The following is a 54094-nucleotide window of genomic DNA, read 5'->3' as shown; positions in this document are numbered from 1 at the left end:
CATGTAACTAATTAAGCTGGTGTAGCTCAATTGGTAGAGCAACTGACTTGTAATCAGTAGGTTAGGGGTTCAAGTCCTCCCACCAGCTCCAATAAAATTATGGGACTTACATGGAGGAGTTCCCGAGTTGGCCAAAGGGGACGGACTGTAAATCCGTTAGCTTAGCTTTCAGTGGTTCAAATCCACTCTCCTCCACCATTTAAACTTAATAAATTTTACTTATGCGGGTGTAGCTCAGTGGTAGAGCCCCAGCCTTCCAAGCTGGTTGCGAGGGTTCGATTCCCTTCACCCGCTCCATATAAGCACCTATAGCTCAGTAGGATAGAGCAACGGACTTCTAATCCGTGTGCCGGGGGTTCGAATCCTCCTAGGTGCGCCAAACCTAAACTAAACATTGGGGTGTAGCCAAGTCGGTAAGGCACCAGACTTTGACTCTGGCATGCGTAGGTTCGAGTCCTGCCACCCCAGCCAAACAAATTATGACCCATTAGCTCAGTCGGTAGAGCACTTGACTTTTAATCAAGGTGTCGCGCGTTCGAATCGCGCATGGGTCACCATTTTAAAATTTTATATTTGTGGAGAGGTACCGAAGTGGTCATAACGGGGCGGTCTTGAAAACCGTTAGGGTGCAAGCCCACAAGGGTTCGAATCCCTTCCTCTCCGCCATTTTTAATCTGTGTTGATCACAGATTTTTTATTGAAAATTAAATAGTTTATTTATGTGACCCATTAGCTCAGTCGGTAGAGCACTTGACTTTTAATCAAGGTGTCGCGCGTTCGAATCGCGCATGGGTCACCATTTTTTATTCTGTAGAATTTGTCTGCAGATTTTTTATTTTCTACAGTTTTAATTCGAATTTATCACTTACTAAATAAATATGTTATAATTAAAAATTATTGGAGGAAATTTATTTTGAAGAAGAAAATTTACATAATTTTTTATTTTATTGCAATTATTATTACTTTATTTATTACTCTAAAGTTTAATAAGAATTATTTGCTAAAAGATTTGGATATTGAAGGTAATAATAAAGTTATTCTTGAAAAAGAAAATTTTAATAATTATTCCTTAAAGTTAAAGGAGGACATTAATTACAATAAGTTATATATATATAAATTAAAAAATGATGAGTTTTATGTATTTGTTTATTCTAAATATATTTTTGTTGACAGGTATAATCTCGATGATAAGTTTATAACTAAAGAAAATTCAATTAATACTTTATCTAGCAATTTTAAATACAATAATTTACTTAATATAGATTTAGAAAAAGAACCTATAAAAGTTGATGTTAAATCTGAAAAAAATGAAAATTTAAGAAATACTCTTATTAAATATTTTGTAATTGTTATTTTTATAGGTTTTCTTGGATATAGAAAAGACAAAAGAAAAAATTAATAATTATGATACAATAAGTTTCAAATTTTTTATTAAAAAATTAAAACCCTAAGGTTGAATAGTATCAACTTTAGGGTTTTATAATTCTAAATTTTAAAAGCTATTGAAAGTTTTTTATAAAATTTTCTTAGATTTGGTCTAAGGCTTGTTTTAAATCTTCTATAATATCTTCTGCATTTTCTAGTCCAACAGAAAGTCTTATTAAGCCTTCAGAGATGCCTGCTGCGGCTCTTTCTTCAGCTGTGTAAGGTGAGTGAGTCATTGAAGCAGGGTGTTGGATAAGTGTTTCTGCATCGCCAAGTGATACGGCAAGTGTGCAAAGTTTAACGCTATTCATAAGTTTAGCACCAGCTTCTTTTCCTTCTTCTATTTCAAAGGCAATCATTGCTCCAGGTAGTGCCATTTGTTTTTTAGCTACATCATAATATTTAAAAGATTTAAGTCCTGGATATTGGATGCTCTTAACTTTTGGATGCTTTTCTAAAAATTCTGCAACTTTCATTGCATTTGAACAGTGCTTATCCATTCTAATTTGTAGAGTTTTCATTCCTCTTAAAATTAGATAAGCGTTAAATGGTGCAAGTACAGCTCCTGTACAATCTTTAATTCCTACTAGCCTTACTTGGTCTATTAATTCTTTTCTACCAATGGCAAATCCTGCTATTACATCTCCGTGACCATTTAGATATTTTGTTGCAGAGTGAACAACTATATCTGCTCCTAGTGTAAGTGGTCTTTGGATATAAGGTGTGCAGTAAGTGTTATCTACGATTACTAGACAGTCTTTATTTTTTTCATGAACTTTTTTTGCTACTTCTTCTATATCGCAAATATCCATATTTGGATTTGCTGGTGTTTCTAAGTAAACAATTTTTGTGTTTTCTTTCATGACATTAATTATGTTGTCAACATTTGTAATGTCAACAAAATCAATATTAATGCCCATTTTTGATACGGAGTGCTCTAAGAAAGCAAAAGTACAACCGTAAAGAGTTTTTGCAGCTATCATGTGGTCGCCACATTTTACGAAGGGCCAAATTGCTGATGTAATTGCACCCATTCCTGATGCGGCAGATACACAAGCTTCTCCTTCTTCTAGGATGGCAACTTTTTCTTCTACTTGTTCGTTAGTTGGGTTTCCTAGTCTTGAATAGATATATCCTTCTTCTTCTAATGCAAATCTTTTTCCACCTTGTTCTGCATTGTCAAAGATGAATGTAGATGTTTGGTAGATAGGAGTTGCTAGAGCACCAAATTTATTTTTTTCATAGCCACCATGAATTGCTTTTGTTTCAAAATGCATTTTTTTAAGTTCATCTTTGTTATTCATAAATTTCTCCTTTTTAAATAAAATAAATCTAAAATTCTTTCTAAAATGAAGTTATTATAATACTATTTTGTGCTTGCCTTAGTTTCTGTTAGTGGCACATCATTTTCAAAATCCCATTTATCTTTTGGGTCTGCAAATCTTATAAAAATTGAAAGAATTGCAAATACAGCAAGTAATGCTTGATACCATAAGAAAGGAATAATTTGAACAGGAGATACAGCTAGAGCTCCAAGTTCTTTAGTAAGTCCAGCTGCAATTAAAATTTGTGCACCATAAGGAATGATACCTTGCATTACGCAAGAGAAAGTGTCTAGGAAGGAAGCAGACCTTCTTGGGTCAACTTTGAAATCCTTTGATATTTCTTTTGCAACAGGACCGTCAATAATTATTGCAACAGTGTTGTTTGCAGTTGCGGCGTCTGTTAAAAGTGTCAATAGTGCAATTGAAACTTCAGCAGATTTTACATCTTTAGCAAAGCCTCTAATTTTTTGAACGAGCCACTCAATACCACCATTACTAGAGACCATATAAGATAGACCACCAGTTAATAGTGATAGCAAGAAAATTTCAAACATTCCACTAAATCCAGCGAAAATATTTTGAGCAAAAGTCATCATTGTAAGTCCGCCAGTGAATATTCCAATTATACCTGATAGTACAATGCCACTTGTTAAAACTAAAAATACATTCATTCCAGCAAGAGCAGAAATTAGTACGAAAAGATATGGGATTATAAGTATGAATTTGTAAGTCAAATCATCAAGTACAACTTCGCCTTCTGGTTTTCCTACAACTAATAAAATAATGAAAGTAATTATAGCTGCAGGGATAGCAATTTTGATATTTGCTCTAAATTTGTCCTTCATGCCTACGTTTTGCGTTCTTGTCGCAGCTATTGTTGTATCAGAAATAACTGATAAGTTATCGCCAAACATTGCTCCGCCTACAAGTGCTCCAAGCACAAGAGTTAGTGGAAGGTTACCCTTTGTAGCAACGCCAACGGCAATAGGGCCAACAGCTGAAATAGTTCCTACTGAAGTTCCTGTAGAGATAGAGATGAAGCAGCTGATTAAGAAAATTCCAGCTGTAATAAATTGTACAGGAATTAGAGATAGTGCAAAGTTTACAACAGAGTCAACTCCGCCTGAAGCCTTAGAAACTGTTGCGAAAGCTCCAGCTAGTATGTAGATAAGACACATTATAATTATGTTTTCGTCTCCACAACCGCGAACAAAGTCGTTAAACTTGTCGTCAATAGAGCCTTTAAACATAATAAATGCCAATATAATAGCTGGTAAAATACATACTGGTGCTGCTACTTGATAGAATGCCATTTCAACGCCCATTGCGTTAAGAATTATTCCAGTAGCAAGATATACAAGCACGAAAACTATGAAAGGAAGAAGTGCTGCACCATTTGCTTTAGGTTTTAAATTTTTGTTTTCCATAAATACCTCCTAAAAATAAACAAAAATAAAACAAAGGCATTTCAATAGGACTTTATTTGAGATTTATTATATATTTATCAGCCTCCTTTTAAATTTGAAAACAAATTAACAAGTGTAAATGTAATATCGTTTTCAAAAAATAATTAAAAATATGTAAGAAAAAATTTTAATTTTCTCTTCAGCTATATTATACTGTTTATAATAAATTTTGTGAAGCTTTTTTAAATTAATTAGATAATTAATTATAAAAATACAGCAGATAAATAATAAACGATTTCAGATGAATAAGATAAATTAGAGAAAATATGATTTATAGAAATTGAGAGAGTATTTATAAAATTTATATGCAAAAAAATTATAAAATCATAAATTTTAAAATAAAAAGTTAAGAAAATTAATTTTTCTTAACATAATCTTTACATCCTAAATGCTATACTACATGTGAGGTGAAAATATGAAAGACTTTGTGAATAGAAAAATTTCATGGACTATGCTAATCTTATCTATTGCTTTTATTATTTTGGGAGCTTATAGGTCAGAAGTGGATACTGTTCTTTCAAAAGCTATAAGAATATGTTTGGAGTGCGTGGGAATTGGCTAAACTAATAAATATTTTAAAAAAAATTAGGGAAAAAAGACATACTGTTCAAGGTTCTTTTGCTCTACTGACAAATCTACATATTCCAAATTTTTTCAAGGGAACTATTTACACAGGCAAGTTGAAAAGTGCTTGTGTGCCAGGACTAAATTGTTATTCATGTCCAGGGGCAGCTTTATCTTGTCCAATAGGTTCTTTTCAAGCAGTCGTTGGCTCGTCAAAATTTAATTTTGCCTACTATGTGACGGGACTAATGCTCTTGTTCGGAACTTTGTTTGGAAGATTTATTTGCGGATTTTTATGTCCCTTTGGTTTTTTTCAGGATTTAATCCATAAAATTCCATCAAAAAAATTTAGCACAAGAAGATTTGCTTTTCTAAAATATTTAAAGTATTTGATTTTACTTTTGGTAGTTTGGCTATTTGGAGTATTTTTGACTGATGAATTAGGATTTGCATCGCCATATTTTTGTCAGTACATTTGCCCACAGGGAATACTTGAGGGTGGGATTCCCCTATCACTTGCAAGCAAAAGCATAAGAGCAGCACTTGGAAATTTATTTTTATTAAAGTCAGGTATTCTAGCACTTGTTATTGTACTCTCTATATTTTTTTACAGACCTTTTTGTAAATATATATGCCCATTGGGTGCATTTTACGCATTGACAAATAAATTTTCTTTTTATCAATACCATGTGAACGATAACTGTGTTTCATGCGGAAAGTGTAAGAGAGTTTGCAAGATGGATGTAGATATGTCAAAAAATCAACGAGCACTAGAGTGCATTAGATGTGGCGACTGCATAAAAGTATGTCCAACGTCTGCTATTTCCACCTCATTTAAAAATAATATTGTGAAAAACAATAATTTCGAAGAAGGAGCAAGATATGAATAAAATTTTTAAGAATATTAGTAAAATTTTTGTACTTTTATTTTTAGCCTTAGCAGTTACAGCTTGTACTAGCAAGGCACCTGAAGGAACAGCAATTTCAAGCGGAGATTCTTTCCCAAAGTTTGACGCAGTTGATTTCAAGGGAAATCCAGTGAATAATGACACATTCAAAGACAGTCCTGTTACTATAATGGCAATTTGGTTCACAGGATGCAAGGGTTGCATTGATGAAATGCCAACACTACAAAAAATTAGCGAAGAATTAAAAGATAAAAATGTAAAAGTAATGTCAATTTGCCTTGACACTTATGAAAATAAAAAATTAAAGAAGAGGCTGAAAAAATTATTGAGGCTAAGGGAGTTAAATATCCAAATCTTGCTGTAAAACCTTCTGAAGAAATAGATGCCTATCTCAAAAATTTGACAGCTTTCCCAACAACTCTTTTAATTGGAAGAGATGGAAAAATTATTGACAATATAAGTGTAGGTTCACAAGAAAAAATTGACGAACTTTACAAAAAAATTGACGAAATAATTGCTAATGAAGGCAAATAATCTTTTTTAGCATTATTTATAAATCCTCATTGATACACCTATTGAGACTCATGCACTGCATGGGTCTTTTTCTTTTTATTAATTACTTGTGCCGCATAAGTTTTACAATTTATCATTTAAAAAATTTTTAAAGTGTTGCACATGCAACGGAAAGTCTTTGCCTTTTCTTTTACTATGTTTTTAGATGTTAAAATTTATTATTTAAGAGGTGGATAATTATGAGTATGTTTTGTTTTCAATGTCAAGAGACATTTAAAAATTCTGGCTGCGTAAATAGAGGAGTCTGTGGAAAGACAAGTGATGTTGCAAACTTGCAAGATTTTTTGTTTTGGATTTCTAAAGGACTTTCTGAAATTGCAGTAAAAAGTGAAAGGGAAAATAAAGAAGTTGTGGACAGAGTTATTTTAAATCTATTTACAACTATTACAAATGCAAATTTTGATTTTTCTCAAATTAAAGATAGGATCTTTGAAACTATTGATATGATGAATTCTATAAGGGAAGATAAAGATTATTCTGAAGCCGCAATGTTTTCAAGCAAGGATTTTTCTGAAATAGAAGAAAAAATAAATTCTGGAGAAGTTTCTATTTTAAGAGAAGAAAATGAAGATATAAGAAGTTTAAAAGAATTAATAACTTACGGACTAAAGGGTATGGCTGCCTATACTAGACATGCTAAAGTTTTGGGCTATGAGAGCGAAAAGGTAAATAATTTTATAATAAAAACAATGGCAGAACTTTTAACAGAAAAAAGCTTAGATGAATTAGTAGCACTTACTCTTGAAACTGGATCCATGGGTTATGAGGTTATGGCGACACTTGACTCTGCCAACACAAAAACTTATGGCAATCCAGAAATAACTGATGTAAATATTGGAGTTAGAAAAAATCCTGGAATTTTAGTTTCTGGTCATGACTTAAAGGATTTTGAAATGTTATTAGACCAAGCTAAGGACTCTGGCGTGGACATTTACACTCACTCTGAAATGTTACCAGCAAACTATTATCCAAAGTTTAAGAAGTTTAAAAACTTTGTTGGAAATTATGGCAACGCATGGTGGAAGCAAAGAGATGAGTTTGAAGCCTTTAATGGACCAATTCTTATGACTACAAATTGTATTGTACCACCAAAGGATTCCTATAGGGATAAATTATTTACAACTGGAGCTGCTGGCTATCCAGGATGTGTTTATATAGATGCAGATGAAAAAGGACATAAGGATTTTTCAGAAATAATTGAACTTGCAAAGACTTGCGAGGCTCCAGAAGAAATTGAAAAGGGAAGTATAGTTGGTGGATTTGCACACAGTCAAGTGATGGAACTTGCAGACAAAGTTATTGAAGCTGTAAAAAATGGAGACATCACAAAGTTTATTGTCATGGCAGGTTGTGATGGAAGAATGGCTGATAGAAATTATTACACAGAATTTGCAGAAAAGCTTCCAAAGTCTACAGTGATTTTGACAGCAGGTTGTGCAAAATATAGGTACAACAAATTAAATCTAGGGGACATCAATGGCATACCGAGAGTCTTAGATGCAGGTCAATGTAACGACTCTTATTCACTAATTCAAATTGCCCTTGCCCTAGCTGATGCTTTTGGAGTAGAATCTGTAAATGATCTTCCAATTGTGTACAATATTGCATGGTATGAGCAAAAAGCTGTTATAGTATTGCTTGCATTACTTTCTCTTGGAGTGAAAAACATTCATCTTGGTCCAAGCCTTCCAGCCTTCTTATCTCCTAATGTTATAAATGTTTTGGTGGATAAATTTAAAATTTCTGGAATTACAAATGTTGAAGATGATATAAAAAATCTTATAAATAAATAAAAAAGGTTGACTTTTAATTTAATTGGTCCTATAATAAAAAACAATTAATAAATAAACTTTTTGAGAAGAAGAGTAGCTTAAAATTCTGAGCAAAGAGAGCTTCGTTTTGGTGAAAGAAGTAGATGAGTTTTTAGTGAACATGGCCTTCTCTAGGAAATGTCGATATTAGATGTTTACGGCTCTTCCCGTTATAGAAGTAGAGTATGATGGTACTTGAAGAGGTTGCTTTCGTGAGAAAGTGATAAATTAAGGTGGTAACACGAGCTTTCGTCCTTATGGATGAGAGCTCTTTTTTTTATATTTGTGGAGGAAAAATGATTGAAGTAAAAAACTTGGTTAAAGAATTTAAAACTGAGGACGGAACTTTTAGGGCTTTAGATGACCTTTCTTTCAAAGTTAATAGAGGAGAAATTTTTGGAGTCATAGGCTTATCTGGGGCTGGTAAATCTACTCTTGTTAGGTGCATCAATAGACTAGAAGAGCCAACAAGCGGAGAAATTACAATTGATGGGAAGTCCATTATAAATTTAAGTGAGAAGGAACTCAGGAGAGCGAGAAAAGATATTGGAATGATCTTTCAATATTTTAATCTCTTTATGCAAAAGACTGTTGCAGAAAATATTGCCTATCCTCTTGAAATATCTGGAGTAAGCAAAAGTGACATTGAAAAGAGAGTGGATGAGCTTTTAAATTTTATAGACTTAAAAGAGAAGAAAAATTCTTATCCATCAGAATTATCTGGTGGACAAAAACAAAGAGTAGCAATAGCAAGAGCCATTGCAACAAATCCTTCAATTTTACTTTCTGATGAAGGTACATCGGCACTTGACCCAGCCAACACAGAATCTGTTTTAAATCTTTTGAAGAAAATTGTAAAAGAATTTAACATGACAATAATAATGATTACCCACCAAATGGAAGTTGCAAAGGAAATTTGCGACAGAATTGCAGTAATGCAAGCTGGCAAGATAATCGAAGAAAATGAAACTAAGGAACTCTTTAAAAATCCAAAAACTTCTGTGACAAGATCTTTTATTAAGAACTTGGAAGATGAGGTTGAAGAAGGTTATGTCAATGGAGATGACTACAAGGGCGATGTACTTAGACTTTCTTATGCAGATGAAAATTATGACAAGCCAATTCTTTCAAAGTGTGTGAAAAAGTTTGATATAGATTTTTCTATTTTGTCAGGGAATATAAATAAATTAAATATTTCAAGTGTTGGTTATCTCACAGTACAAATTCTTGGCAAAGAAGAAGAGAGAGCTAAGGCAATAGAATTTTTAAGAGAAAACAAAGTTAATGTGGAGGTGCTTTAATATGGAGAGAATAATATATATAGTTTTGCCAGCAATTCCACAGACTCTCGTAATGGTTCTTGCATCTACAATTATTGCACTTTTAATTGGTCTTCCACTGGGAATAATTTTAACTACAACAAGACCAGGAGGATTAACAGAATCAACTAGACTTTATTCAATACTTGATGGAATTATAAATGTTTTGAGGTCTTTTCCCTTTGTAATCCTTATGATAGTTGTGTTTCCACTTTCAAGATTAATCGTAGGAAAGTCCTACGGAACGGCGGCAATGATAATCCCACTTTCGATTTCAGCTGCACCCTTTGTGGCAAGATTAATGGAAGGATATTTTATTCAAGTAGACCAAGGGATAATTGAAGCGGCAAAGTCTATGGGCTCAACTAAAAGAGAAATCATTTTTAAAGTTTTAATCCCAGAGGCAATGCCAATGGTGGTAAGTGGAATTACAATGACAATTATTAATGTAATAGGTTATTCTGCAATGGCTGGTGTCATGGGTGGTGGCGGACTAGGGGATGTCGCCAATAGATATGGCTATCAAAGAAATGAACCACTTATACTTTGGTCTGCCGTTATAGTAATAATAATTCTCGTACAAATAGTACAATTTGTTGGGAATAAAATCGCAAATAGAATTGATAGAAGATAGGTGTTATTTCTAAGTTTCTTAGAATTAATATAAATAAAAAAATTTAGGAGGAGAAAGAATTATGAAAAAGAAAATTATTTTGGCACTTTCATTAGTGCTAGCTCTTACACTTACAGCTTGTGGTGGGACAAAGAATGAAAAGGTAAATGCTGGGGATAAAACAGCAGAAGCAAAGGACACAGACAACAAAATTGTGATTGGTGTATCGCCTACACCTCACGGAGAAATTATTGAAGGGCTAAAGGATGAATTTGATAAGGCAGGACTTGATGTTGAAATTGTAAATTTTGATGATTATATTCAACCAAACCTACAACTAGAAGCAGGAGATCTTGATGCAAATTATTTCCAACACAAACCATATCTTGACAGCTTTACAGAAGAAAGAGATATTACAAACCTTGATGTACTTGGATATGTCCACATTGAGCCAATGGCTTTATACTCTGAAAAATACAAATCAGTAGATGAAATTGAAGATGGAGCAGAAATTATTATTCCTAATGACCCAAGTAATGGAGCAAGAGCCTTAATTCTTCTTGAAGATGCAGGACTTATTAAGTTAAAAGACAAGACAAATCTTAACTCAACAGAAAAAGATATTGCAGAAAATCCAAAGAATTTAAAATTCACAGCAATGGACGCACCATCAATTGCACAAGTTTATAAAGATTCTGGAGCAGCAGTTATTAATTCAAACTTTGCCATTGGACAAGGCCTTGACCCAACAAAGGATTCAATTTTCATAGAATCAACAGACTCACCTTATGCAAACTTAGTTGCAATTAGAAAAGAAGATGCTGAAAAAGAAAAGTTTAAAAAATTCATTGAAGTTTTAAATTCTGATGCAAGTAAAAAATTAATAGAAGAAAAATTCGAAGGTGCAGTAATACCTGCCTTTGAAAAATAAGTGAAAGAGGCTCAAGAGAGCTTCTTTTTTTATCTATATTTTTTATCAAAAAATATTTACAGTCTTTTCAAAAAGCTTTGATAATAAAATCATAAATTTTTCACAAAATCGCATTATCATAATGAATATAAGAAAGTTAAGGAGGAAGAATATGGATAGAAATGATAAATATGAAAATAAAAATTCTGGCATGGGAAAAATTATTATAATAATAGCCCTTGTATTCTCGCTAATTGGAGGAATTATTGGCTCAGCAATTATTATTTATAAGTTGTTGCCAATGGGAAATTCCACTACATCAAATGAAGACAACTCTAAGATAACAATTTCTGCAAAGGACAATATTACTGTTGCATCAGCTGTTGCAAAGAAGTCAATGTCATCAGTTGTTGGAATTACAACTAAGGGAGTGCAACAATCATTCTTTGGTCAAGTTGAAGTTCAAGGCGTTGGCTCTGGTGTAATTGTAGATTCAAAGGGTTATATTCTCACTAATGCCCATGTAGTTAAGTTAAACAATAAAGTTGTCGAAGATGTGACCGTTAGACTTAACAATGAAAAGGACATCCAAGGTAAAACTATTTGGGCAGATGAAAATGTGGATCTTGCTATTGTAAAGATCAATACAGATGAAAAATTGAATGTTGCAAGTCTTGGCGATTCTGATAAACTCTCCATTGGGGATGCAGCTATTGCTATTGGTAATCCAATTTCACTTCAATTTTCGCAAACTGTAACTCAAGGAATTATTTCTGGGCTTGACAGGTATGTTGGTGCAGTAAGTGGTGGCGGTTATATGACTGGTCTCATCCAAACAGATGCATCTATTAACGGCGGAAATTCTGGCGGCCCACTTCTAAATTCTGAAGGAGAAGTTGTGGGAATTAACACTGTAAAAGTTCAATCAGCAGAGGGTCTTGGCTTTTCTATTCCAATTAATTTTATAAAGCCTATTGTTAAACAGGTAATTGAAACTGGTAGTTACAAGGAAATTTCTATGGGAATGCTTACTATGAATCTAAATGTGGCAACACAAGTATTTAATGGAAAGACTGATGTTGAAAATGGAATTTTTGTCTACAAGGTTTATGAGGGTTCACCAGCAGCAAAGGCTGGGCTAGAGGCTGGAGATATTATTACAAAGATTGGAAAAGATGAAGTAAAGGATAATAATGCTCTTAAATCAATTCTATATAAGTATCAAGAAGGTGACAGTGCTGAGCTTAGTTATGTAAGAAAGGGAAAAGAAAATACAACTGAGGTAACTTTTTCTGATTATTCAATAGAAAATGATAAAGAAGCGCAAAAGGATATTAAGGCTCAAGAAGAAGAGAGAGAAAAACAATATCAACAAAGACAACAAGAGCAACAAGATTTATTTAGCAGATTCAGACAAGAATTTGAAAATGGATTTTAATTTTTCAAATGAAATAAGGTAGGAGTAAAAAACTCTTACCTTATTTTTATTTTTTTGCAATCCTTTCTAATTTTTCTGAATTAAAGGAATCAAAATATTCTTCCAAAAGTTCTATGAACCTTTTTGCATATTTTGTACTATAGCGGTTTTTATTTTTTATGGCATAGATGCCAAGTGTAACTGGCTTATTTTTTGAATAAACAGGAAATACATTTATGTCATCTCCAAACTCCTGCATCCATCTTTTTATATTCATTTGAGAAATGAATACAGCTGCTATTGCCTTGTTGCAGATGGCAAGGGCAATTCGAGAATAAGCAGTCTCGATGTAGTTATTTGGTTTTACGCCAGCTTCTTTGAAGCTTTTATTGATTAGATTTCTTATTCTATTATCTTGAGTATAGAGAAGAAAGGGAACTTTTTCAAAATCTCTTAAATCAATTTTTTTTAAGGATTTTTCTTTTAAAGTTTCAAGGTCTTTCACATATTTTTTCAAAAGTCTATCGCTGACACAGAGATATAATTTTTCTTCCAAGAGTAGGCGAGACTTTAGGTTTTCATTTTTATAATCTTCGTCAATGCTAATGGCTATATCAATTTTATTTTCTAAGCACATTTCTTCAAGGTCTTGAGATTGTTTTTCGTGAAGCACTAAATTAACTTGTGGAAATTCTTCCGTAAACTTTTCTATAACTGAGGGGATAAAAATATCGGCTCTTGGAGAAGAAGCTCCAATAATTAGTTTGCCCATATCTTCACTTTCCATATCTCTAATTTTATTTATCATGTCGGCTTCAGCAGTTAAGACTTTCTCTGCATATTTTAAATATTCTTCTCCTATTGGAGTGAGCATTAGCTTTGGCTTTCTGAAAAATAATTTTGTTCCGTAATAGTCTTCTAGTCTTTTTATATGATTAGATAAAGTTTGTTGAGATATATAGAGTTTTTCGCCAGTTTCATTCATGTTAAGGGTTTTAGCAAGCTCTGTAAAGTAGTAGATGCTTTCAAAATTCATACTTTCTCCTATCAAAAAAATTTTGTTATCTATACAAATAATTATTAATTTATTTTGTGCAAGTTTTATTATATACTATGCAAAAGATAATTGTGAAATTTTTTATTAAGAATCCCTTAAAGTTTACCAGCTTTTTACTTAATATCACAATTACCGGAATCCCTTGTGCCCAAAGTTTTGGGTGCATTTTTTTTGCAAAATTTCATAAAATATTTGAGTGTCTGTTTAAGCTATGAAAAAATAATAGAAGTTTAGTCTTGGCAAAAGTATATATTAAATTCCAGATGATGAGTTAGAGAATAAATTTCGTGAGAAATTATATAGTAAGATGATTTGAAAGATTCAATTAAAATAAAATTCAATTAGTTAAAATTTTAAATAAATTCTCATAAAATAAAATTGATAAAATTTATCAAAAACTCTTTACAAGTAAAAAAAGATATACTATAATAAAAACAGTTAATGATAACAAATGTCATTTAACAAAATACTTTGATTTTGGGATACCCCATAACTCCTAAGATTAATAATAAAATTATACCAATCTTCACTCTGAAAAGAGACTAAGACTGCTTCGGCAGTCTTTTTTACTTTATTAGTTATAAATATTTTATAAAAAATTCATAGTTAAAATTTATAATTTGTAATGGGAATAAAAAATGTTAATATTATTTATATTAGAAATTGGAGGATAAAATGAGAAAAATATCTATAATAGGCTTAGGAAATGTTGGTGCAACTCTTGCACATACAATTGTTGAGAGATCTTTATGCGACACATTATTTTTATTTGACAAAAAAGAAGGCTTGGCAGAGGCTGAAGTAAGTGATTTGTCTGATGGTTTTGTGAGAAGAAATGGTCACATAAATATTGTTGCAGGAAGTTTAAAAAATTTAGATGAGTCAGATATAATTGTGTTTGCTCCTGGCGACATTACTATTTTACAAAAGAATAATGATAGATTATTGGAATTCAAATATACAAAAACTTGTGCAGAAGAATGGGGCAAAAAAATAAAAGAATCAAACTTCAAGGGAATAATTGTAAGTATAACAAATCCTTGTGATGTAATTGCAGATTATTTGCAAAAATTATCTGGTGTACCAAGAGAAAGAGTTATTGGCACAGGTACTATTTTGGATACAGCAAGAATGAAAAATGCTGTTGCAAGAAAGCTAAATATAGACCCAAATTCTGTTGATGGATATGTAATAGCAGAACATGGAAACAGTCAATTCGTTGCATGGTCTCAAGTTTCTATTGCAACAAAACCAATTTATGAAATTTTGGACAAAGAAACTTGCAAAAAAATTGAAGAAGAAACAAAAATTAGAGCCTTTGAAACTATAAAAGCAAAGGGATATACTTCTTATGGAATTGCAAATTCAACTTCAATTGTAATTGAAACAATTTTCCAAGATGCTAAGACGATTTTACCAGTGTCATCTTATTCAGAAAAGGATGGATGTTATATTGGACATCCGGCTATTGTTGGGAGAGATGGTATTCTTGGAGATTATGAATTGGAACTAAATGAAGAAGAAACTGAAAAGTGGAATAAGTCTGTCAAGACAATAAAAGACACTTTGCCAATAAAATAAAATTAATGAAAAGTCCGCCTAGGGCTTTTTATTTTTCCTTAAAGTATATTTGTTTTTTAATATTATAAAAAAACCCCAAAAATTTTACGAAATATTATATAATTTACTACTGGAAGGTGATTTTTTGTTTAATAAAGAAAAGAATAAAGAAGTGCGAAGCTTTAATTTTATAGATATTTTAAGCCAAATTTTATTTGCTTTTATTTTAACTTTTGCCATGTTACTTTTGGCACCAAGCGAGGCTTCTATTATGGAAAAGATCGTTAGAAGTCCTCTTGTATTACTTTTAAATTTTATTCCAATTTTACTCACAGGAATTTTATTTCAAGGAATTTTTGGCAGAAGAAGATTTGCACTAATACTTAACTCATTATTATATTTAATATTATTTATAGTTCACAGAACCAAGGTAATTTATAGAAACGCACCCTTTAGAGTGTCAGATATTGCTCTATCCTTTGAGGCACTTAAAATGTCCCAAAACTCTTACAGGCCAGATTTTACTTCTCTAATAATTTTTGTGGCAAGCCTTATTATTTTAATTTTTCTTTCAATGTTTTTTAAGGATGAAAAATTAAAAATAAGTGACAGATTAATAGCTATTGTTTCTATTATAATTTCCTCAACGCTTTTATTTAATTTTGTTTATTCTAGAGATGCAATATATTATAAACTTCCTCTAAGTGGGAATACTTATAATTTAATAGACCATTTTAATTCAAAAGGGTTTAATTATACCTTTTTATTTAATTTGAAAAAATCCTTTGTTAGACCACCAGAAGGTTACAATGAAAAGGAAATGGAAAAACGTGAAAGAGTTGACCATGGAGAAGATATTTCTGTTATAAAACATAATGAAAGACCAAATATTATTTGGATAATGGGAGAAGCCTTTACAGACTTATCTCAAGATGAACATTTTTCTTTTGCGCCAGGAAATGATCCAAATGAAAATTTTAAAAAGTTGCAAAAAAATTCTATTATACATGGGAGAATTGTTACTCCATCCTTTGGTGGAGGAACTGGAGATACAGAATTTGATGCCCTAACTGGTGCACTAACTGTTGACTGTGCCCCTGATGAAAGTTTTGCCTTTAATGCAATAAAAAGAGATGTATCATCAGTGCCAAGACTCTTTAACACTATTGGTTACAAGACCATGGCATTTCATCCAGGCTTTGCGTGGTTTTATGGAAGACAAGATGTTTATCCAAAACTTGGTTTTCAAGATAATTATTTTTTAGAAAATATTGATGAACCTGATATGAAAGGTGGCTATGTTTCTGAAAAACAATTTTCAGAAATTTATAGAAGTAGATTTTTAGAAGCTGTAAATAATTCTGATGAGCCAATTTTTTCTTATGGTCTTGACATTCAAAATCATGGCCCATATTTTTACGACAAATATGGAAAAAATTTACCTTATCAATGTACAGTTTCTCTATCAGAAGAGGCTGCAAATAATTTTGGATCCTATTTCTTGGGAGTTAAGGATATGGATATAATGCTTGGGGAAGTTTACGATATGATGATGAGTTTAGAAGAGCCAACAATTATGGTGTTTTATGGCGACCACCTTCCAGGACTTGGAAATGAACCTAGTGCCTTTGATGAAATTGGCATAAAATTATCTCACGATAACTTAGAAAAGGAAATTGAATTTTATTCAACACCTTATGTAATTGTTGCCAACGAAAGTGGCAAGGCATTTTTAAATAGGGGAAATGTTGAAGTGCAAGATGGCAATGCAGTTTCTGCAAATTATTTATCCTCTATTGTCCTTGATATGTTAAATTACAATAAAGTAGATAATTTCTTCATATACAATTCAGAACTCAGAAAGAAACTTCCAATAATATCAAGGAATTTTGTCTTTGATGGAGTGAACACTTACCCAAGAAATGATGTCAAGGATGAGGCAAAGAAAAATTACGAAGATTACAAGAAGTATGAATATTACAGAATTAATGAGTAGGTGAGTTATGGATATATTAAAAGAAGTAGAAAATATTTCAGAACAATTAGATGAACTTAGAAAATTTATATATGAAAATCCAGAATTAGGCTTTGAAGAATATAAATCTTCAAAGGCTCACATAGACTTATTAAAAAAGCATGGATTTGAAGTTGAATGTCCCTACATGGATTGCGAAACTTCCTTTAAGGCAGTTTACGATTCAAAGAAAGAGGGAAGGACAATTTCCTATTTGTCAGAATATGATGCTTTGCCAGGAATTGGTCACGGTTGTGGACACAATATCTTAGGGGCAACGGCAACTGGAGCAGGTATAGTTCTTTCAAAACTAATTGACGAAATTGGCGGCAGAGTAATAGTTTTTGGAACGGCTGCAGAAGAAATTGGCGGAACAAAAATTGAAATTGCAAACTCTAATGAGTTAGATGATGTAGATGTAGCAATTGAAATGCATCCAGCATCTTATAATGCACTTACTCCAAATTCCCTTGCCCTTTCAACTAGAAGGTTTGAATTTTTCGGCAAAACTTCTCACGCAGCAGATGCTCCTGAAAAGGGCATAAATGCCCTTGATGCACAAATAATTTTGTTTTCAGCAATAAATGCTCTTAGACAAGAGACTAAGGACGGGGCGAGAATCCATGGAATAATAAAAGATGGCGGCAAGGCGGCAAATATTATTCCTGATTACACTGACTCAAGATTTTATGCAAGAAGCCCGGAGAAAAAAGATTTATTAGAAATTTTAGAGAAATTAGAAAATTGTGCAAGAGGAGCAGCTCTTGCAACAGGTTGCCAAGTTAAAATTTCTGAATATGAAAAGGGTAATGACAACACAGTTAGAAATCTTCACTTCAATGAAGTTTTAAGAGAAAAAATGAAAAAGTATCTTGATGAAGAAATAAAAGATGAAGAGCTTAACAAAGGCTCAACTGATGCGGGAAATATTTCTCACGAAATTCCAACTCTTCATGGTTATTTTAAAATTGCAGATGAAGACGTAAGTGGTCACACAGTTGAACTTAGAGATGCAACTATGACTGACTATGCCTTTAGTCAAATGAAAAAAGTTATTGCTGCCATAGTCGAAGTTGGCCTTGAAATTTTAAAGAACGATGAAGTATTTGAAAAAATAATGAAAGAATTCAAAGAAAATATTAAAAGTGGAAAAATTATCCCTCACAATAAATTAAATAAGGATTAACTATTAAAAAACACTTCTCTTCTTGGTATAATGTAAAGAATAGAGGTGTTTTTTTGAAAACAGATATTATTAAATTTAAAGGAAATGCAAAAGATAAAATTTATCTCAAAAAAATTAGTGACACTTTAAAAGATGGAGGTCTTGTTGTCCTTCCAACAGAAACAGTATATGGACTTGGTGGAAATGGACTTAACAAGAGAGCCTGCAAAAAAATATATGAAGCAAAGGGTAGACCTAGCGACAATCCACTAATACTTCACATTGCAGAAAATTCTCAGCTTGATGAATTAGTTGCAGAAATTCCTGATGTGGCAAAAAAATGTATTGAAAAATTCTGGCCAGGACCTCTTACAATTATTTTTAAGAGAGCTGCAATCATTCCAGATGAAGCAACAGGTGGACTTGATACAGTTGCTATAAGAGAGCCAAGTAATGAAATTGCTCATGCTATTTTAAAAGCAGTAGACTTTCCAGTGGCAGCTCCTTCTGCAAACTTATCTGGCAGACCTTCTCCAACTAAAGTTGAACATGTTATAGAAGACTTAAATGGAAGGGTAGACATAATTGTGGATGGTGGCCATTCTGTAGTTGGAATTGAATCCACAGTCTTAGATGTCACAGCTGATCCGCCTATGATTTTAAGACCAGGGAAAATAACTTTAGAAGATTTAAGAGAAATAGATGAAAATATAACAATTGACAGTGCTACAATTGATTCAAAAAGTGGAGAAATTCCAAAATCTCCAGGACAAAAATATAGGCATTATGCTCCAAGAGCAGAGGCAATTTGTTTTGGTGGAAGACTAGATAAAGTTGTAAATGAAATTAAAAAAAATATTAGTGAAAATAAGGATAAAAAAATTGCAGTCCTTGCAACTGATGAAACTTATGAAGAGTACAAGAATTTAGATATAAAACTTCTAGTTAATTTAGGAAGTAGAGATCATCTTGAAGAAGTTGCATCAAACCTATTTGACGCACTTAGAAGATGCGATGAAGAAAATGTAGACATTATTTTCGCCGAAGGTTTCGAGCTTAGGGGAATGGGTTTAAGCATTATGAATAGACTTCTTAAAGCTTGTAGCGGAAAAGTTGTAATGAGAATTTAGGAGGAAAAATGAAAATAGCAATTGGCTCTGACCACGCAGGATTTTATTTAAAAAAAGACCTAATAAAGTACCTAGAAGAAAAAAATATTGAAGTTAAGGATATGGGACCCTTTGACGATAATCGTGTAGATTACCCAGACTATGGTCATGCAGTTGGTCACGAAGTTGTAGATAATAAGATGGACTTTGGAATAGTTATCTGTGGCTCTGGAATTGGAATCTCTATTTCTGCGAATAAAGTTAAAGGGATAAGAGCTGCGCTTTGCTCTGAATCTTATTCTGCAAGGCTTGCAAGACGTCACAATGACGCAAATGTACTTGCCATGGGAGCAAGGCTAATTGGTCACGATATGGCCCTTGAAATAGTAGATGCCTTTTTAAATGAAAAATTTGAAGGCGGAAGACACATTAATAGAGTGAATAAAATCGAGGAGGAATAATATGGGATACACAATAATAAAACATCCACTTATTGATCATAAAATGACAATTCTTAGGAAAAAAGAAACTAGCTCTATGGAATTTAGACAACTTGTAAACGAAATTGCAACACTTATGGGTTACGAAGTTACAAGAGATTTAGAAACAGAAGCTGTTGAAATTGAAACTCCTATTGCAAAGACTATGGGAAAGATGATTTCTGGCAAAAAAATTGGAATAGTTCCTATTTTAAGAGCAGGACTTGGAATGCTAGAAGGACTTCTTACAATAATTCCAGCAGCAAGAGTTGGTCACATAGGAATGTATAGAGACCCTGAAACTCTAAAACCAGTTACTTATTACTCAAAATTACCTAAAGATGTTGCATCAAGGCAAATGATTATTGTTGATCCAATGCTTGCAACTGGAGGTTCACTAATAGAAGCAATTGACGAATTAAAGAGAAATGGTGCAAAAAATATTAAGTCGATAAATCTTTTGGCAGCACCAGAAGGATTAGATGCAGTTTTAGAAGCTCATCCCGATGTAGAAATTTATATTGCTGCATTAGATGAAAAATTAAATGAAGATGGATATATAGTTCCTGGACTTGGAGATGCAGGAGACAGATTATTTGGAACAAAGTAAGAGGTTATTATGTATGATTATTTAGTTCCTTTTTTGGCAGCTTTTATTTTGACATTTTTACAAATGCCCTTTGTAATAAGGCTTGCAAAAAAGAAGGGATTTTTAGATGTGCCAAAGGATTCGAGAAGGGTGCACAAAAAACCAATACCAGTTGGTGGCGGAATAGCAATGGTAATAAGCGTCACAATTTTAATGCTTGTATTTTTACCAATAAATAAATCACTTATTATGGCGATTATAAGTTCACTTGTAATTGCATTATCTGGTCTTTATGATGACAAATATGATTTGAGCCCAAAATTAAAATTTGGCTTTCAAATTCTCGCAGCCATAATACTTATAATTGGTGGAATGAAAATTGAATTTTTCACAAATCCCTTTGACTATGAAGATGCACTTCTTATTTTAAATATGCTTTCCATACCAGTTACAATTTTTTGGGTATGTGGAATTACGAATACAATAAATTTAATAGATGGACTAGATGGGCTTGCCTCTGGAGTTTCAATGATATGTGCAATTTCAATGTTTTTCATCACATATCAAATGGGAAGATATGATGTGAGCTTAGTTTGTGCCCTTGTGGCAGGTGCTTGTCTTGGATTTTTACCCTTTAACTTTAATCCAGCAAAAATATTTATGGGAGATACTGGAGCCTTATATCTTGGATTTATGCTATCTTATATAAGTATTTCTGGATTTTTAAAACAAGCAGCAATACTTATGATCTTCGTGCCAGTAGTAATTTTAGGAGTGCCAGTATTTGACACCGCATTTGCAATGGTAAGAAGGAAATTATCAGGCAAGTCCATAGTAGAAGCAGATAAGGGACATCTTCATCACAGACTATTAAGAATGGGTCTAAATCAAAGACAAACCGTTGTGATTTTGTACTCAATATCTGCAATATTTGGGGTACTTGCAAATGGAATTTCTAAATTTCATTCATCAATAGGACTTATTGTTTCGATAGGAGTTATTTTAATAATACTCTTTACAGGAGTAGCTGCAGGAATGCTCAAAAATAAGGAGGAATAAATTGAAGGTATTATTTGTATTTGGTACAAGACCTGAAGGCATAAAGATGGCACCGATTATAAAAGAAATCGAAAAGAGAAAAGATATTGAAAGCTATATTTGTGTCACAGGCCAGCACAGAGAGATGCTAGACCAAGTGCTAGAGATTTTTGATATAAAACCAGATTACGACTTAAATATTTTTAAAAAAGGTCAAACACTTACAGATGTAACTACAAGAACTCTTTTGGGGCTTGAAGATATTTTAGATGAATTAAAACCAGATATATTATTAGTTCAAGGAGATACAACAACAGTTTTTGCAGCAGCTTTAGCAGCTTTTTATAAAAAGATAAAAATTGGACATGTGGAGGCAGGACTTAGGTCAGGGAATTTCTATTCGCCCTATCCAGAAGAGGCGAATAGAAAACTAACAGGAGTCCTATCAAATTATCATTTTGCACCAACAGAATCTAACAGACAAAATCTTTTGAGAGAGGGCTATGATGATAAAAATATTTTTATAACTGGCAACACTGTAATTGATGCATTGAAGTATTCAGTTAAAGAAGATTTTGTATTTGACGATGAAATTTTGAACAATTTGGATTATAATAAAGAAGTAGTATTACTTACTGCACATAGGAGAGAAAATTGGGGCAAGCCAATGGAAAATATTTTTTCTGCTATAAGGCAAGTTGTCTTAGAAAGAGAAAATATTGAAATTGTCTTTCCAATTCACTTAAATCCAATTGTTAGGAGTACTGCGAAAAAGTATTTTTCTGATTTAGACAAAGTTCATCTCATTGAACCACTTTCTTATATGCCTTTTTCAAATCTCATGGCGAGAGTAAAGTTTGTTGTGACAGATTCTGGAGGAGTGCAAGAAGAGGCACCAGCTCTTGGAAAACCTGTCTTAGTTTTAAGAAATGAGACAGAGAGAATGGAAGGTGTAGAAGCAAAAACAGCAAAGCTTGTGGGAACTAATTCACAAGATGTCTATGACAGTATAATTAGTTTATTAGATAATAAAAAATTATACGAGGAAATGGCAAAGGCTGTAAATCCTTATGGAGATGGCCATGCTGCTAAAAAAATCGTTGATATTTTAGAAAAGATGAATTAATTTTGGGATATTAATTTATATAGCTAAATTATGGGTATAATTTTAAAAGAAGTTTGAGGAGGTAGATCTGATGGGGAAAACTATTAAAGAAATAAAAATCGGCGATACTGCTGAATTTACAAAAACAATTTCTGAAACAGATGTATATCTTTATGCTGGAATAACTGGTGACTTAAATCCTGCTCATATCAACGAAGTTGAAGCTGGAAAGGGATCTTTTAAAACTAGAATTGCACATGGTATGCTTACAGCAGGGCTTGTATCTGCTGTTCTTGGTATGAAACTTCCTGGACCTGGCACTATTTATATGGGTCAAGAAATGAAATTTACTAAGCCTGTTTATATCGGAGACACAATTACAGCAAAAGTTGAAGCAATTGAGATAATTAAAGAAAAAATTTTAAAGCTCAAAACAACTTGTACAAATCAAAAGGGAGAAATAGTTTTAGATGGTGTGGCTACAGTATTGCCACCTAGAGAGTAACAAGGAGGAAAAAATGGAAGATAGAATTGTTATAGCATCAGCTGCAAGAACAGCAGTAGGTAGTTTTGGAGGTCAATTTAAAAACACTCCAGCAGTAGAACTTGGAGTAGTAGCAGTAAAAGAAGCTCTTAAGAGAGCAAATGTAAAGCCTGATATGGTTGATGAAGCATACATTGGTAACGTACTTCAAGCAGCTCAAGGACAAAACGTGGCAAGACAAGTTGTTCTTGGAGCGGGTCTAGATATTGACACTCCAGCAGTTACAATTAACATTGTATGTGGATCAGGACTTCGTGCAGTAAGTTTAGCAGCTCAAGTTATCAAGGCTGGAGATGCAGAAATTGTACTTGCTGGTGGTACTGAATCAATGTCAATGGCACCTTATGCTCTTACTAATGAAAGATGGGGAGCAAGAATGGGCGACAAAAAAGTTGTTGACACAATGATTAAAGACGGTCTATGGGATGCTTTCAATGATTATCACATGGGTATTACTGCCGAAAATGTAGCTGAAAAATATGGAATAACAAGAGAAATGCAAGATGAACTTGCTGCAAGATCTCAAAATAATGCAGAAAGAGCAAAAAAAGAAGGAAGATTCAAAGACGAAATCGTTCCAGTTGAAATAAAAGACAGAAAAGGCAATGTAACAGTTATAGATACAGATGAATTTATAAGAGATGGCGTAACAGTAGAAAGTCTTGCAAAACTTAAACCAGCATTTAAAAAAGATGGTGGTACAGTTACTGCAGGTAATGCATCTGGAATCAACGATGGTGCAGCAATGCTTGTACTAATGAAAGAATCTAAGGCAAAAGAACTTGGAGTTACTCCTCTTGCATATATTATTTCTTATGCAACAGCAGGTGTTGACCCTAAGATTATGGGTACTGGACCTATTCCATCATCAACTAAAGCACTTGAAAAAGCAGGACTTAAAGCTGATGACCTTGATTTAATCGAAGCAAACGAAGCTTTCGCAGCTCAAGCTTGTGCAGTTAATAAAGAAATGGGCTTTGACATCAACAAAGTAAACGTAAATGGTGGAGCTATTGCAATTGGTCACCCTATTGGAGCAAGTGGAGCAAGAATTTTGACTACACTTTTATTTGAAATGCAAAAGAGAGATGCTAAGAAAGGCTTAGCAACACTTTGTATCGGCGGAGGAATGGGAACTGCTCTTATCGTTGGAAGGGACTAATGATGGAAAACAAATTTTTAATTGTAGAAAAAAAAGAGGATGGAATTATTCTATTAACACTTAACAGAGAAAAGAGCTTAAATGCTCTTAACTCAGAAATGTTAAAGGAACTTCATAGATTCTTTTCAGATGTAGAAGATGATGTAAGATGTATTATAGTAACTGGCGCAGGAAAATCCTTTGTAGCAGGTGCTGATATTGGAGAAATGGCTAACTTTACAGCAAGTGAAGCTTATGATTTCGCAAAGCTTGGAATGGATACTTTTATGGAAATTGAAAAATGTAGAGTTCCAGTAATAGCAGCAGTAAATGGATTTGCATTAGGTGGAGGATCTGAAATTGCCATAGCTTGTGATATTAGGCTTGCATCTACAAAGGCAAAATTTGGTCAACCTGAAGTAGGACTTGGAATTACACCTGGATTTGGAGGAACACAAAGACTTTCTAGGACAGTTGGACCAGGATATGCAAAAGAATTAATTTACACTACAGAAATGATAGGTGCAGACAAAGCTTTGGAAATAGGTCTTGTAAACCATGTTTATGAACCTGAAGAATTAATTGACAAAGCAATTGAAATGGCAAAAAGGATTTCTAGAAATGCACCTAAGGCAGTAGAATATTCTAAAGCATCAATAATAAATGGCTCACAAACAGATATAGACACGGCAATGCAAATCGAAAAAACTCACTTTGGCCTATGTTTTGCAACAAATGACCAAAAAGAAGGTATGAAGGCATTTTTAAATAAGGGAAAAACTGAATTTAAAGGAGAATAAGTGAATAAAATGAAAATAGCAGTAATTGGATCAGGTACTATGGGAGCTGGAATTGCTCAAGTTCTTGCACCATATCACAAAGTAGTTGTAAGGGATATTGCACCAGAAGCTCTTGAAAAAGCTATGGAAAGAATTAAAAAAGGTTATGAAAAAAATGTTGCTAAAGAAAGAATGACAAAGGAAGAAATGGAAACAGCTCTTTCAAATTTAACTACTTCATCTGATATTAAAGATGTAGCAGATTGTGACCTTATTATAGAAGCAGCAACAGAAAATCCTAAGATTAAAAAAGCAATTTTTACAGAACTTTGTGAAACTTGTGAAGAAAAGACAGTTCTCGCATCAAACACTTCATCTCTTTCAATAACTGACATAGGAGCAGCTACAAAAAGACCTGAAAAAGTAATTGGTATGCACTTCTTTAACCCAGTTCCAGCAATGAAACTTGTTGAAGTTATTTCTGGAAAGAAAACTGATCCAAAGGTTAAAGATATGATTATCGAACTTTCAAAAGAAATTGGAAAGACTCCAGTAGAAGTTGATGAAGCTCCTGGATTCGTAGTAAATAGAATTTTAATTCCTATGATCAACGAAGCAATTGGAATTTACGCTGAAGGAATTGCATCAGTAGAAGATATTGACACTGCAATGCAACTTGGTGCAAACCACCCAATGGGACCTCTAGCTCTTGGAGATTTAGTAGGACTTGATGTAGTTCTTGCAATTATGGAAGTTCTTTACACAGAATTTGGCGACCCTAAATACAGACCACATCCACTTCTTAAGAAAATGGTTAGAGCAGGTCTACTTGGAAGAAAAACTGGCGAAGGATTTTATAAATATTAATTCAATTATAAAAAAGTTGGAGGACGCGAAGTCCTCCTTTTTTGTTAGGGTTTTATTTTTTTAAAGTAAAGTTTTTATTTTTTACTGATTAAGGGATTTTATTTTTTAAATTCTTATCTACAAGAGATTTAAAAGTTCGCCAATGGAAGAGATTCTGTAATTTGCATCCTTTCCTTCTTCAGAATTGCCAAAGCCGTAGCTACAAAAAATACTCTTTAGATTATTTTTCCTGGCAGCTTCCATGTCATGGTGTCTGTCGCCTACAAATATAATCTCTTCGTTTATATTCTGCCTTTCTTTTTTGATGATTTCATCCTTTGGAATGAAGGCATAAGTTTCTGCCGCAAAACATTTTTTGAAATATTTTTTTATATTGTAGACATCAAGGGCAAGGTCCAAGTAAGACTCTCGACAGTTGGAGAGAATGTAGAGGTTGTAATTCTTGGAAAGCTCTTCTAAAACTTTTATAGTACCCTCATAAAGTTCCCCAACCCCATTTTTTATGTTTTCATCCATTTTTTTACCGACGAGTGCCATGACTTCTCTTTTTAAAGAGTCATCTGCACCATCTGCAATGAAGTCATAGGCAAAATTTGGTTTCTCGCCTAAAAATCTTGACACATTCTTTTCGTTTAATTCAAAATCTTTTGCAAAACCATGTTCTCTTAAAAATTCAACACCATAAGAAAAGGCTGGATAATAAATTTTTAGGGTGTTGTGAAGGGTGCCATCAAAGTCAAAAATTATGGAATTTACATTTTTAAGCTCATAATTTTTTAAATGTAAATTTTCTTTTGATTGCTTAGCCACGAATATCGCCTAGCAAATTTGCCATTTCGATTGCAGCAGTAGCAGCATCAAAGCCCTTGTTGCCAGCCTTCGTGCCTGCTCTTTCAATCGCTTGTTCAATATTTTCTGTTGTGATTACTCCGAAAATTATTGGCACGCCAGTTTCAAGTGATGAAGATGCAATTCCCTTTGCAACTTCTGCTGATACAAGTTCGTAGTGAGTAGTTGCGCCGCGAATTACTGCTCCAAGTGCTATCACTGCATCGTATCTTTTTGTCATGGCAAGAGATTTTGCTGCTAGGGGAATTTCAAAAGACCCTGGCACCCAAATTACTTCAATCTCCTCATCTTCTACGCCATGCCTCTTTAGTCCATCTATACATCCGTCTAAAAGTTTTGAAACTATAAACTCGTTAAATCTTGCCAAAACTATGGCGTATTTTTTTCCTTCAGATTTTAAATTTGCACTGTAAATTTTCATATTTCCTCCATTTATTTTTTTGTTAATTATTTTTTGCGATTAAATTTTCTAAAATTATTTACTAAATTCAGATAAGATATGATTCATCTTTTCTGCTTTTGTTCTCAAATAAAATTCATCATGCTTAGTTGAGTGAATTTCAATTGGAACTCTCTCTTTTATAATCATGCCAAATTCTTGAAGAGAGTAGACTTTGTCAGGGTTATTTGTAAGAAGTCGAAGTTCCTTTACTCCTAAATCTTGCAGGATTTGTGCGCCAGTGGAATAATCTCTGGCATCTTCTGGAAAGCCAAGAGCTAAATTTGCTTCAACTGTGTCCATGCCCTGATCTTGTAAGGCATAGGCACGAATTTTATTTACAAGACCAATGCCACGACCTTCTTGACGCATATAAAGTAAAATTCCTCTGCCTTCCTCGTCAATTTTTTTCATGGCAAGATGAAGCTGGTTGCCACAGTCGCATCTTGATGACCCGAAGCAGTCGCCAGTTAGACATTCAGAGTGAACTCGCGTAAGGACATCCATGCCGTCTCCAATTTCTCCTTTAACAAGGGCAATGTGGTGCTCGCCAGTAACCTTGTCGATGTAGGCGTGAGCCATAAAGTCACCAAACTTTGTAGGAAGTTTTGCCTCAGCAACTTTTTCTATGATTTTTTCATGTCTTTTTCTGTAAAGCAAAAGTTCTTCAGTTGTAGTAATTTTCATGTCCAACTTTTCTGCCAGCTTAAACAAATCTTCGCCACGCATCATGTGTCCATCATCTTGCATAATTTCGCAGCAGAGTCCAACTTCTTTTAATCCAGCAATTTTTAAAAGGTCAACAGTTGCTTCAGTGTGTCCACGTCTCACAAAAATTCCATCTTTTTTTGCTACAAGAGGGAACATGTGGCCTGGTCTTCTAAAATCCTCTGGCTTCGCATCGTCTTCAGTAAGTTTATTTGCAGTTAAGGCTCTTTCCCAAGCAGAAATTCCTGTAGTGGTGTCGATGTGGTCAACTGAAACTGTAAAGGCTGTTTCGTGATTGTCAGTGTTATCGGCAACCATTTGATCTAATTTAAGTTTTTCTGCATAAGATTTTGACATTGGCATGCAAATTAGTCCCTTGGCAAGAGATGCCATTGTATTTAAACTTTCGCCAGTTGCAAATTCTGCTGCTTGAATCATATCGCCTTCGTTTTCTCTGTCTGGTTCGTCTGTTACTATTATTATTTCGCCTTTTTTTAAGGCTTCAACAACTTCTTCGATTGTGTTTACTTTCATGTCTTCTCCTCTCAAATTTCTATATAAAATTTACTTAAAATCCATTTTCTAATAAAAAGTTTTTTGTTATTTTGCTTGTCTCTTTTGCATTGACAAAATTGTAAACATAGCGGCCAATAATATCTGTCTCAATATTTATTTTTTCTCCAAGCTTTTTACTTTCAAGATTTGTATCAGCTATGGTAGTTGGAATAATTGAGACTTCAAAATAATTTTCAGCAACTTTTGATACAGTAAGGCTGATACCGTCAAGAGCAATAGAGCCTTTCTCGGCAATGTATTTAAAATTATCTGAGTCGAATTTTATTCTATAGACAATTTCGTGGCCTCTCTTTAAAATATTTATGATTTTGCCAACTCCATCCACATGACCTTGGACTATGTGACCGTCAAGTCTTTTGGATGGGCTAAGGGCTCGCTCCAAGTTTAAAGCTTCGCCACTACTTAAATTTTTAAAGTTACTTGAATTTATAGTTTCAACCATGACTTCTGCCTTGTAAAATTCATCGCCAAGCTCTGTTACAGTTAGGCAGACACCGTTAGTGGCAATGGAGTCGCCCTTTTTTGTACCTTCCAAAACTTTTTTGCAGGAAATTTTTAGGGTGTAGAGGTCCTTTTCCTTTTTAATGCCAGCCAGTCTTCCAACTTCTTCTATTATTCCAGTAAAAATTTTAATCACACCTTCCAGTGACAAGTATGTCATCAAATAATTTTTCGCACTTCATGTCTTTTATTTTGATTGCGTCCTTTAGGGCATCAATTTCTAAATCTCCTATGGCATGGATACCCTTTGAGCCAAGTAAAATTGGCGCCATAAAAATATAAAATTTGTCTACTAAATTATTTTTTAGCATTTCTGCATTAAGAGTCTTTCCACCCTCAAGTAAGATTGAAGAGATGTTGTAGGTCTTTAATTTTTCCATTAAGTCTTTTAAATCAACTCTATTGTTTTTTTCGTCACAAATTAAAACTTCAACATTTTTCATTTCTTTTAGCTTTTCAAGTTTTTCCTTGTCGCAATTTTTTGTAGTTGCAATAATTGCTATTGAATCTAAATCCTCTGAAAGCATTTTAGCATTAAGGGGAATTCTAAGCCTTGAATCTGTTACAATCCTAATAGGGTTGACCTTGTATTTGCCATGACGAACATTTAATGTTGGATCATCAGCAAGGACTGTGCCAATGCCGACCATTATCCCATCAAGCTTGCCACGAAGTTCGTGAGAATAAGCTCTAGAAAAATCTGATGTAATCCATCTTGACTCGCCACTTTCTGTAGCAATTTTTCCGTCAAGAGACATGCCAGCCTTTAGGACAACAAAGGGTCTATTCTTTTTAATATAAGTAAAAAATCTCTCATTTAAGTTCAAACATTCTTCTTGGCAGACACCTTCAGTTATAGAAACTCCGGCATCCTCCAAAATTTTTATGCCGCCGCCAGAAACTTTGGGGAAGGGGTCACTTGTTCCAATAACAACTCTTGCTATTCCCTCTTCTACAATTCGATTGGCACAGGGTGGAGTCTTGCCAAAGTGAGAGCAGGGCTCCAAGTTTACATAAAGGGTTGAACCTTTCAAGTCATTGCCACGGCTTTTTGCATCTTCAATGGCATTTACCTCAGCGTGATTTTCGCCAAATTTTAAATGGGCGCCTTCGCCAATTATTTCCTCGTCTTTAACAATAACACAGCCAACAAGGGGATTGGTTTTTGTATGTCCAATGCCCTTTTCTGCAAGTTCCAGAGCACGGAGCATATAAAAGCTGTCGTTAAAATTTTCTATATACATAAAATCTCCTATAAAAAAAGAGCCCATGCAGGGCTCAAAAATTTAAAATTTATCTTCTTTCATCCAGACTATACTGTCGGTATTGGAATTGCACCAATTCAGCTTGCGCTCGCGGACTTTACCGCCGGTGAGGAATTGCACCTCGCCCTGAAGAGTTTTATTTACTTATAAGTTTATAATATCACTAGATTATAAAATGTCAAGAAAAGAAAAATCATTTTCCCGACTTGGAACTTTTAATAATTGCAAAGACATCTTTTAAGACTTTTTCCATTTCTCTGTCACTGTCAATAATATAATCTGCGTAAGAGTCTAAATTTTCTAATACAGAAAGCCTTTTTTCTATGACACTTTCATCTTCAGCTCTCTTAATCATTCTATTTTTCAAAACTTCCTTGGAGCATTTTAAATAAATTGAGAGGGAATTTTTAAATTCTTTTTTTATGGCATGGACGCCTTCTTTATCAACTATAATAACGCAGTCTCTCTCGTCATTATCATTTACTTCTAAATCTTTTTTTAAAGTTGAATAATAATTTCCTGCATAACAAGTTGAGCCAATAAATAAATTTTCATCTTCCATTTCTTTAAAATCTTTTATATCTATAAAGTTGTAATCGAGACCGTTAACCTCATTAGGACGAGGTGTTCTAGTTGTGTAAGTTATTATCTTATTTAAACCTTTTTTTGTAAGTTCATCTCTAAGGGTGCTCTTGCCAGAGCCTGAATGTCCAAGTATTAAGTAAATCATATTATCTCCTTTAAATTTATTATTACAAGTATAACACAAATATCAATTTACTTTACAAATTTTAATTTTTGAAGTAATATAAGGAAGATAAAATATTAGATGGAGGTCAAGATGAAACATTTAATAGAACCCTTGGATTTTACAATTGAAGAATACGAAGAAATTTTTAGACTGGTTGATGACATTATCGCAAATCCAAATGATTATTCTCATGTTTGCGACAATAAGTTATTGGCTAGTCTTTTTTTTGAGCCATCAACGAGAACTAGACTATCCTTTGAGACAGCAATGTTAAGACTTGGAGGAAGAGTAATTGGTTTTTCTGACGCAGGAGTTAGCTCTTCAACTAAGGGCGAAACTTTACTTGATACAATTAGAGTAATAGAAAACTATGCTGATATTTGTGCCATGAGACACCCTAAAGAGGGGGCAGCACTTCTTGCTTCAAAGGCAGTTACTAAAATGCCAATAATAAATGCAGGAGATGGAGGACACTTCCATCCAACTCAAACTCTTGCAGACTTAATAACAATTAGAAACTACAAAAAGACCTTTGACAACTTGACTGTTGGGCTTTGTGGAGATTTAAAATTTGGCAGGACTATTCACTCCCTTGTGAGAGCCTTAAACCGCTACAAAAATGTAAAATTTGTTTTTATTTCTCCAGATGAATTAAAAATGCCAGAGCCTTTTAAAAATTTCATTGACCAAGAAAATTATTTTGAGACAAGAGACCTCATGAGTGCTATAAGTGATTTAGACATACTCTATATGTCAAGAGTCCAAAAGGAAAGATTTGTATCATCAGACGAGTACGAAAGATTAAAGGACTACTATATACTAACAGAAGAAAAATTAAAATCTGCAAAAGAAGATATGTATATTCTTCATCCACTTCCTAGAGTAAATGAAATTGCACCAGAAGTAGATAATGACCCTCGTGCAGTTTATTTTGAGCAGACAAAATTTGGGATGTATGGCAGAATGGCACTTATTATAAAACTTTTGGAGGCTAACAAATGATAAATGTTTCAAAAATAAAAAAGGGAATTGTATTAGACCACATTGAGGCAGGCCGTGCTCATGTGCTTTATAAAGCATTGGAGCTGGAAAAAGTAACTGATGCAGTAGTTCTTATGCAAAATATTTTTTCAACTTCTATGGGGAAAAAAGATTTGATAAAAATAGAGACAGACTACAACTTGGACTTCACAGTCTTGGGACTCATTGCGCCACATACAACAGTGAACTTCATAGAAGATGGGGAGAGAGTAAAAAAAATTCGCATGGAATTACCTGAAGTTGTTGAAGGAGTTTTGAAGTGCAAAAATCCAAGATGCATAACAAATAGCGAAAGAGAAATTGCAGGGCACAAGTTTTATCTCTACAACAGAGACAAAAAGGAATACAAGTGCGAATACTGCGACACAGTTACCACTTATGGAGAATAAAATGGCAAAAATTTTAGAAAATATTGATGTATGCAAAGATTATTTCATACTTAGAACAGATTTTAAGGGAAAAATTTATCCGGGACAATTTTTTATGCTTAGAGCTTGGGAAAATTATCCCACACTTTCAAGACCAATTTCAGTTTATGATGTCACAGATGGAGTTGACTTCTTAGTAGAAAAAAGAGGTATAGGAACAGAAATACTTGAAAGATTAGAAGTTGGCGACGAGGTAAAACTATACGGTCCCTTTGGAAATACTTTTTACGCAAATGTTGAGGAAGTTGCCCTAGTTGGCGGTGGAGTTGGCGTGGCACCCTTCCACTATTTAATTAAGGAAATTCAAAAATTAAAACCAGAGTCAAAAATTACCCTATATATTGGAGAGAGAGAAGAGCTTGAACTTGAAAAAGCTTTTACAGATGTGTCTTGCGACATAAAAATAAAAAAAGGTGGCTTTATAACAGACATAATTGATTTTGAAAAGCACCAATTAATTTATGCTTGTGGACCAGAAATTATGATGAAAAAAGTTGTTGAACTTGCAAAATCTCATGACATAAAAACCTATGTGTCTCTGGAAAAGAGAATGGGCTGCGGAGTGGGAGCTTGTCTATCATGTTCTTGTGAGACAAAGGTTGGAAGAAAGAGATCTTGCAAGGAAGGGCCAATTTTTAAGGGGAGTGATTTAGTTGACTTCTAGAAGTGAAATAGATTTAGCAGGAATAAAATTAAAAAATCCAATAATTATGGCAAGTGGAACTTATGGATATGGCGAAGAATTTAAAAATTTCTACGATCCAAAAATTCTAGGAGGAATATCTTCCAAGGGAATAACTAGACACCCAAAAAAGGGAAATGAAGGCATAAGAATTTGGGAGACACCATCAGGAATATTAAATTCCATTGGACTTGAAAATCCAGGTGTTGAAGAATTTGTAAAAGAAAAAATTTTCTCAATGCAAGAACTTGGAACAGAAATTTTTGTAAATCTTGGCGGCAACACAATTGAAGAATATGTTGAATCTACAAAAATTTTAAATGATTATGAATTTGCAGCCATTGAATTAAATATTTCTTGCCCTAATGTAAAAGAAGGTGGCATGGCTTTTGGCATGGACAAGGATTCTGCAGCAAAAGTTGTTCGCCAAGTCATGAAAGTTACTAATAAAAAAGTTTTTGTAAAACTATCTCCCAATGCAGGAGACATTGTGGGAATAGCAAAGGCAGTTGAAGCAGAAGGTGCAACAGGTCTTTCACTTATAAATACAATTCTTGGCATGGCAATTGATCTTAATAGAGAAGAAATTGTCTTTAATAATACCTACGCAGGACTATCAGGACCAGCAGTAAAACCAATTGCACTAAGGATACTTCATCAAGTGGCAAAATCAGTTGACATTCCAATAATAGGCATGGGCGGCATCACATCTTATAAAGATGTCCTTGAATTTTTAATGGCGGGAGCTACTGCAGTAGAAATTGGAACTTATAATTTTATGAATCCCAAGGCAGGAGCAGAAATAATATCAGACCTTGAAAAATATTTAGAAGAAAAAATAAAAATATAAATGATTACATCAAAAAATTAGTGTAAATGTGAAGATAAATAAGAAATATATGCCATCTTTAAAAAGAAAACTAAAAAAATAAAAAAATATTTTGTGAATATAAATTAAAAAATATTTAGATTAAATATAGAAAAATTAAATAAAGAAAAATTAATCTCGGCTTTGGTCGAGATTTTTTTGTGGTTAAATGTATTTTACAAATTCACTTTAGCGTATTATAATCTTAATAAATAGTTTTGAATATAAGAAATTTTACAAAGGAGAAATAATGGATTATAGAAATGTATATAAGGAAACAATAAAGGCGAGAGAGCGAATTAGAGATTATGTTTATGAGACTCCTCTTATTAGGCTAAATTATATTTCTGAGATGTTAGGAACAAGTGTCTACGCAAAGTTAGAAAATTTGCAAAGGACAAATTCTTTTAAAATTAGGGGTGCATTAAATAAAATTAGAAAGCTTTCCCCCGAAGAGCTAGAAAAGGGTGTTGTCACTGCTTCTTCTGGAAATCATGGCAAGGGTATTGCTACTTGTGCTAAGATGCTTGGCATTCCTGCAAAGATTGTCTTGTCAGATACTTCTACTGAGTTAAAGAGACAAATGATAAGAGATCTTGGTGCTGAGGTTGTAATCTCGACAGTGGAAAAAAGATTTGAAGTTGCTAAGGAAATTTCTGAAAGGGAAGGTATGACTTTTATTCATCCTTTTGACGATTTAGACGTTTCTGAAGGTCAAGGGACTATTGCTGTTGAAATTTTAAATAAGATGGACCACTTGAAGATGATTGTTCCTATTGGTGGTGGCGGACTTGTTTCTGGCATTGTCATGTACACCAAGGGTGTCACTAGATGGGCTGAGGTTATTGGTGTTGAGCCAGAGAATGTGGCGAGATACACTATGTCTTTAAGAGAGGGAAGACCTACTGAAATAGAGAGAGGGAAAAGTCTTGCTGATGGTTTGATGTCAATTAAGCCTGGAGAAAATGTCTTTTCAATTGTGAGAGATTTAGTTGATGATGTTGTAACTTGCCAAGATAAATATATTAAAAAAGCTTTGAATTTGTTGTATAATAAAGAGAAATTAATTGTTGAACCATCATCTGCAATTGGTCTTGGAGCAATTTTAGAAGGAAAAATAAAATATAATGATAGAGACAAGCTAGTTCTCATCATCACAGGTGGTAATGTGGATGGAAGTACAATCGAAAAAATAATTAATTCATGAGGGAGGAAACTATGAGAAATTTTATTTGTAGTAAATTTAGTAAGGTTGCACCGTCAGGTATTAGAAAAATCAATGAAAAAACTATTCAAATGGAAAGAGAAGGAAAGAGAGTTTATCATTTTGAACTTGGTAGACCTGATTTTGATACTCCAAAGCTGGTAAAAGATGCAACTATAAAAAGCATTGAGAATGGCGATGTTTTTTACACTTCAAATTTTGGAATAATGGGATTAAGGGAAGCTGTTGCTGAAAAATTAAAAAAAGAAAATAATTTAGATTATTCTGCTAAGGAAGTTTTGATAACAGCAGGTGCAAGTGAAGCGATTTATGACACTTATTCATTAATTTTAGAGGAAGATGACGAAATTCTACTTCCAAATCCATGTTGGCCAAACTATATTAATGCGGCTCACATTATGAAGGCAGTTCCTGTTAGTTATAGTCTAGAGGAAGAAAATGATTTTCAAATTGATTTTGATGAGCTAGAAAAACTTGTTACAGAAAAAACTAAAGCTCTTGTAATCATTAATCCATCAAATCCAATAGGTTCTATGCTTACAAAGGAAACATTAGAAAAGCTTGCTAAATTTGCAAAAGAAAAAGACATACTTGTAATTTCTGATGAAATTTATGAGCAAATTGTTTATGGAAACAAGGAACACATCTCCATGGCATCAATTGATGGGATGAAAGAGAGAACTATTACTATAAATGGTTTTTCAAAAACTTATTCCATGACTGGTTTTCGTCTTGCATATATTGCAGCACCAGAAGAATATATTAGGGTTTTAAATACAATTCACCAACATAACACATCTTGTGCAACTTCTTTTGTTCAACACGCAGGTATTACTGCACTTAAAGAGGCAGAAGAAGATGTCAAGAAAATGGTTGAAGAGTATAAGAGAAGACGTGATTATATAGTGGAAAAAGTTAATTCTATTGATGGACTTAGTTTAAATAGTCCTGATGGAGCTTTTTATGCTTTTATAAACGTCAAAGGTGTTGGAGTTAGTGCAGAAGAATTTTGTGAATATCTTCTCGATGAAGAATGTGTTGCAGTAGTTCCTGGAAATATTTTCGGAAGTGCAGGGGAAAGATTTGTAAGACTTTCATACGCAAGCAGTTATGAAGATATTGTTGAAGGGCTAAATAGAATGGAAAAAGCTTGCAAGCATTTTATGAATAAATAGTATTTTTAGAATTTGAATGAAGGAATTTTTAATAATACTTTTAAATGTTTTAATTTTTGCTGCGGCGTCAATTTTACTTTCACGAAGTCAAAAAAGTGGCGATTTGATTTTAAGAATAATTTATTCAGTATCCCTAGTAAAGGCAGGGTTTAATATAGCAAAAGCATTAAAAAATGAGTAGGTTCAATTGAGCCTACTCTATTTTATTTGTATAAGTTTTTAAAAATATGCCTACAACTTTGTGAAATCTTGAAAGATCTGTTATATAGGCGTAGTCGCTGCCATAAATTTTTTTGATGTTTAAGTTTTCAGATTCTTCGCCAGTGAAAACTCCAAAGCTGTTGATTCCCCTTAATCTTGTTAAGAGAACTTCTTTTGATGTGTCCATTACTGCTTTTTCATCCTTGTAATTTTTTCCAGGAATTTTTGATGCACCCACTAATCCAATGTCAAGTTCATCAAAGGGAAGTCCGTCTGTTAAAATTATTAAAAATCTTCTTGCATCATGATTTTTTGAAATTAAATGACGCATAAATTTTATGGCAAGACCATCTCTATTGGAACCACTTGGAGAATATTTGAATATGTCCTTGTTCTTTGAAGAAGAATCATTGTAGTCTCTGTATTTTTTTATAACGAGATAATTGTAAAAATTGTTGTAGGAAAAAATTCTAGTTTTTATGTTAAGGCTTGTCAGAGCTTCTGCTATGATGTAGCTTTCTGTTGCTACAATTTCTTTTCGCTCGTTTTGAGAGGCAGAGGAGTCAAGGAGGATGTCTACGAAAATTTCACTGGAGTCCTTGCGATTAATCTTTCTAAAAATTCTGTCTTCATTTAATTCCTTTGATTTCCAAATTTCTGATGGAATAATTTTTCCTGCATTTGATTTTACAATTTCATCTTCAGATTCTTTTAAGAGGGAATTTTTTATCACACCTGCAAGTTCACGAATGGCACGCTGGTTTTGAATTTTGTTGTCCTCATAAAATTTTAAATTCTCGATGTAATTATTTTTTTCCTCTTGAGCATAATAGGAATTTTTATTTACAAATTCGCCGCTAGGAAAATAAAATTTTATGTTCTTGTGAATGCCTGTGGAAATTTCTCCAGCAATTTTATCAGACACATATCTCTGAATTTTTTCTATTCCATAGTGTTTTTCTAGTGCTTCATAAATATTTTGGTCGCCAAAATTGTTTTTTAATGAATCTTCCCTTACATTGATGTCCCTGTAATCGTCATTGAAAAAAGTAAATTCTGCAGATTCAATGTTGTATCTTTCGAGAAAAGCCTTGTCTACAAATTTTTTTCTCTTGTAGGGACTCTTGTTTTTGGAAGATGAATTTGACTTTTTTTCTTTTTTAAAGTCCTCATAAGTCTCATCAAGGTCCTTTGGAAGATCTTTATTAATGTGAAAATATTTTTTGAAGAGATATTTTAAGAAATCGAGATATAAAAAGGTGTCTCTATCTTTAAAATTACAAATTTCATCTAACATTTCTTCCAAAAATTTTTGAATTTTTGGATATTTTCCTCTTTCTTTTCTGATGTAGCCAATTTTAAGTTCTGCTGTTAAGATAATTTTTCGGCTATTTAGATTTTTTAAAATTTCTTCATCGTGAGATTTTTTAAAATCAAGGGTGCCTGGTCTTTCTAAAATCATTTCATGAGAAAAAATATTTTCCATGATGAGTTTTGAAATTTCCCACAAGTCTTTTTTGTTGTTTAAATTATTTACATATCTCTTGAAAAAATCATCTATTGCATAAAAGTCAAAATATCTCCAGGCAAAGCCAAGGATAGAAGCCTCGTAGGCGTCCACTGGTTTTAAAGAAAATTTAAAAATATCGAAATCGTAAAAATCTGAAAGAGTCCAAAAAATATTTTTTAATCTATTTTCATCCCTCAAATAAATCAGTCCTCTTAATGTCCTTTACAAAGAGAGTGTCAATTACATCTGTGACAATTTCTCTCTCATAGGAGTCAAAGGTTTTGTCTACAATGCCAAGTTCAAGGGAATCTCTTATGCCTAAACCTCTATTCATAAGCTCAATAGAAGAAAGAAGTCCACGAAGGTCAATTGCCTTGGAAGAAATTTCTGAATTTAGAGATTTTTCTTGTAAGTCTAAAAATAATTTTGTGAAAATTTTTATTGAATTAGCATTTAACTTTGTGTTTTCTTTAAATAATTTTGCTAAATCACTTTCAGAGATTGTTGGCATATCAATTACCAAAAATCTTGATACAAGAGCCTCGTTAAGGTCACGAGTCCCAATGTAGCCATAATTCATTGTGGCAATAAATCTCGTTGCATCGTTTAGATTTAGTCTGTCATAGCCAGAAATGTCTAGGACTCTCCTGTAGTCAAGAGTTGAGTGGACCACAGATAGGGCTTCGTTCTTTGCCATATTTATTTCGTCAAAAACAGCAAAGCCACCTTGCTCTGCTGCTTCATAGACAGGTCCTTTCTTTAAAATTACTTCGTTGTTTTTAAAAGTGTCAGAGCCAATTAAGCTAGAAGGGTCTGATGCAATGTTAAGAGAAACTGTCCAAAGAGGTCTCTCAAAAAGGTAGGCGAGATTTTCTGCCAAGACATTTTTGCCTGTCGCCTTTGGTCCAGATAAAAGGATATTGTCGCCAGATAGAATTGCAGCAATTGCCTTCTCCCAAGTTTTTTTACCATAATATTTATATTTTATTTTTGGAATTCTATATTTATATTCTCCATTTAACTTGTGTTTTTCAATAAATTCGTCTACTCCATCAAGTAGATCTTCTGAAACGCCTTGTGAAAGTAAAAACTCTCTCATTTCATCACCTCAAATGTATTATAACAAAAAGAATAATTCTGTGTGGACAATAAATTTTGTAAAAGGAAGATGTTATTGTTATAATGTAATAAAGAAGGAAGGAGAATACTTATGGCTTTTACATCTAAATCACTTATTGCTTTAATTTTAGGTTTGGGAATTTATGTGGGAATTTTTGTACTTATAACTTTGGCAATCCTTGCCCTTATAAAATACTTAAAAAAATAGTTTTAGCTTAAGGAGGTAAATTCATGAATAAAGGATTTGCAGGTTTTATGTATTTGGTTCTTACATTCTCAGTGCTATTTAGATTAGCAATTTTTATTCTTATAATAGTTTTAATCCTCGCCCTTATAAAATACTTAAAAAAATAAAAGCCAAGCAGGCTTTAAAAATAAAAAGGATATGGTATAATATAGATAAAGAGGACACCGTTTAAGACGGTCGCCCTGCAGTATGATTTATGAAACCACCTGTAGTGACGATACAGGTGGTTTTTTCTAACTACTTATTTTTACAAAGTGTTAGGATGGCGATTATAAGTGTTAAAAATTTAAGCATTATACTTAAAATTTCATAATCACTCATAAAAGCACCTCCCAATAATTAAATTGGGCGACCAGCTGTATGTCCTCATACCTATTATAATCTTTTGAAATAAATCAATCAATTGACTTTACTTTATTAGCCAAAAAGCTTGAACTTATTTTTCCTTATGGTATAATAAAAAAAACTAAAAAAGGCGATAATTGAGAATAGTAATTTTAAAAAGTTTTTTAGAGAGCAGGTGGTTGGTGCAAATCTGTAAACTCATAAAATGAATCCACCTCATAGTCTATGAATTTTTAAGTGAACCATTAGGTTAATTAGGGTGGCAACGCGGGTCTCTCGTCCCTTTAGGGATTGAGGGGCTTTTTTTAATTTAAGGGAGGATTTATGTTAGACATTAAATTTGTAAGAGAAAACCCAGAAGCAGTAAAGGAAAATATTAAAAAGAAATTCCAAGATGACAAACTTCCATTAGTTGATGAAGTTATAAAGATCGACGAAGAACTTAGAGAAAAAAAGACTAAGGGAGACAATCTTCGCGCAGAAAAAAATCAAACTTCAAAACAAATTGGTGGATTTATGCAAAAGGGCGAAAAAGGCAAAGCCGAAGAAGCAAAAAAAAGAGTTGCTGAAATAAATGAAGAAATAACAGAGTTAGAAGCAGCTGAAAGAAATCTTGCTGAAGAACTTAAAAAGAGAATGCAAGTTATTCCACAAATGATTGACGAATCAGTGCCAATAGGAAAGGATGACAGCGAAAATGTTGAAATCGAAAGATTTGGCGAACCAGTTATACCAGATTTTGAAGTTCCATATCATGTTGAAATAATGGAATCTTTTAATGGAATAGATTTAGATTCTGCAAGAAATACATCTGGTGCAGGTTTCTATTATTTAAAGGGCGATATAGCAAGACTTCACTCTGCAATTTTATCTTATGCAAGAGACTTTATGATTGATCGCGGTTTTGAATATCATATTCCACCATTTATGATTAGATCAGATGTTGTTACTGGTGTAATGAGTTTTGCTGAAATGGAAAATATGATGTATAAAATTGAAGGCGAAGACCTTTATCTAATTGGAACATCTGAGCACTCAATGATTGGAAAATACATCAACACAATAACTCCAGAAGAAGAAATGCCTCTTGCCCTTACTTCTTATTCTCCATGTTTTAGAAAAGAAGTTGGAGCTCACGGCATCGAAGAAAGAGGAGTTTACAGAATTCACCAATTTGAAAAGCAAGAAATGGTTGTAATTTGTAAGCCAGAAGATTCAAAGGATTGGTTTGTAAAATTGTGGCAAAACACAGTTGACTTCTTCCGTTCATTAGAAATTCCTGTAAGAACTCTTGAATGTTGTTCTGGCGACTTGGCAGACTTAAAAGTAAAATCTCTTGATGTTGAAGCCTTTTCTCCAAGACAAAATAAATATTTTGAAGTTGGCTCTTGTTCAAACCTTGGCGACGCACAGGCTAGAAGACTTAACATAAAACTTCGTGGCAAAGATGGCACATATCTTGCACATACACTAAACAACACAGTAGTTGCACCACCAAGAATGTTAATTGCCTTCTTAGAAAATCTTCTACAAGAAGATGGCAGTGTAAAAATTCCTAAGCCACTTCAAATGTATATGGGTGGCATGGAAAAAATTGTGCCAAAAAATAAATAAATTTTCCTAAAAAACACTTGAAATAAATTTATTTGGGTAATATATACTTAGATTGTTTTAGGCAAAATAATTTGATATAATTTATTCACTTTGGGGAGTAACTTTTAAATTTTCAGTCGTCATTACGGAATAGCCCGGCTGGAAAGCTTATTATTAAGTATGTGAGACCGATGTAACAGTCGGTCTCTTTTTATTTTGCATTTATTATTTATAAGGAGGAATTATGGAAAAGAATTGGTATAATCAGTCATCTGATGAAGTCCTAAAAAATCTTTCCACCACAAAGGAGAGGGGACTGACAGAAGATGAAGCCAAGAAAAGGCTAGAAGAGTATGGGGAAAATGCTCTTGAAGCAGAAAAGAAAAAGTCCTTTGGCGAAAAACTAAAGGAGCAATTTTTTGACCCAATGATAATTATTTTAATTGCAGCTGCTCTTGTTTCTATTTTTGTAGGAGAAGGGCTTGATGCAGGAATTATCATTGCTATTGTAATTGTCAATGCCTTTCTTTCAATTTATCAAGAAGGCAAGGCAGAAGAAGCCATTGCAGCCTTGCAGAAGATGTCTTCTCCAAAGGCAAAGGTCATAAGAGATGGCGACCACGAAGAAGTCGAATCAAATAAATTAGTGCCAGGAGATATTATAGTTCTTGAAACTGGAGATATTGTCCCAGCAGATTTGAGACTAATTGAATCATCAAATTTAAAAATTGATGAATCTTCACTTACTGGCGAGTCTGTGGCAGTTGAAAAACATTTTGATCAAGTTTATGATGGCAAAATGGAAATTGGCGACAGAGAAAACTTAGCCTATTCTTCAACTATAGTTACTTACGGAAGAGGAATGGGAGTAGTAATAGAAACTGGTCACAAGACAGAAATTGGTAAAATCGCAACTTCTATTGCAACAGTCGGCGATGAGCAAACTCCACTTCAAAGAAAACTTGCCAAGCTTTCAAAAACTCTTGGGATTTTAGTAATAGTTATCTGCGCAGTGGTAATGGGAGTTGGCTTACTTTACAAGCACAACCCACTAGATATGTTTATGACTGCAATTTCACTTGCAGTTGCAGCTGTGCCTGAAGGACTTCCTGCTATAGTTACAATTGTATTATCAATTGGAATGGGCAAGATGGCAGAAAAAAATGCCATAGTTAAAAAACTTTTGGCAGTTGAAACTCTTGGAACAACAACAGTAATTTGCTCTGACAAAACTGGGACCCTTACACAAAATGAGATGACAGTTGTAAAAGTCTTTACAGACGGACAAGTTTATCATGTAACTGGAACTGGTTATTCTCCAGAAGGGGATGTCACTAAAAAAGATGAAGTAGTCACAATTGATGAAGATGAAAATTTAAAGATTTTATCATCAATTGCAGCCTTAACTAATGATGCAAAATTAAAGCTAAAGGATGGAGAAGCTTCTATCACTGGAGACCCAACTGAAGGAGCCCTTCTTACTTTTGCAGAAAAAGCTGGAAATGGACTGGATAATCTTTATAAAAATTTTGACAGATTGGAAGAAATTCCCTTTGACTCTGACAGGAAGATGATGACAACTTTCCATGACAAAATTTTTGAGGGCATTGCATCCTTTACCAAGGGAGCACCTGATGTTGTCCTTGACAGATGCGAAAAAGTTTTAATTGATGGAAAAGAAGTTGAACTTGACGAAAATTTAAGAAAAGAAATTTTAGAAAAGAACAGTGAATTTGCAAGATCAGCCCTAAGATGTTTAGGCTATGCTTATAGAAAACACAGCGATATGCCAAGTGAAATCACATCAGATGCTATAGAAAAGGACATGGTCTTTGTTGGACTTACTGGAATGATTGACCCATCAAGACCAGAAGCCAAGGCTGCCATAAAAGAATGTAAGTCAGCTGGCATTAGACCTATTATGATTACTGGCGACTATCTTGAAACAGGACTTGCTATAGCCAAGGACCTTGGCATTGCTGAGCATGACGATGAAGCAATAATGGGTAGAGAACTTAACGAAATGTCTGAGGCAGAGCTTAGAGAAATCGTAAAGGAAAAATCTGTCTACACTAGAGTTTCACCAGAAAACAAGGTACAAATAGTTACTGCCCTAAAACAAAATGGCCACATCACAGCCATGACTGGTGACGGTGTAAATGATGCACCGGCAATTAAAAAGGCAGACATTGGTATTGCTATGGGAATTACAGGCACAGATGTTGCAAAAAATACTGCAGAAGTAATTTTGACAGATGACAACTTTGCCACAATTGTAAATGCAGTTGAAGAAGGAAGAATAATTTATTCCAACATCAAAAAATTCGTGGCATATCTTCTTTCTTGTAACTTGGGAGAAGTTTTAATAGTTTTAATTTCAATTTTAATGAACTTGCCAGTGCCACTAATTCCAATTCAATTACTTTGGCTTAATCTTGTAACAGATTCCTTCCCAGCTCTTGCACTTGGAGTTGAAAGAGGAGAAGCTGATATAATGGATGAACCACCACGTGATCCAGACGAGCCAATCCTTGATACAGAAATAAAAATTACAGTTGCAATTCAATCTATTGCCATAACTGTGGCAACACTTCTTGCATATTTAGTTGGACTAAAATGGTTTGGACAAGCTGAAGGACTACACCATGCAAGAACAATGGCATTTTCAACCCTAATTATTTGTGAACTTTTAAGATCATACACATCAAGATCAATTGACAAGACTGTATTTGAAATTGGTGTCTTCACAAACAAAAAATTAGTGCTTGCAACAGTCTTTTCATTTTTGCTAATGCTAGTTGTAATTTATGTACCAGTCTTAAACGATGCCTTTGGACTAATGGACTTAGGACCAAGAGAAATCGCAGTTGTACTTGGATCATCACTTATTCCACTAGTAGCTGGAGAAATTCAAAAGAAAGTTAGATTTAAGAAAAAATAAATAATTTAATTGTAAAGCCGACAGGGAAAATTCTCTGCCGGCATTTTTTTATTTGTAAAATTTTTATAAAAGCATTGACAAACTTATTAAATGAGATTATAGTGTAAATATAAAGTATACACACTATAAAATTAAGTTAAGGAGTTGGATTAACACTATGAAAAGAGATTTAAAAATTTTTATTAGTATATCATTTATTATTCCATACATAATGGGATTTGCTATCTATTACTGCAAATTACACGACATAAGCACAAATATTTATCCAATGTTTCAAATGTTTATGCCTTTTCTAGCTGTAATAGCCTTGTTATATAAAGAAGACAAAAGTATTTTAAAGGTTTTTCCCTTTAAAATTTATATATTTACAAGTATTTTTATGTTTGTGTTTGCTATAGTAAATATTTTTTATCCAAACTCAGATATTTTTTCAAACATAATAATTTTAATATCTGCTATTGCAATGATTATAGCCATCTTTACTATGGATAAAGATCTTAAAAAGAAATTAGCCCTAAACAATCCAAATAAAAAGATGACGCTTTTAATGTGTTTAATTTTTATTTTTATATATTTTTTAAGATTATTTATTGCCTGCATTATAGAAGGAGAAACAAGGGAATTTGTAGAAGTCTTTAATCTTAATAGTTTAAAAGTTGTTATGTCTATTATTATTTTATCTTTTTTAAGTATTATGCCATTCATTGGAGAAGAATATGGTTGGAGGGCATACCTAGCACCAAGACTAAAAGAAATTTATGGCCTTAAAAAGTCTATTCTGCTCACAGGTTTTATTTGGGGAATTTGGCATTTACCACTTAATTTATTTTATTATTCAGATGGGCTCTTGACATCACAAATTTATTCCATACTTGGACAACTTGTATTTTGTATATTTTTAGGGATATTTTTAACTTATGCTTACAACAAGACAAAGTCAATCTGGGCGCCTGTTATGATTCATTATTTAAACAACAATCTTGCCCTACTATTTGTAACAGATTTTTCTAAAGATATACTTTCTGGACAGCATTATGATTTAAAAGGAACTTTATTTTTGATAGTAAGTTCAATAATATTTTTTGGAATATTTATTTTTTCAAAGTATATAAAAAATGAAAATCTTTGGGAAAAATCTGTATACGAGAAAATAAGAGAGCTTTAATTATTTGGCAATTTTATATACTTTAAATTTATTTATTAAAACAATAGTACAGATACAAAGTATATAGGCTTAAAGGCGGTGTGATATGAAAATTATTATTTCAAATGATTCTGGCATTCCAATTTACGAGCAGATAAAAAATCAAATAAAGGCTCAAATTGTTGCGGGAGATTTAAAAGCTGACGAAGCTCTTCCTGGCATGAGGACTCTTGCCAGCGACCTAAAGGTTTCTGTTATAACTACAAAGCGTGCCTACAATGACTTGGAGCAAGAAGGATACATTTATTCCATGACGGGCAAGGGTTCCTTTGTGAAAAAATTAAATGAAGAAGTTGTAAGAGAAAATGCTCTTGCTGAAATTGAAAAACATTTTGCTGACGCAATGAGAGTTGCACGAGTGGCAGGCATCAGCATAGAAGACTTGCAAGAAATTTTAAAGACATTAGATGAGGTGGGCGAAGTATGAAATCAATAGAAATAAAAAATTTGAGAAAAGAATTTAAGGACTTTGAACTTAATATAGAGAGTTTAGAAATTCCAGAGGGAGCAGTTATAGGACTAATTGGCGAAAATGGCGCAGGAAAAACAACTCTCTTAAAATGTATTTTAGACCTCTATAGGTATGATGGCGATATAAAAGTTTTTGGAGAAAAAATTCACAAGGAATCTTTTGAGAAAATTGGGGCAGTGATACCTGACTCCTTCTTCAACGATACTTTTAAGATAAAGGATGTTGTGGACATTTTAAAAGTAGCCTACAAAAACTTTGATGAAGGAATGTTTTATGACTGTGCAGATAGGTTTAAGATGCCAAGGGACAAAAAATTAAGTGAACTCTCTACTGGAAATTTGATGAAGTTAAAAATTATTTCTGCAATTTGTCACAATCCAGATCTTTTGATTTTAGACGAGCCAACTTCTGGTCTTGACCCAGTCATTCGTGATGAGATCATAGGATTTCTCTTTGATTACATGAGAGATGGGGAAAGGACAATTTTATTTTCTTCCCACATCTTGTCCGACATAGAAAAAATTGCCGACTATATAATTTATATCCACGAGGGAAGAGTAATCTTATACGATGAAAAGGACTCCCTAATAGAAAAATATGGAATCCTAAAAACTTCTGATGAAAATTTAAAAAATTATGGAGACTTTATCTTAAAGACAAGAAAAAATAAATACTCAACAGAAGCACTTATAAAAAATGTCCAAGTTTTTAAAGAATTTTATCCAAATGAAGTTGTTGATAAGGCCAGTGTGGAGGACATAATGATATTTTTATCAAGAGGTGAACAATGAAAGCAGTTTTATATAATGACTTTAAACTTGTAAAGAAACTTGCCCTACCAATTGTTATATTTATTACTTCCATACTTTTTATTGGTTTTTTGATAACAGGACAAGCCTTCAACAGATTTTTTAGCCAATGGACTCTTACAATGATATTTATCATTAGGGCACAAGGTGTCTTTGGAGATAACTTTAAAGATTTTCAAAAGTTCATGACTATGCCAGTATCTATTGAGGACTATTCTCTTGCCAAGATAATAAAAAACCTAATTATCTTTGTAATTACTTCCCTTGTTTTGCTAATAGGATTAATTATTAGTAATGAGGAAGATAAAAGTACCATCATTGACATTTATATGAGCCTATTTATAGGCCTAGACTTTATGGCACTTAGCCTTAGTCACATTGTTTTTGCAAGGTATCGAAAGGGACTTGTAGTCTTTCTTTATACTTTAATGGGAATAATTTTTGGAGCAGGCTTAGCTTTTATTTATTCAAGTTTCTATGAAAGTTTTATGATTTACAGGCCAATATTTATTGTTGGATCAATTATAATTTGCCTTTTGTCCTTTAAATTAGACTATAAATACTCCACAAAATACTTGAGGGAGAGGGGGATAGTATGAAAATACTTTTACTAAATGATTTTAAAATTAGAAAAAAATTCATGTTTGTTTATCTGATCTTTATTACAATGATATTTGCAATTAAGAGTCTAGGATTTTTATCAGTAGAATTTAGTTTCTTTGCAGAAAAGCCCTTTGCCCTACTTTTTCTAGGAGCTATCCTATTACACTATGTCTTATATCTAATATCTAGTGAAGGAATGATATTGGACAAGAGCAAGCCCTATCTTTTATGCCTTGGTGCATCAAGGCGAGACATAATTAATATAAAATTTTTGAAAATTCTTACAATCTTTTTAATAGATGCTATTTTAATGGCATATATAATGCATAATATTGAAGTGAATGGAATAGAGTTTAGGATTGGGTTTTTCCTCATTCTTTTTGTAATGGCCTACTATCTTTTAAGTATTCCAATTTACCTTTACTTTGGACAAACAAATGGCATTGGAACAATCTTTACATCATCTCCCGCTCTCATTCCAATATTCGATAAGTTTGGAGCAAACCCAGCAGGATTTTTTGTAGGAATGATAAAGGGAACAAGTTCCTTTAAATTAAGTTTAATCTTATTTATCTTTGTCACAATAATTTATACTATTTCAAGAATTATAGCAGAGAGAAAAGATTTTTAAATTTTCCAAGTTTTAAGGACTTTTGATTTCAAGAGTCCTTTTTAATTGAAATTTTAAGATAAAATCTTTACCAACTTTGTGCCATTTAATCTTATTTGTGATAGAATAAAAACTGAATTTATTAAGGAGGAAAAAGAAAAAATGGAAACAAATTCAAGTTTTTTAGAAAAGACTTTTTCTCTTAGCGAGAGAAAGACAAATGCCAAGACTGAATTTTTGGCAGGACTTACAACTTTTATGACAATGTCTTATATTCTTGTTGTAAATCCAAATATGTTATCTGAAACTGGAATGGACAAGGGTGGAGTTTTCACTGCGACTATTTTATCGTCAATCATTGCAATGATCTTTATGGGATTATTTGCAAACTTGCCCTTCGCACTTTCAGCAGGAATGGGGCTTAATGCTTTCTTCACTTACACAGTTGTATTAAGTATGGGTCACGATTGGTCTTATGCCCTTACGGCAGTATTTTTAGAAGGACTAATTTTCATTGTAATGAGTTTATTTAATGTTCGTGAGGCAATATTTACATCAATACCAATGTCACTTAAAAACGCAGTTTCAGTTGGTATTGGACTTTTTATAACTCTAGTTGGACTAACATCATCAGGAATTATTGTAAATAACGATGCAACTTTAATTGCTCTTGGAGAAATTGCATCAAGGCCATCCGTAGTATTTATAGTTTCACTAATGGTAATGGCACTTCTTACTGCAAAAGATGTAAAGGGAGCGCTTTTATATGGAATTGTAATAGGAACAATTCTTGCACTTATTTTGGGAGTTAGTAACTTACCTGGAGGAATGATTTTTTCACTTCCACCATCTTTAAAGCCCGTTGCCTTTAAACTTCATTGGGGAGATTTATTTACCTTTGACATGTTCTCTGTAATGTTTACATTCTTATTTGTAGACTTATTTGATACAGTGGGAACTCTTACTGGAGTTGCAACAAAGGCAGATTTAATTGACGAAGATGGAAACCTACCAGGAGTTGGTCGAGCCCTTTTATCTGATGCAATTGGTACAGTTGTTGGAGCACTTCTTGGTACATCTACAGTTACAACTTTTGTTGAATCAGCATCAGGTGTAGCAGACGGAGGTAGAACAGGACTTACATCACTTTCTTGTGCCTTCTTTTTCTTTATATCACTATTTTTATTCCCAATTTTTTCTATTGTGCCAGCACAAGCAACATCAGCTGCCCTTGTAATGGTAGGGCTATTTATGATCAGTCCAATTAACCAAATAAAATTAGACGATTACACAGAATCAGTGCCAGCCTTTTTGACAATGGTAACAATGCCCTTTGCATATTCAATTGCAGAAGGTATTTCAGTTGGAATGATTTCTTATGTAATATTAAAAGTAGCAACAGGACGAGGAAAAGAAGTTAGCCCTGTAATGTATATCTTGGCTATTATCTTTACACTAAGATATTTAAGACCAATACTACCCTTTTAATTAATAAATATTTTTAGGACTTTAGTAATTTATATTTGCTAAAGTCTTTTTTACTTTTGAAAAGTTATTTTATATTTGTTTAAGGAAAAAGCTGTTGAATAAATATTTGAAATTTTATATAATGTACATGAAAATGTACGAGGTGATTATATGGAAAATGTAAATGCAACAAATTTTAGAAAAAATATTTTTGAATACTTAAACTCAGCAGTTTCTTTTGGCGATGTTATAAATGTTAGCACAAAGAGTGGCAATGCAATATTAATTAGTGAAGATGAATATAAGGCCTTAACTGAAACAGTTTATCTATTATCAATTCCTGGCATGAAGGAAAAATTAATTGATGGAAAAAATACAAGCCTTGATGACTGCGAGGAGCTTAAGTGGTGACTTACAAAATCTTAATAACCAAAGCTGCACTTAAAGACAAAGAAAAAATTAAAGGAAATAAGGCTTTAGAAAGTAAAGTAAAAAATTTAATTGAACTAATTTCTAAAAATCCTTATGAAAGTCCGCCATCTTTTGAAAAATTAAAGGGGGACCTTGATGGACTTATATCAAGAAGAATTAATATTCAGCACAGACTTGTATATCAAGTTTATGAAGGGGAGAAGGTCATAAAAATTATTAGCATGTGGACACATTATGAAAATTTTTAAAACTTTATTTTAAAAGTTTAGCTACCGACAATTAATTACTCATTTATTGAATTGTTTAAGCCCCTTTAGTATAATAAAAGTATTAAGGGGGCGTTTTTATGAAAAAAATTTTTTTATACATAGCGTTGGCTTTTACGCTTTTTGTAAATGTTTTTGCAGCTGAAGATATTCAAGTTGTCTTGGAGCAACCAGCTCTTTCTGAGGTAAAGAGTGGCGACTCTTTGAAGTACAATTTAATTGTCAGTTTGCCAAAAAATTACAAGGAAAAGTATTCTTCTTTTTCCGTAACTCTTTTATTGGATAAGGCAATTGAAGTTAAAGAAACAAAACTTTTGGATGAACAAGAGTCTCAAGGGAAACTTGATGTTAGGGAGACATCAATTAAGGGCAAGGATCAAAATATTGTTACGATAAATGCAAATGATCTTTCTGTTATAAAGGGCGATAAATTAAATCTTGAAATCGACACCAAAGTGAAAAATGATGTTGGTTCAAGTTCTAATTTAAAAAATTCTTTTGTGTTAAGTTATGTTGATAAGGGTGGAGAAACTAAGAGCGACCAAAAAAATCTCGAATCATCAACTAAAACACAAAATGGAATTCTTTCTATAAAAGATGTTTATGATGGCTCAAATGAAATTATAGGCAATACTGAAAAAAATGCAATGGTTAGAGTTGCTATCGACAAGAAAGTTGTTGCTAATACTATTTCTGATGGCGAAGGTAATTTTAAATTAGAAAATTTAGATTTAAGAGAAGGCTCTTTAATTAGGATAGTTGCTGAAAGTAAGGATAAAGAGGCTAGTTTAGATTATATTGTAAAGGCAAAGATTGAATCTAAAAAATCTAGTGAACTTGTAAATGAAAATAATGATGAAAAAGAACTTTACAGCACAATTAAAACTCTTGAAAAATTGACAGATTATGTTGATTTTGCAAAAAATCTTTCTACGGCAAAGGCAAGCCTACAAAATGAAAGAAGAATTCGTGCTGCTGTTGCAGCAGCTGAATATATTGTTGTAAAAAGTGAAGTATCAAGTGATGAAATAGAAAAATCTTTGGGAGAGCTTGAAAAGTCAATTGAAGTAATTAGACTTCCATATATGTCAGGTATTTCCAAGGATAAATTCGCTCCCAACGAAAAAATCACAAGGGCTGAAGCGGCTTCAGTATTAAAAAGAATAATAGATGACAAGGCATCTGCAAATGATGTATCTTCTTTTAGAGATATAAAAGAAAGTGATTGGTTTTATGATAATATTGTCTTTATTGAAAAGGAAGGTTTAATTTCTGGGTATAAAGATGGAACTTTTAGACCAAAGGAAGCAATGACAAGGGCACAATTTGCTAGCATGATGGCAAATTATTTGAAGTTGCAAGAGGGAAATAATCCTATTACTTTTAAAGATGTGAAGGAAGATTTTTGGGCAAGAGATGCCATAAATATACTTTCAAGTCAAGGAATCATGGTTGGTAAATCGAAAAATGAATTTAAACCAAATGATAAGATTACAAGGGCAGAGGCTGCCACAATTTTTAATAAAGTTTTAGATAGAAAGATAAATAAATCTTTCTTAGATAAATATTCAAAGAACCCATTTAAAGATCTAAATAGAGATCACTGGGCTTATTATCAAGTTTTAGAAATTACAGCAAAGTAAAAGAGGAAGGATGAAAAAATGTCAGATATTAAAGTAAGATTTGCACCATCGCCAACAGGTTATTTACACATTGGTGGTTTGAGAACTGCACTATACAATTATTTATTCGCAAAGAAAAATGGCGGCAAATTTGTTTTGAGAATTGAAGATACAGATAGGACAAGATTTGTGGAAGGTGCCATAGAAAACCTAATTGAATCCCTTGAATGGGCAGGCATCACTCATGATGAAGGCGTCTTTGTAAAAGATGGGAAGATTACAGATGTAGGCGACTGTGGTCCTTATATCCAATCAAATAGACTAGAAATTTATCAAAAATATGTTGATGAACTAATTGAAAAGGGCTACGCATATTATTGTTTTTGCTCAAAGGAAAGACTAGACAATCTTCGTGAAGAGCAAAGAATTAAGGGAAAAGTGCCTAAGTATGACGGACTTTGCCGTGGCATTCCTCTTGAAGAGGCAAAGAAGAGAGTTGCAGCTGGGGAAGATTATGTTGTTAGACTAAAACTTCCTAAGAACAAGGACATCACATTTCACGATGCAGTTCGTGGTAAAGTTACAATAAATACAGATGAAATTGATGATCAAGTTTTGATGAAATCTGATGGATTTCCAACTTATCACTTGGCTGTAATTGTTGATGACCACTTAATGGGTATCACTCACATTGTAAGAGGAGAAGAGTGGCTACCATCAACTCCAAAGCATGTCTTTATGTATGAATGTTTTGGTTGGGAAGCACCAGAGTTTGTTCATCTTCCAACAGTTTTAAACAAGGACAGAAAAAAACTTTCAAAGAGACAAGGCGATGTTTCAGTTGAAGACTTTAGAAATAGAGGATATTTGCCTGAAGGAATTGTAAATTATCTTGCTCTTGTTGGTTGGTCACCAGAAGATGGCGAAGAAATTATGACAATGGATGAATTAATAGAAAAGTTCTCCTTTGAAAGAGTAGGTAAGTCTGGAGGAATTTTTGACACAGATAAATTAAATTGGGTAAACTCTCACTATATGAAGTCCTATGATTTAGATAAGCTTGCTGAGCTTTCTATTCCATTTGTGACAAAATCTGGGCTATTAAATGAAGAAGAAATCAGAGGAAACTTTGAATGGTATAAGATTTTAATTGACACAGTAAGAGAAGCCTGTGACAAGTTAGAAGACATACCAAAACACATTGACTTCTTATTTGGCGATATTGAAATCACAGAGGACTCTGCTAGAGAAGAATTAGCACAAGATCATGTAAAGGGACTACTTGAATCCTTTATAAAGATTGTAAAATCTCACGATGAAATAGATATGGAAACAGCCAAGGGACTAATGAAAGAAGTACAAAAGGATTCTGGAGTAAAGGGAAAACAACTTTACATGCCAGTGAGAGCTGCAATCTCAGGAAATGTTCATGGACCAGAAATGCAAAATATTATTTATCTTCTTGGTAAAGACAAATTAATTGAAAGAGCAGAAAAAATTAAAAATTCACTTTAATTTGAACTAGATAAAATTAAATTATGTATAAAAAATAAGAGGGGAGATAAGTAAATCTTCCCTCTTAAAATTTGTCTTAAAAACTAACACTATTCTTTAAAAGAACTATACAATTTAGAAACTTCAACAATAATAAGTATTCCAATAATTATGGAAATTATTTGTGTGATTAAAATTATAATATGGATTAAAGTAAAAATAGAAAATCTAAAATTGTAAAATATGCTTAATTCTTTTGTACTAAGACCAAGATAATTAATTAATAAATTCCAATTCGGAAAAATTGAAAAATTTTCGGATAATAATCCAAAACTATTTACAAATAATAAGTAATAGAAACACAAAAATCCGATTTTAATTATTTTCTTTTTTTAATCATTTGAAATCAGTCCTCTTATTTTTTATGAAGTTCTTGTATAAGCTTGAAATTATTTTAAAACGCCAAACTCATAGCCTCTGTCTTTAAAATATTTTATTACAGAAGTTAGTGAGTCAGCAGTTAACTGCTTATTTCTTGCATCGTGGGCAAGAACTACGGCAATCTTTGTGTTTTTATTTTCATTAAGACTTTTATCAAGATAAGATACAAAGCCACTTACAGTAGTTGGTCTCACAGATTTTTTTTCTGCATCGCCAACAAGGCTGTTCCAGTCAATCCAGTGAATTCCTTTGGATTCTAATAGGGAATTGCTTGCTGCTGTGTTTTGCCAAGACATTTGACCGCCAGGATATCTAAAGACGCTTGAATGAAAGTCAGGTCCTAGAATATTTTTTAGTCTTTCATTAGTCCTAACTACTTCTTCATAAAGCCTTTCAGGATTAACGACTCTTCCTGGATAGAGATAGTCATAG

General features: G+C 33.0%; 54 protein-coding genes, 8 tRNA genes, 1 riboswitch and 1 other annotated feature (1 of these 64 only partly in view). Of the genes, 49 read left to right on the top strand and 13 right to left on the bottom strand.

The window, feature by feature from the left end; translation table 11 throughout:
• The first annotated feature begins 15 nt into the window (after positions 1-15).
• From PTSHG_RS04215 to PTSHG_RS04175, 9 genes are all read left to right on the top strand, one after another.
• Positions 16-91, top strand: a tRNA-Thr gene (locus PTSHG_RS04215).
• A 21-nt stretch (positions 92-112) separates the two neighbouring features.
• Positions 113-198: transfer RNA gene (locus PTSHG_RS04210), tRNA-Tyr, on the top strand.
• Positions 199-223: 25 nt separating this feature from the next.
• Positions 224-297, top strand: a tRNA-Gly gene (locus tag PTSHG_RS04205).
• A gap of 5 nt (positions 298-302) precedes the next feature.
• Positions 303-379 (top strand) — tRNA-Arg (locus tag PTSHG_RS04200).
• A 16-nt stretch (positions 380-395) separates the two neighbouring features.
• A tRNA-Gln gene (locus tag PTSHG_RS04195) sits at positions 396-471 on the top strand.
• Positions 472-481: 10 nt separating this feature from the next.
• A tRNA-Lys gene (locus tag PTSHG_RS04190) sits at positions 482-557 on the top strand.
• Between the two features lie 20 nt (positions 558-577).
• A tRNA-Ser gene (locus tag PTSHG_RS04185) sits at positions 578-666 on the top strand.
• A gap of 57 nt (positions 667-723) precedes the next feature.
• Positions 724-799: transfer RNA gene (locus PTSHG_RS04180), tRNA-Lys, on the top strand.
• A gap of 114 nt (positions 800-913) precedes the next feature.
• Positions 914-1399 carry a hypothetical protein gene (locus tag PTSHG_RS04175; protein WP_019107642.1) on the top strand — a complete coding sequence of 162 codons (486 nt, stop codon included), beginning with the start codon at positions 914-916 and terminating at the stop codon, positions 1397-1399.
• Positions 1400-1526: 127 nt separating this feature from the next.
• Here the strand turns inward: PTSHG_RS04175 and megL are convergent, their stop codons facing one another.
• Together megL and PTSHG_RS04165 are read right to left on the bottom strand one after the other, a co-directional pair.
• Positions 1527-2729, bottom strand: coding sequence for a methionine gamma-lyase (megL, locus tag PTSHG_RS04170; RefSeq protein ID WP_019107641.1), 1203 nt, complete (start codon positions 2727-2729; stop codon positions 1527-1529).
• 62 nt (positions 2730-2791) lie between these two features.
• Positions 2792-4177, bottom strand: a complete 1386-nt coding sequence (locus tag PTSHG_RS04165) for a Na+/H+ antiporter NhaC family protein (protein WP_019107640.1) — start codon at positions 4175-4177, stop codon at positions 2792-2794.
• Positions 4178-4631: 454 nt separating this feature from the next.
• Between PTSHG_RS04165 and PTSHG_RS09950 the strand changes: the two genes are divergently transcribed.
• The 9 genes from PTSHG_RS09950 to PTSHG_RS04125 all read left to right on the top strand — a co-directional run bounded on the left by PTSHG_RS09950 (position 4632) and on the right by PTSHG_RS04125 (position 12352).
• Complete coding sequence (locus PTSHG_RS09950; protein ID WP_019107639.1) at positions 4632-4778, top strand: CD1871A family CXXC motif-containing protein; 147 nt, start codon at positions 4632-4634, stop codon at positions 4776-4778.
• Positions 4771-5670 carry a 4Fe-4S binding protein gene (locus PTSHG_RS04155; protein ID WP_019107638.1) on the top strand — a complete coding sequence of 300 codons (900 nt, stop codon included), beginning with the start codon at positions 4771-4773 and terminating at the stop codon, positions 5668-5670. Before PTSHG_RS09950 ends, PTSHG_RS04155 begins: the two co-directional genes overlap by 8 nt.
• The gene (locus tag PTSHG_RS09195; RefSeq protein WP_238318718.1) at positions 5663-6052 is read left to right on the top strand and encodes a peroxiredoxin family protein; all 390 of its coding nucleotides are present in this window, start codon (positions 5663-5665) and stop codon (positions 6050-6052) included. The genes PTSHG_RS04155 and PTSHG_RS09195 overlap by 8 nt, the downstream gene beginning before the upstream one ends.
• 35 nt (positions 6053-6087) lie before the next feature.
• A complete protein-coding gene (locus tag PTSHG_RS10220; protein WP_019107637.1) occupies positions 6088-6222 on the top strand; it encodes a thioredoxin family protein in 135 nt (44 codons plus the stop codon).
• Positions 6223-6446: 224 nt separating this feature from the next.
• Positions 6447-8054: a hydroxylamine reductase gene (gene hcp / locus PTSHG_RS04145; protein ID WP_202898968.1), complete on the top strand. Its 1608-nt coding sequence runs from the start codon at positions 6447-6449 to the stop codon at positions 8052-8054.
• A gap of 314 nt (positions 8055-8368) precedes the next feature.
• Positions 8369-9373: a methionine ABC transporter ATP-binding protein gene (locus tag PTSHG_RS04140; RefSeq protein ID WP_019107635.1), complete on the top strand. Its 1005-nt coding sequence runs from the start codon at positions 8369-8371 to the stop codon at positions 9371-9373.
• A 1-nt stretch (position 9374) separates the two neighbouring features.
• Positions 9375-10025, top strand: a complete 651-nt coding sequence (locus PTSHG_RS04135) for a methionine ABC transporter permease (RefSeq protein WP_019107634.1) — start codon at positions 9375-9377, stop codon at positions 10023-10025.
• Between the two features lie 61 nt (positions 10026-10086).
• Entirely contained in the window at positions 10087-10935 is an 849-nt protein-coding gene (locus PTSHG_RS04130) for a MetQ/NlpA family ABC transporter substrate-binding protein (RefSeq protein WP_019107633.1), read from the top strand.
• A gap of 151 nt (positions 10936-11086) precedes the next feature.
• The gene (locus PTSHG_RS04125; RefSeq protein ID WP_019107632.1) at positions 11087-12352 is read left to right on the top strand and encodes a S1C family serine protease; all 1266 of its coding nucleotides are present in this window, start codon (positions 11087-11089) and stop codon (positions 12350-12352) included.
• A gap of 46 nt (positions 12353-12398) precedes the next feature.
• Here the strand turns inward: PTSHG_RS04125 and PTSHG_RS04120 are convergent, their stop codons facing one another.
• Positions 12399-13367: a LysR family transcriptional regulator gene (locus PTSHG_RS04120; protein ID WP_019107631.1), complete on the bottom strand. Its 969-nt coding sequence runs from the start codon at positions 13365-13367 to the stop codon at positions 12399-12401.
• A 696-nt stretch (positions 13368-14063) separates the two neighbouring features.
• On the opposite strand from PTSHG_RS04120, the gene PTSHG_RS04115 reads away from it, so the two are divergent.
• The 12 genes from PTSHG_RS04115 (at position 14064) to PTSHG_RS04060 (ending at position 25778) form a co-directional block, all read left to right on the top strand.
• Entirely contained in the window at positions 14064-14969 is a 906-nt protein-coding gene (locus PTSHG_RS04115) for a lactate/malate family dehydrogenase (protein WP_019107630.1), read from the top strand.
• Between the two features lie 124 nt (positions 14970-15093).
• Positions 15094-16944, top strand: coding sequence for an LTA synthase family protein (locus tag PTSHG_RS04110; RefSeq protein WP_019107629.1), 1851 nt, complete (start codon positions 15094-15096; stop codon positions 16942-16944).
• A gap of 7 nt (positions 16945-16951) precedes the next feature.
• Positions 16952-18148 (top strand): M20 family metallopeptidase, encoded by a 1197-nt coding sequence (locus PTSHG_RS04105; protein WP_019107628.1) that lies wholly within the window; start codon positions 16952-16954, stop codon positions 18146-18148.
• A gap of 53 nt (positions 18149-18201) precedes the next feature.
• Positions 18202-19257, top strand: coding sequence for an L-threonylcarbamoyladenylate synthase (locus PTSHG_RS04100; protein ID WP_019107627.1), 1056 nt, complete (start codon positions 18202-18204; stop codon positions 19255-19257).
• An 8-nt stretch (positions 19258-19265) separates the two neighbouring features.
• A complete protein-coding gene (gene rpiB, locus PTSHG_RS04095; RefSeq protein WP_019107626.1) occupies positions 19266-19697 on the top strand; it encodes a ribose 5-phosphate isomerase B in 432 nt (143 codons plus the stop codon).
• Between the two features lies 1 nt (position 19698).
• Complete coding sequence (gene upp, locus PTSHG_RS04090; RefSeq protein ID WP_019107625.1) at positions 19699-20325, top strand: uracil phosphoribosyltransferase; 627 nt, start codon at positions 19699-19701, stop codon at positions 20323-20325.
• A gap of 9 nt (positions 20326-20334) precedes the next feature.
• Positions 20335-21363 carry a glycosyltransferase family 4 protein gene (locus PTSHG_RS04085; RefSeq protein WP_019107624.1) on the top strand — a complete coding sequence of 343 codons (1029 nt, stop codon included), beginning with the start codon at positions 20335-20337 and terminating at the stop codon, positions 21361-21363.
• Between the two features lies 1 nt (position 21364).
• The gene (gene wecB, locus PTSHG_RS04080; protein ID WP_019107623.1) at positions 21365-22468 is read left to right on the top strand and encodes a non-hydrolyzing UDP-N-acetylglucosamine 2-epimerase; all 1104 of its coding nucleotides are present in this window, start codon (positions 21365-21367) and stop codon (positions 22466-22468) included.
• Positions 22469-22535: 67 nt separating this feature from the next.
• Positions 22536-22952, top strand: coding sequence for a MaoC family dehydratase (locus PTSHG_RS04075; RefSeq protein ID WP_026088839.1), 417 nt, complete (start codon positions 22536-22538; stop codon positions 22950-22952).
• Between the two features lie 13 nt (positions 22953-22965).
• A complete protein-coding gene (locus PTSHG_RS04070; protein WP_019107621.1) occupies positions 22966-24153 on the top strand; it encodes an acetyl-CoA C-acetyltransferase in 1188 nt (395 codons plus the stop codon).
• 2 nt (positions 24154-24155) lie between these two features.
• On the top strand, positions 24156-24932 hold the full coding sequence (locus PTSHG_RS04065; protein ID WP_026088838.1) for an enoyl-CoA hydratase-related protein: 777 nt from the start codon (positions 24156-24158) through the stop codon (positions 24930-24932).
• A 9-nt stretch (positions 24933-24941) separates the two neighbouring features.
• Positions 24942-25778 carry a 3-hydroxybutyryl-CoA dehydrogenase gene (locus tag PTSHG_RS04060; protein WP_026088837.1) on the top strand — a complete coding sequence of 279 codons (837 nt, stop codon included), beginning with the start codon at positions 24942-24944 and terminating at the stop codon, positions 25776-25778.
• A gap of 117 nt (positions 25779-25895) precedes the next feature.
• On the opposite strand, the gene PTSHG_RS04055 is transcribed toward PTSHG_RS04060, so the two are convergent.
• The 6 genes from PTSHG_RS04055 to PTSHG_RS04030 all read right to left on the bottom strand — a co-directional run bounded on the left by PTSHG_RS04055 (position 25896) and on the right by PTSHG_RS04030 (position 30846).
• Entirely contained in the window at positions 25896-26588 is a 693-nt protein-coding gene (locus tag PTSHG_RS04055; protein ID WP_019107618.1) for an HAD family hydrolase, read from the bottom strand.
• Positions 26581-27048, bottom strand: a complete 468-nt coding sequence (ribH, locus tag PTSHG_RS04050) for a 6,7-dimethyl-8-ribityllumazine synthase (RefSeq protein ID WP_019107617.1) — start codon at positions 27046-27048, stop codon at positions 26581-26583. The genes PTSHG_RS04055 and ribH overlap by 8 nt, the downstream gene beginning before the upstream one ends.
• Positions 27049-27102: 54 nt before the next feature.
• Positions 27103-28308, bottom strand: a complete 1206-nt coding sequence (locus PTSHG_RS04045) for a bifunctional 3,4-dihydroxy-2-butanone-4-phosphate synthase/GTP cyclohydrolase II (protein ID WP_019107616.1) — start codon at positions 28306-28308, stop codon at positions 27103-27105.
• Positions 28309-28342: 34 nt separating this feature from the next.
• Positions 28343-28987 carry a riboflavin synthase gene (locus PTSHG_RS04040; protein WP_019107615.1) on the bottom strand — a complete coding sequence of 215 codons (645 nt, stop codon included), beginning with the start codon at positions 28985-28987 and terminating at the stop codon, positions 28343-28345.
• Positions 28980-30095, bottom strand: coding sequence for a bifunctional diaminohydroxyphosphoribosylaminopyrimidine deaminase/5-amino-6-(5-phosphoribosylamino)uracil reductase RibD (ribD, locus tag PTSHG_RS04035; protein WP_019107614.1), 1116 nt, complete (start codon positions 30093-30095; stop codon positions 28980-28982). Before ribD ends, PTSHG_RS04040 begins: the two co-directional genes overlap by 8 nt.
• Positions 30096-30142: 47 nt before the next feature.
• A riboswitch (FMN riboswitch) is annotated at positions 30143-30254 on the bottom strand.
• A gap of 55 nt (positions 30255-30309) precedes the next feature.
• Entirely contained in the window at positions 30310-30846 is a 537-nt protein-coding gene (locus tag PTSHG_RS04030) for a guanylate kinase (protein WP_019107613.1), read from the bottom strand.
• 111 nt (positions 30847-30957) lie between these two features.
• On the opposite strand from PTSHG_RS04030, the gene pyrB reads away from it, so the two are divergent.
• From pyrB to PTSHG_RS09945, 7 genes are all read left to right on the top strand, one after another.
• Positions 30958-31869, top strand: a complete 912-nt coding sequence (pyrB, locus tag PTSHG_RS04025) for an aspartate carbamoyltransferase (protein ID WP_019107612.1) — start codon at positions 30958-30960, stop codon at positions 31867-31869.
• Positions 31866-32297 carry an aspartate carbamoyltransferase regulatory subunit gene (locus PTSHG_RS04020; protein WP_019107611.1) on the top strand — a complete coding sequence of 144 codons (432 nt, stop codon included), beginning with the start codon at positions 31866-31868 and terminating at the stop codon, positions 32295-32297. The genes pyrB and PTSHG_RS04020 overlap by 4 nt, the downstream gene beginning before the upstream one ends.
• A 1-nt stretch (position 32298) precedes the next feature.
• On the top strand, positions 32299-33000 hold the full coding sequence (locus tag PTSHG_RS04015; RefSeq protein WP_019107610.1) for a dihydroorotate dehydrogenase electron transfer subunit: 702 nt from the start codon (positions 32299-32301) through the stop codon (positions 32998-33000).
• Complete coding sequence (locus PTSHG_RS04010) at positions 32990-33868, top strand: dihydroorotate dehydrogenase (protein WP_019107609.1); 879 nt, start codon at positions 32990-32992, stop codon at positions 33866-33868. The genes PTSHG_RS04015 and PTSHG_RS04010 overlap by 11 nt, the downstream gene beginning before the upstream one ends.
• Before the next feature lie 268 nt (positions 33869-34136).
• Positions 34137-35093, top strand: a complete 957-nt coding sequence (locus PTSHG_RS04005) for a threonine ammonia-lyase (RefSeq protein ID WP_019107608.1) — start codon at positions 34137-34139, stop codon at positions 35091-35093.
• Positions 35094-35104: 11 nt separating this feature from the next.
• Positions 35105-36286, top strand: coding sequence for a pyridoxal phosphate-dependent aminotransferase (locus PTSHG_RS04000; protein WP_019107607.1), 1182 nt, complete (start codon positions 35105-35107; stop codon positions 36284-36286).
• A gap of 16 nt (positions 36287-36302) precedes the next feature.
• Positions 36303-36467, top strand: a complete 165-nt coding sequence (locus PTSHG_RS09945) for a hypothetical protein (RefSeq protein ID WP_019107606.1) — start codon at positions 36303-36305, stop codon at positions 36465-36467.
• A gap of 12 nt (positions 36468-36479) precedes the next feature.
• Here PTSHG_RS09945 and PTSHG_RS03990 read toward each other — a convergent pair whose 3' ends face one another.
• The 3 genes from PTSHG_RS03990 to PTSHG_RS10295 all read right to left on the bottom strand — a co-directional run bounded on the left by PTSHG_RS03990 (position 36480) and on the right by PTSHG_RS10295 (position 39684).
• Entirely contained in the window at positions 36480-38195 is a 1716-nt protein-coding gene (locus PTSHG_RS03990; RefSeq protein ID WP_019107605.1) for a vWA domain-containing protein, read from the bottom strand.
• A complete protein-coding gene (locus PTSHG_RS03985; RefSeq protein WP_019107604.1) occupies positions 38185-39096 on the bottom strand; it encodes an AAA family ATPase in 912 nt (303 codons plus the stop codon). The genes PTSHG_RS03990 and PTSHG_RS03985 overlap by 11 nt, the downstream gene beginning before the upstream one ends.
• A 504-nt stretch (positions 39097-39600) precedes the next feature.
• Positions 39601-39684, bottom strand: coding sequence for a putative holin-like toxin (locus PTSHG_RS10295; protein ID WP_353934073.1), 84 nt, complete (start codon positions 39682-39684; stop codon positions 39601-39603).
• A gap of 148 nt (positions 39685-39832) precedes the next feature.
• Positions 39833-39995, top strand: a binding site (T-box leader).
• 37 nt (positions 39996-40032) lie between these two features.
• Between PTSHG_RS10295 and serS the strand changes: the two genes are divergently transcribed.
• From serS to gltX, 12 genes are all read left to right on the top strand, one after another.
• Positions 40033-41322: a serine--tRNA ligase gene (serS, locus tag PTSHG_RS03965; RefSeq protein WP_019107601.1), complete on the top strand. Its 1290-nt coding sequence runs from the start codon at positions 40033-40035 to the stop codon at positions 41320-41322.
• A gap of 223 nt (positions 41323-41545) precedes the next feature.
• Entirely contained in the window at positions 41546-44242 is a 2697-nt protein-coding gene (locus PTSHG_RS03960) for a cation-translocating P-type ATPase (protein ID WP_019107600.1), read from the top strand.
• 157 nt (positions 44243-44399) lie between these two features.
• Positions 44400-45407 (top strand): CPBP family intramembrane glutamic endopeptidase, encoded by a 1008-nt coding sequence (locus tag PTSHG_RS03955; protein ID WP_019107599.1) that lies wholly within the window; start codon positions 44400-44402, stop codon positions 45405-45407.
• An 85-nt stretch (positions 45408-45492) separates the two neighbouring features.
• Positions 45493-45873, top strand: a complete 381-nt coding sequence (locus PTSHG_RS03950; protein WP_019107598.1) for a GntR family transcriptional regulator — start codon at positions 45493-45495, stop codon at positions 45871-45873.
• A complete protein-coding gene (locus PTSHG_RS03945) occupies positions 45870-46709 on the top strand; it encodes an ABC transporter ATP-binding protein (protein ID WP_019107597.1) in 840 nt (279 codons plus the stop codon). The genes PTSHG_RS03950 and PTSHG_RS03945 overlap by 4 nt, the downstream gene beginning before the upstream one ends.
• On the top strand, positions 46706-47326 hold the full coding sequence (locus PTSHG_RS03940) for an ABC-2 transporter permease (RefSeq protein ID WP_019107596.1): 621 nt from the start codon (positions 46706-46708) through the stop codon (positions 47324-47326). The genes PTSHG_RS03945 and PTSHG_RS03940 overlap by 4 nt, the downstream gene beginning before the upstream one ends.
• Positions 47323-47961, top strand: a complete 639-nt coding sequence (locus tag PTSHG_RS03935) for an ABC-2 transporter permease (protein ID WP_019107595.1) — start codon at positions 47323-47325, stop codon at positions 47959-47961. The genes PTSHG_RS03940 and PTSHG_RS03935 overlap by 4 nt, the downstream gene beginning before the upstream one ends.
• Before the next feature lie 141 nt (positions 47962-48102).
• Positions 48103-49428, top strand: coding sequence for an NCS2 family permease (locus PTSHG_RS03930; RefSeq protein WP_019107594.1), 1326 nt, complete (start codon positions 48103-48105; stop codon positions 49426-49428).
• Positions 49429-49578: 150 nt separating this feature from the next.
• Entirely contained in the window at positions 49579-49818 is a 240-nt protein-coding gene (locus PTSHG_RS03925) for a type II toxin-antitoxin system Phd/YefM family antitoxin (RefSeq protein ID WP_019107593.1), read from the top strand.
• Entirely contained in the window at positions 49815-50087 is a 273-nt protein-coding gene (locus PTSHG_RS03920) for a Txe/YoeB family addiction module toxin (protein WP_019107592.1), read from the top strand. The genes PTSHG_RS03925 and PTSHG_RS03920 overlap by 4 nt, the downstream gene beginning before the upstream one ends.
• 98 nt (positions 50088-50185) lie before the next feature.
• Entirely contained in the window at positions 50186-51748 is a 1563-nt protein-coding gene (locus PTSHG_RS03915) for an S-layer homology domain-containing protein (protein ID WP_019107591.1), read from the top strand.
• Positions 51749-51766: 18 nt separating this feature from the next.
• Complete coding sequence (gene gltX, locus PTSHG_RS03910; RefSeq protein WP_019107590.1) at positions 51767-53242, top strand: glutamate--tRNA ligase; 1476 nt, start codon at positions 51767-51769, stop codon at positions 53240-53242.
• A 428-nt stretch (positions 53243-53670) separates the two neighbouring features.
• Here gltX and PTSHG_RS03905 read toward each other — a convergent pair whose 3' ends face one another.
• Positions 53671-54094 carry the end of a polysaccharide deacetylase family protein gene (locus PTSHG_RS03905; RefSeq protein ID WP_019107589.1) on the bottom strand. Its footprint extends 620 nt past the window's final position, so only the last 424 of its 1044 coding nucleotides appear in the window; the start codon falls outside the window, past its right edge; its stop codon occupies positions 53671-53673.

This window comes from Peptoniphilus senegalensis JC140 (genome assembly GCF_000321025.1).
Taxonomy (GTDB): domain Bacteria; phylum Bacillota; class Clostridia; order Tissierellales; family Peptoniphilaceae; genus Peptoniphilus_A; species Peptoniphilus_A senegalensis.
The sequence above is the reverse complement of the archived record's forward strand: the minus strand, read 5'-3'. Positions and strand labels throughout refer to the sequence as shown.

What these genes read in the sequence shown, in the direction of transcription:
- megL (WP_019107641.1), bottom strand. Translation starts at nt 2,729, where the DNA reads ATGAATAACAAAGATGAACTTAAAAAAATGCATTTTGAAACAAAAGCA.
- PTSHG_RS04165 (WP_019107640.1), bottom strand. Translation starts at nt 4,177, where the DNA reads ATGGAAAACAAAAATTTAAAACCTAAAGCAAATGGTGCAGCACTTCTT.
- PTSHG_RS09950 (WP_019107639.1), top strand. Translation starts at nt 4,632, where the DNA reads ATGAAAGACTTTGTGAATAGAAAAATTTCATGGACTATGCTAATCTTA.
- PTSHG_RS09195 (WP_238318718.1), top strand. Translation starts at nt 5,663, where the DNA reads ATGAATAAAATTTTTAAGAATATTAGTAAAATTTTTGTACTTTTATTT.
- hcp (WP_202898968.1), top strand. Translation starts at nt 6,447, where the DNA reads ATGTTTTGTTTTCAATGTCAAGAGACATTTAAAAATTCTGGCTGCGTA.
- PTSHG_RS04140 (WP_019107635.1), top strand. Translation starts at nt 8,369, where the DNA reads ATGATTGAAGTAAAAAACTTGGTTAAAGAATTTAAAACTGAGGACGGA.
- PTSHG_RS04135 (WP_019107634.1), top strand. Translation starts at nt 9,375, where the DNA reads ATGGAGAGAATAATATATATAGTTTTGCCAGCAATTCCACAGACTCTC.
- PTSHG_RS04130 (WP_019107633.1), top strand. Translation starts at nt 10,087, where the DNA reads ATGAAAAAGAAAATTATTTTGGCACTTTCATTAGTGCTAGCTCTTACA.
- PTSHG_RS04125 (WP_019107632.1), top strand. Translation starts at nt 11,087, where the DNA reads ATGGATAGAAATGATAAATATGAAAATAAAAATTCTGGCATGGGAAAA.
- PTSHG_RS04120 (WP_019107631.1), bottom strand. Translation starts at nt 13,367, where the DNA reads ATGAATTTTGAAAGCATCTACTACTTTACAGAGCTTGCTAAAACCCTT.
- PTSHG_RS04115 (WP_019107630.1), top strand. Translation starts at nt 14,064, where the DNA reads ATGAGAAAAATATCTATAATAGGCTTAGGAAATGTTGGTGCAACTCTT.
- PTSHG_RS04105 (WP_019107628.1), top strand. Translation starts at nt 16,952, where the DNA reads ATGGATATATTAAAAGAAGTAGAAAATATTTCAGAACAATTAGATGAA.
- rpiB (WP_019107626.1), top strand. Translation starts at nt 19,266, where the DNA reads ATGAAAATAGCAATTGGCTCTGACCACGCAGGATTTTATTTAAAAAAA.
- upp (WP_019107625.1), top strand. Translation starts at nt 19,699, where the DNA reads ATGGGATACACAATAATAAAACATCCACTTATTGATCATAAAATGACA.
- PTSHG_RS04085 (WP_019107624.1), top strand. Translation starts at nt 20,335, where the DNA reads ATGTATGATTATTTAGTTCCTTTTTTGGCAGCTTTTATTTTGACATTT.
- PTSHG_RS04070 (WP_019107621.1), top strand. Translation starts at nt 22,966, where the DNA reads ATGGAAGATAGAATTGTTATAGCATCAGCTGCAAGAACAGCAGTAGGT.
- PTSHG_RS04065 (WP_026088838.1), top strand. Translation starts at nt 24,156, where the DNA reads ATGGAAAACAAATTTTTAATTGTAGAAAAAAAAGAGGATGGAATTATT.
- PTSHG_RS04060 (WP_026088837.1), top strand. Translation starts at nt 24,942, where the DNA reads ATGAAAATAGCAGTAATTGGATCAGGTACTATGGGAGCTGGAATTGCT.
- ribH (WP_019107617.1), bottom strand. Translation starts at nt 27,048, where the DNA reads ATGAAAATTTACAGTGCAAATTTAAAATCTGAAGGAAAAAAATACGCC.
- PTSHG_RS04045 (WP_019107616.1), bottom strand. Translation starts at nt 28,308, where the DNA reads ATGAAAGTAAACACAATCGAAGAAGTTGTTGAAGCCTTAAAAAAAGGC.
- ribD (WP_019107614.1), bottom strand. Translation starts at nt 30,095, where the DNA reads ATGTATATAGAAAATTTTAACGACAGCTTTTATATGCTCCGTGCTCTG.
- PTSHG_RS04030 (WP_019107613.1), bottom strand. Translation starts at nt 30,846, where the DNA reads ATGATTTACTTAATACTTGGACATTCAGGCTCTGGCAAGAGCACCCTT.
- pyrB (WP_019107612.1), top strand. Translation starts at nt 30,958, where the DNA reads ATGAAACATTTAATAGAACCCTTGGATTTTACAATTGAAGAATACGAA.
- PTSHG_RS04020 (WP_019107611.1), top strand. Translation starts at nt 31,866, where the DNA reads ATGATAAATGTTTCAAAAATAAAAAAGGGAATTGTATTAGACCACATT.
- PTSHG_RS04015 (WP_019107610.1), top strand. Translation starts at nt 32,299, where the DNA reads ATGGCAAAAATTTTAGAAAATATTGATGTATGCAAAGATTATTTCATA.
- PTSHG_RS04005 (WP_019107608.1), top strand. Translation starts at nt 34,137, where the DNA reads ATGGATTATAGAAATGTATATAAGGAAACAATAAAGGCGAGAGAGCGA.
- PTSHG_RS04000 (WP_019107607.1), top strand. Translation starts at nt 35,105, where the DNA reads ATGAGAAATTTTATTTGTAGTAAATTTAGTAAGGTTGCACCGTCAGGT.
- PTSHG_RS09945 (WP_019107606.1), top strand. Translation starts at nt 36,303, where the DNA reads ATGAAGGAATTTTTAATAATACTTTTAAATGTTTTAATTTTTGCTGCG.
- PTSHG_RS03985 (WP_019107604.1), bottom strand. Translation starts at nt 39,096, where the DNA reads ATGAGAGAGTTTTTACTTTCACAAGGCGTTTCAGAAGATCTACTTGAT.
- PTSHG_RS10295 (WP_353934073.1), bottom strand. Translation starts at nt 39,684, where the DNA reads ATGAGTGATTATGAAATTTTAAGTATAATGCTTAAATTTTTAACACTT.
- serS (WP_019107601.1), top strand. Translation starts at nt 40,033, where the DNA reads ATGTTAGACATTAAATTTGTAAGAGAAAACCCAGAAGCAGTAAAGGAA.
- PTSHG_RS03960 (WP_019107600.1), top strand. Translation starts at nt 41,546, where the DNA reads ATGGAAAAGAATTGGTATAATCAGTCATCTGATGAAGTCCTAAAAAAT.
- PTSHG_RS03955 (WP_019107599.1), top strand. Translation starts at nt 44,400, where the DNA reads ATGAAAAGAGATTTAAAAATTTTTATTAGTATATCATTTATTATTCCA.
- PTSHG_RS03950 (WP_019107598.1), top strand. Translation starts at nt 45,493, where the DNA reads ATGAAAATTATTATTTCAAATGATTCTGGCATTCCAATTTACGAGCAG.
- PTSHG_RS03945 (WP_019107597.1), top strand. Translation starts at nt 45,870, where the DNA reads ATGAAATCAATAGAAATAAAAAATTTGAGAAAAGAATTTAAGGACTTT.
- PTSHG_RS03940 (WP_019107596.1), top strand. Translation starts at nt 46,706, where the DNA reads ATGAAAGCAGTTTTATATAATGACTTTAAACTTGTAAAGAAACTTGCC.
- PTSHG_RS03935 (WP_019107595.1), top strand. Translation starts at nt 47,323, where the DNA reads ATGAAAATACTTTTACTAAATGATTTTAAAATTAGAAAAAAATTCATG.
- PTSHG_RS03930 (WP_019107594.1), top strand. Translation starts at nt 48,103, where the DNA reads ATGGAAACAAATTCAAGTTTTTTAGAAAAGACTTTTTCTCTTAGCGAG.
- PTSHG_RS03925 (WP_019107593.1), top strand. Translation starts at nt 49,579, where the DNA reads ATGGAAAATGTAAATGCAACAAATTTTAGAAAAAATATTTTTGAATAC.
- PTSHG_RS03915 (WP_019107591.1), top strand. Translation starts at nt 50,186, where the DNA reads ATGAAAAAAATTTTTTTATACATAGCGTTGGCTTTTACGCTTTTTGTA.
- gltX (WP_019107590.1), top strand. Translation starts at nt 51,767, where the DNA reads ATGTCAGATATTAAAGTAAGATTTGCACCATCGCCAACAGGTTATTTA.